The sequence below is a fragment of the Burkholderia sp. MSMB1078WGS genome (assembly GCF_001528895.1).
In the GTDB taxonomy this organism is placed as follows: Bacteria; Pseudomonadota; Gammaproteobacteria; order Burkholderiales; family Burkholderiaceae; genus Burkholderia.
The window spans coordinates 1-45,952 of record NZ_LPDI01000049.1 but is presented as its reverse complement, the minus strand read 5'-3'; the positions used below and the strand labels follow the sequence as shown (position 1 = coordinate 45,952).

Genomic DNA, 45,952 nt, shown 5'->3' with positions numbered 1-45,952 from the left:
GCGCTTCACTTCATTTGCCGTGATCAGCTTATGGCGGGACTTCCACCCGCAGGAATGCGCCCATGCTGGGCGCACACAAAAAAAGCCCCGCGATTGCGGGGCTTCTTCGTTGCGGCGACCGGTACGGCGGCGAACCGCCGCACACGATCAGGTACCGCCGCTCGGCGTGTTGGCCGCCGTCAGGCGCTCGCCGCCGCCGGCATCGAGCCAGTTGCGCAGGCGCGACGCGTCGGCGAAGCGCGAATACTTGCCGAACGAATCGAGCAGCACCATCACCATCGGCCGGCCGTGGATCGTCGCCTGCATCACGAGGCATTCGCCCGCTTCGTTGATGAAGCCCGTCTTCTGCAGGCCGATATCCCACGAACCGTTGCCGCGGATCAGCGCGTTGGTGCTGTTGTAGACCAGGTTGCGCTTGCCCGTGTACACCTCGTAGGTGCGATCGGTCGAGAACTGGCGGATCATCGGGTACTGGTACGCCGCATTGACCATCTTCACGAGGTCGCGTGCGCTCGACACGTTCGAGCTCGACAGGCCAGTCGAATTCTCGAAGTGCGTATCGGTCATGCCGAGCGACTTCGCCTTCGCGTTCATCGCCGCGATGAACGCCGGACGGCCGCCCGGGTAGTAACGCGACAGCGCGGCAGCCGCGCGGTTTTCCGACGCCATCAGCGCGATGTGCAGCATGTCCTCGCGCGACAGCACCGAGCCGACCGACAGGCGCGAGCCCGTGCCCTTCTCGTAGTCGCGGTCTTCGTCGGTGACTTCGATCTGGTCGGTCATCGGCGCCTTCGAGTCGAGCACGACCATGGCCGTCATCAGCTTCGAGATCGACGCGATCGGCACGACCGCGTGCGAATTCTTGTCGAACAGCGGCTCGCCGGAATTCTGGTCGACGACGTACGCGACGCTCGAGCGCAACGCGAGCGCATCGGGCGTGTCGTGCAGGCCGAATGCCTGGCCGACCGTCGGCCGGCGCGGCTGGAACGCGACCTTGCGCACCGCGCCGCGATGGCCGCCATGCAGGCTATTCGCTGCGAGCGTCACGCGCTTTCGCGACGCTTTCGCGCGCGGCGCATCGGCCTCGGCGACCTTCGCGGATTTGTCGGAGCTCGCCTTGGCCGACTTCTTCTTCGCGGACGAAGCAGGAGCGACGGCTTTTTTCTTGGCGGCTTGGGTCTTCGCAGTGGCGGCGAAGGCGTCGGCAGGCAGGACGGACGCGGTGGTCGCCAGCAACGCGACTGCGACCGACACAGCCGTGCCGAGCGTCATGCTCTGCAACAATCTGCGCGGTGAAAACGATTCGGCTTTCATTGGGGTCTGGACAAAGCGGGCGGGAGGTTTCCGCAAGTGTAGTTAAAGCTGAAAAAAAGAGCAATATTAGGCACTTACCGATCGTCTTTAAACCGGAATGTAAGAGTCGGCCAACCTCCGGCCAATCGACCCTTCCGCTCCCATCGAAAAAAACCATGGGATGCACTGCCCGACAGCGCCCGTCTCCCGATTACCACGCGGTTAATTGAGATAACGTCACTTCGGAGGCGATTTAAAGCGGGGAAACTACGTATCCGGTGCTCGGCGTGCCAAGGGCGCCGGTCTCGACCGTGGCGGCGGCACGTCGCCACGGTACGCGCATCGAAACGGCGCGCTTTTCGACAGGAACAGAAGGATAACGTTCCATGGGCCTGTCAGGTTTACCTGCGCGTGATCATGGTGCGGCGCGCTTGCCCCATCGCCGTGCGCACCATGTGGGAACGCGCCTGAAACCGATTCCGAACGGGCGCGATAACTCGTTGTTTTATCGATAATTTGTCGCGATTGTGCAACGCACAAAAAAGACTTGACATCCGTTTTCTCTGCCCTAAAATAGGCCTCATTGCTGCGTTGCACAAAGCACGCATCGCCGACGTTCCCCAGTGTAGTGCCCTTTATTCTGCGATCGACGCGATCGCTTTTCAGGAGCCTGACATGTCCTTGCTGACCCCCGAGCAAATCGCCGCCGCCCAAAAAGCCAACCTCGAAAGCCTGTTCGGTCTGACGACCAAGGCGTTCGAAGGCGTCGAGAAGCTGATCGAACTCAACCTGCAGGTCGTGAAGTCGACGCTGGCCGAGGGCCAGGAGAACGCACAGCGTCTGCTGTCGGTGAAGGACGCGCAGGAACTGATCGCGCTGCAAGCGAGCCTGTCGCAGCCGGTCGCGGAAAAGGTGCTGTCGTACGGCCGTCACCTGTACGAAATCGCATCGTCGACGCAAGCCGAGTTCGCGAAGGTCGCCGAAGCGCAATTCGAAGAGCAGAACAAGAAGGTCCAGGCACTCGTCGACAACGTCGCGAAGAACGCCCCGGCCGGTTCGGAAACGGCTGTCGCCGCGCTGAAGTCGGCACTGAACGCCGCGAACACCACGTACGAAACGGTTCAGAAGGCCACGAAGCAAGCGGTCGAAATCGCTGAAACGAACTTCAACGCCGCTGCTGCCGTCGCAACGAAGGCTGCCACCGCCGCTGCCGCACGTCGTTCGAGCAAGCCGGCCGCGTAAGCGTCCCCTGCTCCTGAAAGAGCCGCGCCCAGCGCGGCTTTTTCGTTTCCGGCGCAAAAGCGCGCGCGGGTGCAAATGGCTCGCCCCGATCGAGTCTGCCGCGCGCGGCGTAAAAGAAAAACGCCGCCGCCCGGTTTGCCCGGGCAGCGGCGTTTTTTCGTGGCCGGCACCCGGGGCGCCGTGCCGATCGCGTTACTTCTTGCGCTGCGGCGGCAGGTCCGTGCAGACGCCTTCGTACAGTTCGGCGGCCATGCCGACCGATTCGCCGAGCGTCGGATGCGGATGGATCGTCTTGCCGATGTCTTCCGCGTCCGCGCCCATCTCGACGGCGAGGCACACTTCGCTGATCAGGTCGCCCGCATTCAGGCCGACGATGCCGCCGCCGATCACGCGATGGGTTTCCTCGTCGAAGATCAGCTTCGTGAAGCCTTCGTCGCGGCCGTTCGCGATCGCGCGGCCCGAAGCGGCCCACGGGAACACGGCCTTGCCGTACTTGATGCCCTCGGCCTTGCACTGGTCTTCGGTCTTGCCGGCCCACGCCACTTCCGGATCGGTGTAGGCCACCGACGGGATCTGCAGTGCGTCGAAGTACGCCTTTTCGCCGTGCGCGGCTTCCGCGGCGACGTGGCCTTCGTGCACGGCCTTGTGCGCGAGCATCGGCTGGCCGACGATATCGCCGATCGCAAAGATGTGCGGCACGTTCGTGCGCATCTGCTTGTCGACTTCGATGAAGCCGCGATCCGTGACCGCGACGCCGGCCTTGTCGGCACCGATCTTCTTGCCGTTCGGGCTGCGGCCCACCGCGACGAGCACGAGGTCGTAGCGCTGCGCTTCCGCCGGCGCCTTCTCGCCCTCGAACTTCACATAGATGCCGTCTTCCTTCGCTTCCGCGCCGACCGTCTTGGTCTTCAGCATCACGTTGCCGAAGCGCTTCGCGTTGTACTTTTCCCAGACCTTCACGAGATCGCGGTCGGCGCCCATCATCAGGCCGTCCATCATTTCGACGACGTCGATCTCGGCGCCGAGCGTCGAGTACACCGTGGCCATTTCGAGGCCGATGATGCCGCCGCCGATCACGAGCATGCGTTTCGGCAGTTGGCGCAGTTCGAGCGCACCCGTCGAATCGACGACGCGCGGGTCTTCCGGCATGAACGGCAGCTTCACGGCCTGCGAGCCCGCAGCGATGATCGCCTGCTTGAACTTGACGACCTTCTTGCCGTTGTCGCCCTGCACTTCCATGTGGAACGGATCGACGAACGCGCCGACGCCCGTCACCACTTCGACCTTGCGTGCCTTCGCCATGCCGGCGAGACCCGTCGTCAGCTTCTTGACGACGCCGCCCTTGAAGTCGCGCAGCTTGTCGAGATCGACCTGCGGCTTGCCGAACGTGATGCCGTGCGACGCGAGCGCCGCGGCTTCCTCGACGACGAGCGACGTATGCAGCAGCGCCTTCGACGGAATGCAGCCGACGTTCAGGCACACGCCGCCGAGCGTCGAGTAGCGTTCGACCAGCACCGTCTTCATGCCGAGATCGGCAGCGCGGAACGCAGCCGAGTAACCGCCGGGGCCGGCGCCGAGCACGAGCATGTCGCACTCGATGTCGGCGCCGCCGCTGTAGCTGCCGGCTTGCGGCGCGGGTGCCGGAGCGGCTGCGGCCGGCGCCGGTGCAGCCGCCGCGGGCTTCGGCGCTTCGGGCGCTTTCGCGGGTGCGGCTGCGCCTGCCGATGCTTCGACGATGGCGATGACGGTGCCTTGCGAGACTTTCTCGCCGGCCTTGACCTTGACTTCCTTGACGGTGCCGGCGACGTCGCTGGGCACTTCCATGGAGGCTTTATCGGATTCGAGCGTGATGAGCGTTTGCTCTTTTTCGATCACGTCGCCGGGCTTCACGTTGACTTCGATGACATCGACGCCGCTGAAATCGCCGATATCCGGAACCTTGACTTCGATGAGACTCATGACTGTCCCCTTCTTGATTAGCTGCAGAGAGAGAGGGAGGGACTGGCGGAAAGACGGAACCTGACTACATGCGGCCTGACGAGAGAACGCAACGTTGGGCAGGACCGCCTTTGCCGTCCGCCCAAGGACGCGCCTTTCTTTTGGTTACTTTTCTTTGGAAGACAAAGAAAAGTGACCGCCGCCCCGCGCAGGGGCGACGCTAGCAGACCGTTGGCAAAACAGGTTCAACGACAAGGGCGTGAAGAATCGACACAAAACCACGCCCCCGCGAGCCCCTCATCTCATCAAAGAATGATGCGACGGAAATCCCCGAGCAACGCCCCGAGATACGCATTGAACCGCGCGGCTTCGGCGCCGTCGATCACGCGATGGTCATACGACAGCGACAGCGGCAGCATGAGCCGCGGCACGAACTGCTTGCCGTCCCACACCGGCTTCATCTGGCCGCGCGACAACCCGAGGATCGCCACTTCCGGCGCGTTGATGATCGGCGTGAAGTTCGTCCCGCCGATCCCGCCGAGCGACGAGATCGAGAAGCAGCCGCCCTGCATCTGGTCCGGCTTCAGCTTGCCTTCGCGCGCGGCCTTCGACAGGTCGCTCATTTCCTTCGCGATGTCGACGAGGCCCTTCTTGTCCGCATCGCGGATCACCGGCACGACGAGGCCGTTCGGCGTATCGGCCGCGAAACCGATATGGAAGTACTGCTTGAACACGAGGTTGTCGCCGTCGAGGCTCGCGTTGAAGGTCGGGAATTTCTTCAACGCGGCGACGACCGCCTTGATCACGAACGCGAGCATCGTGAATTTCACGCCCGCCTTTTCGTGTTCCTTGTTCAGCTGGACACGCAGCGCTTCGAGCTCGGTGATGTCCGCTTCGTCGTTGTTCGTGACGTGCGGGATCATCACCCAGTTGCGATGCAGGTTCGCGCCTGAGATCTTCTTGATGCGCGACAGCGGCTTCGCCTCGAACGGGCCGAACTTCGAGAAGTCGACCTTCGGCCACGGCAGCAGGTTCAGTTCGCCGCCGCCTGCCGGCGCGGCTGCCGCGGCCGGTGCCGCGCGCTGGCCCGTCATCACGCCCTTCACGAAGCCCGTGACGTCTTCCTTCGTAATGCGGCCCTTCGGACCCGAACCCTGCACGCGCGAAACGTCGACACCGAGTTCACGCGCGAACTTGCGGACCGACGGCGATGCGTGGCTGGCGCGGTATTCGCCCGACGGCGCGGCGGCCGATGCCGCGGCGGCCGGTGCCGCGGCAGCCGGCGCAGCCTTCGCGGGCGCCGGTGCAGCGGCGGGCGCCGGCGCGGCCGCGGCCGGAGCCGGTGCGCTGGCCTGCGGTGCAGCGGCAGCCGGTGCGCCGGCGGCTTCGAGCAGCACGATCAGCGTGCCTTCCGACACCGAATCGCCCACCTTCACCTTGATGTCCTTCACGACACCGGCAGCCGGGCTCGGCACGTCCATCGTCGCCTTGTCCGACTCGAGCGTGACGAGCGACTGTTCCTTCTCGACCGTGTCGCCGACCTTCACGCCGATTTCGATCACCGGCACGTCCTTGTAGTCGCCGATATCCGGCACCTTCACTTCGAGCGTACCGCCGGATGCGGCCGGTGCGGCAGCGGGCGCCGCGGCCGGCGCCGGCGCTGCTGCCGGAGCCGAAGCCGGCGCAGCCGCGCCGTTCGCCTGGGCGGCTGCGCCGCCTTCGAGCAGGACGATCAGCGAGCCTTCCGACACGGAATCTCCGACCTTGACCTTGATTTCCTTCACGACGCCGCCTACCGGGCTCGGCACGTCCATCGTCGCCTTGTCCGACTCGAGCGTGACGAGCGACTGCTCCGGCTCGACCGTATCGCCGACCTTCACGCCGATCTCGATGACCGGCACGTCCTTGTAATCGCCGATATCCGGCACCTTCACTTCGATCGCTTGACTCATCTGTTTCTGTCTCCATGGCCGCGCGCGCTCCTCGCGGGAGCGACGCGCGGCATCACACGGCGTGTGCGTTAAACGGTCATCGGGTTGGGCTTGGACGGATCGAGGTTGTACTTGGCGATCGCGTCCGCGACCACCTTGCGCTCGATCGTGCCTTCGTCGGCCAGCGCGTTGAGCGCGGCGACGGTGACCCAGTGACGGTCGACCTCGAAGAAGTGACGCAGTTTCTCGCGGGTGTCCGAACGGCCGAAGCCGTCGGTGCCCAGCACGACGAAGCGACGATCGATCTGGCCGCGGATCTGGTCGACCAGCGCACGGACGTAGTCGGTCGATGCGATGACCGGGCCCTGCGTATCCTTCAGGCACTTCTGCACGTGCGACAGGCGACGCTCCTCGGTCGGATGGAGCAGGTTCCAGCGCTCGACGTCGTGGCCTTCGCGCGCGAGTTCGGTGAAGCTCGGCACGCTCCACAGGTCGGCGGCGACGCCCCAGTCGTTCTTCAGCAGGTCGGCAGCGGCGATCACTTCGTTGAAGATCGTGCCCGCGCCGAGCAGTTGGACGCGCGGCGCCTTCTTGTCGGCGTCGGCCTTCTTGAACGCGTACATGCCCTTGATGATGTCGGCCGCCACGTGCTCGCCCTGCGGAATCGCCGGGTGCTCGTAGTTCTCGTTCATCACCGTGATGTAGTAGTACACGTCTTCCTGGTCCTGCACCATGCGGCGCAGGCCGTCCTGGATGATCACCGCGAGTTCGTAGCCGAACGTCGGGTCGTAGCTCACGCAGTTCGGCACCGATGCCGCCCACAGCAGCGAGTGACCGTCTTCGTGCTGCAGGCCTTCGCCGTTCAGCGTCGTACGGCCCGCCGTGCCGCCCAGCAGGAAACCGCGCGAACGCATGTCGCCCGCGGCCCAGGCGAGGTCGCCGATCCGCTGGAAGCCGAACATCGAGTAGAAGATGTAGAACGGCACCATGATCTCGCCGTGCGTCGAATACGACGTCGCCGCCGCGATCCAGTCGCACATGCCGCCCGCTTCGTTGATGCCCTCCTGCAGGATCTGGCCGGTCTGCGATTCCTTGTAGAACATCAGCTGGTCGGAATCTTCCGGCACGTACTTCTGCCCTTCCTGGTTCCAGATACCGATCTGGCGGAACAGGCCTTCCATGCCGAACGTACGCGATTCGTCCGGGACGATCGGCACGACGCGCTTGCCGAGCGCCTTGTCCTTCAGCAGGATGTTCAGGATCCGCACGAACGCCATCGTCGTCGAGATCTCGCGGCCTTCGCCCGTGCCCTTCAACAGCGGCTCGAACGCGTCGAGCGCCGGCACCGGCAGCGACGTCGCCTTCTCGCGGCGGTGCGGCAGGTAGCCGCCGAGGTCCATGCGCTTCTGGCGCATGTATTCGAGTTCCTTCGAGCCTTCCTCGAACTTCAGGTACGGCACGTCGGCGATCTGCTCGTCGGTGATCGGCAGGCGGAACTGGTCACGGAACTTCTTCAGTTGCTCGACCGGCAGCTTCTTCTGCTGGTGCGTGATGTTCATCGCCTGGCCCGACTCGCCCATCCCGTAGCCCTTGATGGTCTTCGCGAGGATGACGGTCGGCGCGCCCTTCGTGTTCGTGGCTTCGTGGAACGCCGCGTAGATCTTGTGCGGATCGTGGCCGCCGCGGTTCAGCGCCCAGATGTCGTCGTCCGACCAGTCGGCGACGAGCGCCTTCAGTTCAGGCGTGTTGAAGAAGTGCTCGCGCACGTACGCGCCCGACTCCGACTTGTACGTCTGGTATTCGCCGTCGACGCATTCCATCATCCGGCGCATCAGCGCGCCCGTCTTGTCGCGCGCGAACAGCGCATCCCAGCGGCTGCCCCAGATGACCTTGATCACGTTCCAGCCGGCGCCGCGGAATTCCGATTCGAGTTCCTGGATGATCTTGCCGTTGCCGCGCACCGGGCCGTCGAGACGCTGCAGGTTGCAGTTGATCACGAACACGAGGTTGTCGAGCTTCTCGCGGCTCGCCATGCCGATCGCGCCGAGCGATTCCGGTTCGTCCGTCTCGCCGTCGCCGAGGAACGCCCAGACCTTGCGGCCTTCCGTCTTCGCGATGCCGCGCGACTCCAGGTACTTCATGAAGCGCGCCTGGTAGATCGCCATGATCGGGCCGAGACCCATCGACACGGTCGGGAACTGCCAGAAGTCCGGCATCAGCCACGGGTGCGGATACGACGAAATGCCCTTGCCGTCGACTTCCTGGCGGAAGTTGTCGAGCTGCTCTTCCGACAGGCGGCCGAGCAGGAACGCGCGCGAGTACACGCCCGGCGACGAGTGGCCCTGCACGAACACGAGATCGCCGCCGTGCTGGTCGGACGCCGCGTGCCAGAAGTGGTTGTAGCCGACGTCATAGAGCGTCGCGGCCGACGCGAACGACGCGATGTGGCCGCCGACGTTCGTGTCCTTGCCTGCGCGCAGCACCATCGCCAGCGCGTTCCAGCGCGTGTACGAACGGATGCGGTGCTCGATGTCCTGGTCGCCCGGAATCTTCGCCTGGGCTTCGAGCGGAATCGTGTTGATGTACGGGGTATTGGCGGAGAACGGCAGGTGCTCGCCGTGCATGCGGGCGAATTCGATCTGCTTTTCGATCAGGTAATGCGCACGGCCGGTGCCCACGGAGGAGATCACGCCATCGAGCGACTCGAGCCACTCGACGGTTTCTTGCGGGTCGTCGTCACGTTCGGCGGCGACATATTTCATCACTTCGTTCGGTACAGCGGACATTCTCGTCTCCTGGGTCCTGGAATGTGAGGATCGCTCTCGTGCAGACGACGCGACGCGACCGGCTGCGGGCAAGCTCCGACGGATTGTAATGAGCGCGGACGGGCCTGCGCAACAAAATTTTCGAATTATGAGATCTTTTCTCGTCATGCGAAATATTGCTGCGCTGCACCCATATTTCGGGGCTCCGCGGCCCGTCTCGTCGGAACAAAACCGTTTCCGTTCAACATATCCGGTACAGGTTTTCCATGTATTGCGCTGCGCTACAATCCTGCCATGTTGACCGATCGGCTTTTCGCACGCTCGGCGCGACCGCCGGGCCCGCCGGCGGAGTCGCAGCCGTCCCGTTGGCACCACGGACCGTGGTGGTCCAACTCCTATTTGCTGACGCCGCTGCTGTCGATCCTGGTGTTCCTCGTCGTGATGAGCCTCATCCTGTGGAGCCTCAACCGGCGCGAACAGCAGCAGCAGGAAGACACCCTGTTTCGTAACGTCGCGTGGGCCCAGCAGCAGATCCGCCTGTCGATGACGGGCGCGCAGGAACAGCTGCAGGCGCTGTCGCGCGACCTCGCATCCGGCCGCCTCGACCAGAACGCGTTCCAGATGGCCGTCGCGGACGTGATGCAGACGCATCCGGAAATCCTCTACCTGAACTGGTACACGGCGCCCGGCGTGCAGCGCTGGCCGACCGTGCATCCGCCGCTGCTCGGCCAGCGGCTCGCGAAGCCCGGCGACGCGCAGATGCAGGACGCCGTGCGCGGCGCGTACGACGAGGCGCGCAACACGCGCCGCCAGGCCTATTCGCCGCTGATCTACGACGACTTCGGCAACGGCTTCATCACGTTGCAGACACCGGTGATGCGCGGCGACCGCGAATATCTCGGCTCGATCGCCGCGGTGTTCTCGGTCGAGGGCATCCTGAAGCACGACATCCCGCAGGAACTGTCGTCGAAGTACAAGATCTCGATCACCGACTCGAACAACCGCGAACTGTCGTCCACGTCGACGCGCCCGCGCCTGCCGCGCGACTCGCACTACGATCTCCCGCTCGATCCGCCCGGCCAGGGGCTGACGGTGCGTGTGTACGCGTTCCCGCAGCTCACGAACCTGACCAACAACACGCTCGTGTGGCTGGTCGCCGGCCTGTCGTGCTTCGTGCTATGGAGCCTCTGGAGCCTGTGGAAGCACACGCGCCAGCGCTTCGAGGCGCAGCAGGCGCTGTACGCGGAAGCATTCTTCCGCCGCGCGATGGAGAACTCGGTGCTGATCGGCATGCGCGTGCTCGACATGCACGGCCGCATCACGCACGTGAACCCCGCGTTCTGCCGGATGACGGGCTGGGACGAAACCGATCTCGTCGGCAAGGTTGCGCCGTTCCCGTACTGGCCGCGCGACGCCTACCCGGAAATGCAGCGCCAACTCGACATGACGCTGCGCGGCAAGGCGCCGAGTTCGGGCTTCGAGCTGCGCGTGCGCCGCAAGAACGGCACGCTGTTCCATGCGCGCCTGTACGTATCGCCGCTGATCGACAGTTCGGGCCGCCAGACCGGCTGGATGTCGTCGATGACCGACATCACCGAGCCGAAGCGTGCGCGAGAAGAGCTGGCGGCCGCGCACGAACGCTTCACGACGGTGCTCGAAAGCCTCGACGCCGCGGTGTCGGTGCTCGCCGCCGACGAAGCCGAGCTGCTGTTTGCGAACCGCTACTACCGCCACCTGTTCGGCATTCGCCCGGACGGCCACCTCGAATTGTCCGGCGGCGGCTTCGACCGCGCGCAGGCGTCGTCCGACTCGATCGACATGGTCGACGCGTTCGCGGGCCTGCCGGCCGCCGCGCTGACCAGCAGCACGGCCGATGCGCAGGAGGTGTACGTCGAGAGCATCCAGAAGTGGTTCGAAGTGCGTCGCCAGTACATCCAGTGGGTGGACGGCCACCTCGCGCAGATGCAGATCGCGACCGACATCACGACCCGCAAGAAGGCGCAGGAACTCGCGCACCAGCAGGAAGAAAAGCTGCAGTTCACGAGCCGATTGATGACGATGGGTGAAATGGCGTCGTCCATTGCTCATGAATTGAATCAGCCGCTCGCCGCGATCAACAACTACTGCTCGGGCACGCTCGCGCTCGTGAAGAGTGGCCGCGGCACGCCCGAGACGCTGCAGCCCGCGCTGGAAAAGACCGCGCAGCAGGCGCTGCGCGCGGGGATGATCGTCAAGCGGATCCGCGAATTCGTGAAGCGCAGCGAGCCGAAGCGCCAGCCGGCGCGGGTCGCGGACATCGTCGCCGACGCGGTCGGACTCGCCGAAATCGAGGCCAGAAAGCGCAGGATCCGGATCGTCACGGAAATCCTCGCAAGAATGCCTATTATTTATGTCGACCCCGTGCTGATCGAACAGGTGCTGATGAACCTGATGAAGAACGCAGCCGAGGCGATGGCCGACGTGAAGCCGGCGTCGGCGGACGGCGTGATCCGCGTCGTCGCCGACATCGATGCGGGCTTCGTCGACATCCGCGTGATCGACCAGGGCCCGGGCGTCGACGAAGCGACGGCCGAGCGCCTGTTCGAACCGTTTTACAGCACCAAGTCCGATGGCATGGGCATGGGGCTGAACATCTGCCGTTCGATCATCGAATCGCATCGGGGGCGTCTGTGGGTGGTCAACAACGTCGAGCCGGACGGCCGCATTTCCGGCGCGACGTTCCACTGCAGCCTGCCCATTGGGGAACCCGCTGATCTCGGCCAAGGGGGGCGCGAGGCATCGGCATCACATACCGTTACGGGAGAACTATGAATAGCCCTGTCACCACCACTCAGGAAACCGTCTTTGTCGTCGACGACGACGAGGCCGTACGGGACTCGCTGCGCTGGCTGCTGGAGGCGAACGGCTATCGCGTTCAATGCTTCTCGAGCGCCGAGCAGTTCCTCGATGCGTACCAGCCGGCGCAGCAGGCCGGCCAGATCGCGTGCCTGATCCTCGACGTGCGGATGTCGGGCATGAGCGGCCTCGAATTGCAGGAACGCCTGATCGCCGACAACGCCGCGCTGCCGATCATCTTCGTCACCGGTCACGGCGACGTGCCGATGGCCGTGTCGACGATGAAAAAGGGCGCGATGGACTTTATCGAGAAACCGTTCGACGAAGCCGAGCTGCGCAAGCTCGTCGAGCGGATGCTCGACAAGGCCCGAAGCGAAAGCAAGAGCGTCCAGGAGCAGCGTGCCGCGAGCGAACGCCTGTCGAAGCTGACCGCGCGCGAGCAGCAGGTGCTCGAGCGGATCATCGCGGGCCGCCTGAACAAGCAGATCGCCGACGACCTCGGCATCAGCATCAAGACGGTCGAGGCGCACCGCGCGAACATCATGGAAAAGCTCAACGTCAACACGGTGGCCGACCTGCTGCGCCTCGCGCTGTCGAAGAAACAGGCCTGAGCGCGTTCCCCGGCCGCGGCGGCGCCGCCCGCCCGGCCCGCAACCGGTGTTTGCCACCCCGCGCGATGCGGCCCACTCGCGCGGCGGCGGCCGTTCCTCCCGGCGCATGCGCGCCGCGGCCATGACGCTTCCCGTTGATTCGCTGTCGGACGGCAGCAGGCGAACGGTATAATTACATGCTTTGCTACGGCGCTTCGGGCGCCGTACGCCCGCATTCCAACTTCCCGGCAGAACCCACCACCATGACAGCCCTCCTCATCGACGGCAACGCCCTTTCGAAGACCCTGCGCGCTCAGGCCGCCGAACGCGCCGCCGCGCTGACCGCCCGCGGCCACCAGCCCGGTCTCGCGGTGATCCTCGTCGGCGCCAACCCGGCGAGCGAAGTCTACGTGCGCAACAAGATCAAGGCATGCGAGGACAACGGTTTCTTCTCGCTGAAGGATGCGTACCCGGCCACGCTGTCGGAAGCCGACCTGCTCGCGCGCATCGACGAGCTGAACCGCGACCCGAAGATCCACGGCATCCTGGTCCAGCTGCCGCTGCCCGCGCATATCGACAGCCACAAGGTGATCGAGGCGATCGCGCCGGAAAAGGACGTCGACGGCTTTCACGTCGCGAACGCCGGTGCGCTGATGACCGGCAAGCCGCTGTTCCGCCCGTGCACGCCGTACGGCGTGATGAAGATGTTCGAAGCGCACGGCATTGCGCTGCAAGGCGCGAATGCGGTCGTGATCGGCCGCTCGAACATCGTCGGCAAGCCGATGGCGATGATGCTGCTCGACGCCGGCGCGACCGTGACGATCTGCCACAGCAAGACGCGCGACCTCGCCGCGCATACGCGCCAGGCCGACATCGTGGTCGCCGCGGTCGGCAAGCGCAACATCCTGACCGCCGACATGGTGAAGCCGGGCGCGACGGTGATCGACGTCGGCATGAACCGCGACGACGCGGGCAAGCTGTGCGGCGACGTCGATTTCGCGGGCGTGAAGGAAGTCGCCGGCTACATCACGCCGGTGCCGGGCGGCGTCGGCCCGATGACCATCACGATGCTGTTGATCAACACGCTCGAATCCGCCGAACGCGCCGCTGCCGCCGCAGCCTGACGCTCCACTCGCCCAGCCGGCGCGCGATTCCGTGCGCCGGCGCCTCGCCAGCCGGCATGCCCGACGCCGCGCATCCGACCCTGCGTCAATCGCGTCGTTAGAAACTAACGATTGGAAAGCGCACGATGCGCCCCAATAATGTCGGTATCGGGCGCGCTCGCGCCCAGCCGCCGTTACCCTTTTCATCCCGGTTCATCCGGCAACAGACAGGGAGTCTTATGTCCGCCAGCGCCAATACCAATCCGCTCCTCGACTTCTCCGGCCTGCCCCGTTTCGGCGAGATCCGCCCGGAGCACGTGACGCCCGCGCTCGACACGCTGCTCGACGCCGCCAGCCGCGCGGTCGAAGCGGCGAGCGCGAGCGAGACGCCGTCGACCTGGGCCGCCGTCGTCGAGACGGTCGAGCAGGCCACGGAGCCGCTCGGCCGCGCATGGGGCATCGTCGGCCACCTGAACGCGGTCGCCGACACGCCCGAACTGCGGGCTGCCTACGGTGAAAACCTGCCGCGCGTGACCGAGTTCTGGTCGAGCGTCGGCCAGAATCTCGCGCTGTACGAAAAGTACAAGGCGATCGCCGCGAGCGCCGAGTACGCGACGCTGTCCGCCGAGCGCAAGAAGATCCTCGACAATGCGCTGCGCGACTTCCGACTGTCGGGCGCCGAGCTGCCCGAGGACCAGAAGCCCCGCTTCGCGGAACTGCAGGAACAGCAGGCCGCGCTGTCGAAGGCATTCTCCGATCACGTGCTCGACGCGACCAACGCGTACGCATACTTCGCGAAGGACGAAGCCGAGCTGGCCGGCCTGCCCGGCGACGCAATCGAGGCCGCCCGCGAAGCCGCGCAGAAGGACGGCAAGGAAGGCTGGAAATTCACGCTGCATTTCCCGTCGTATTTCCCGGTGCTGCAGTACGCCGACGATCGCGCGCTGCGCGAGACGCTCTACCGCGCCTATGCGACCCGCGCGTCGGAACTCGGGCCGCAGTACGGCGACGGCAAGGCCGAATGGGACAACACGGCGATCGTCGCCGACGCGCTGAAGCTGCGCCGCGAAGAGGCGCAGCTGCTCGGCTATCGCAACTTCGCCGAAGTCTCGCTCGCGCCGAAGATGGCCGAATCGCCGCAGCAGGTGATCGCGTTCCTCGAGGATCTCGCGACGCGCGCACGCCCGCACGCGGAGAAAGACTGGGACGAGCTGCGCACGTTCGCCGCGAAGGAACTCGGCCTCGCCGAACTCGCGCCTTGGGACGTCGCGTACGCGGCCGAAAAGCTCCGCCAGCAGCGCTATGCATTCTCGGAAAACGAGGTCAAGCAGTACTTCCCGGAACCGGCCGCGCTGAAGGGCCTGTTCACCGTCACCGAAACGCTGTTCGGCGTACGGATCAAGCCGGACGACGCGCCGGTATGGCACAAGGACGTGCGCTTCTTCCGCGTCGAGAATCGCGACGGCTCGCTCGTCGCGCAGTTCTATCTCGACCTGTACGCGCGCGAAGGCAAGCGCGGCGGCGCGTGGATGGACGACGCCCGTTCGCGCGCGAAGCGCGGCAGCGACGTGCAGACGCCCGTCGCGTACCTGACCTGCAACTTCTCGGCGCCGGTCGGCGGCAAGCCCGCGTGCTTCACGCACGACGAAGTCATCACGCTGTTCCATGAATTCGGCCACGGGCTGCACCACATGCTCACGCGCGTCGACGAACTCGGCGTGTCGGGCATCAACGGCGTCGAGTGGGATGCGGTCGAATTGCCGTCGCAGTTCATGGAGAATTTCTGCTGGGAATGGGACGTGCTATCGTCGATGTCGTCGCACGTCGATACGGGCGCCGCGCTGCCGCGCGAGCTGTTCGACAAGATGATCGCCGCGAAGAACTTCCAGAGCGGGCTCGGCACGCTGCGCCAGATCGTGTTCTCGATGTTCGACATGCTGCTGCACGTCGACTTCGATCCGGCCGGCGCGACCGGCGTGACCGCGTTCGCGCGCGAGATCAACGAGCGCTACCACGTGATCCCGCAGGCCGCGTTCTCGCGCTGGCCCAACACGTTCAGCCACATCTTCGCGGGCGGCTACGCGGCCGGCTACTACAGCTACAAGTGGGCCGAAGTGCTGTCGGCCGATGCGTACGCGGCGTTCGAGGAAGCGGCCGCCGCCAGCGGCAGCGTGCTCGACGCGGCAACCGGCACGCGCTATCGCCGCGAAATCCTCGAGGTCGGCGGCAGCCGTCCTGCGATGGAGTCGTTCAAGGCGTTCCGCGGCCGCGAGCCGCAGATCGACGCGCTGCTGCGCCACAACGGGATGGCCGCGCCCGCGCACTGAGCGCGCCGCCCGGCCGCGCCGGCAGCATCGACAGGCACCGCTTCGGCGGTGCCTTTTTTCATTGCGTGGGCGAGGTGTCGTCGAACAGCAGGAATTGCCCGTGGCGCTCGGCCGTGTCCTCGTCGATACGCACGCCGACGCCGAGCAGCCGCACCGGCTGCGCGCGCCGCAACAACCCCTTCGCGAGCAGCGTGACGGCCGTCTCGGCATTCGTCGCGTCGGCCACGCACTCGACCGTCGTGCGCTGGAAATCGGCGAAGCGAATCTTCACGTACAGCTTGCGGATCGAGCGCGCGGCGCCCGCGCGCTCGATCCGTGCGTCGAGTTGCACGACGAGGCGGCGGATTTCGTCCGCGCATTGCTCGAGCGTCGTCAGGTCGGTCACGTAGGTCGTCTCGACGCTGACCGACTTGCGCTCCTGATCGGCCTGCACGGGGCGCTCGTCGATCCCGCGCGACAGTTCGTACAGCCGCCGCCCGAACGCGCCGAACTCGCGGTGCAGGTCGATCAACGGCCAGTCGCGCAACTGCGCGCAAGTCTGGATGCCGAGCCGGTCGAGCCGCGTGGCCGTCACCTTGCCGACGCCGTGCAGCTTGCGCACCGGCAGCGCCGCGACGAACGCGTCGATCTCGTGCGGCCGCACGACGAACAGCCCGTCGGGCTTGTTCCAGTCGGATGCGATCTTCGCAATGAACTTGTTCGGCGCGACGCCCGCCGATACGGTCACGCCGACCGTGTCGCGCACGCGCTCGCGGATCTCGCGCGCAATCAGCGTCGCACTGCCCTGGCAACGTTCCGACCCGCTGACGTCGAGGTACGCCTCGTCGAGCGACAGCGGCTCGACGTCCGGCGTGTAGTCGCGATAGATCGCCATGATCTGCCGCGATGCCGCACGGTACTTGTCCATCGCGGACGGCAGGATCAGCAGGTCCGGGCACTTGCGCATCGCCAGTGCCGACGACATCGCCGAATGCACGCCGTAGCGCCGCGCCTCGTAGTTGCAGGTCGCGATCACGCCGCGCTGGTCGGGCCGGCCGCCGACCGCGAGCGGCCGGTTGCGCAGCGACGGGTCGTCGCGCATCTCGACCGACGCGTAGAAGCAGTCGCAATCGCAGTGAATGATCTTGCGCGCGCGCGGCAGCGTGTCGCCCGGCGGCGCGTGCGGATCGGCTGGCGAAATGATGGTCGGGTTCACGGTGCCGATACTGTACAAAAACACAGTGCCGGTTTCAACTGCTGCGTACGTCCACGGCCGGCAGCGCCGTACCGGCCCGATTTGCGCGGATCGTACCGGCCGGGCTCCGGCAGCGGCGCCTATACTCGTCTGCCGCGACACACGAAACGCAAAGGTGACGGATGAAGACGATCGGACTGATCGGCGGCATGAGCTGGGAATCGTCGGCCGAGTACTACCGGATGATCAACCGGCACTCGAAGGCATTGCACGGCGGGCATCACAACGCGAAAAGCGTGCTGGTCACGGTCGACTTCGCCGAAATCGAAGCGCTGCAGCGCACGCACGACTGGGCCGCGCTCGGCGAACGAATGGCCGATGCCGCGCGGCAGCTCGAAGCGGCCGGTGCCGATCTCGTCGTCCTCACGACCAATACGATGCATCGCGTGCACGACGCGATCGAAGCCGCGGTGAAGCTGCCGTTCCTGCACATCGCCGATCCGACCGGTGCCGCGCTGCGCGACGCGGGCGTCGAGCGCGTCGCCCTGCTCGGCACGCGCTACACGATGGAGTTGCCGTTCTACGCGGAGCGGCTGCGCGGGAAGTTCGGGCTCGACGTGCTGGTGCCGGACGAACGCGGGCGCGACGACGTGCACCGGATCATCTACGACGAGCTGTGCCACGGCGTCGTCGCGGCGCCATCGCGCGCGACGTATGTGTCGATCATCGACGGACTGGCCACGCGCGGCGCACAGGCCGTGATCCTCGGCTGCACGGAAATCACGCTGCTGATCGGCGCGGACGATTCGCCGCTGCCGGTATTCGATACGACCGCGCTGCATGCGAAGGCGGCCGTCGAGTGGGCGGCGCGCTGAACGACGCGCGCCGTCGCGTATCGACATCGCCGCCGGGTGGCATCGCCGCATTGTTCCGCGCGCCGGGATTCACTCTCCCGGGGCGCACGTCGCAGCCCGCCCGACTCCGTGCTCTCGCCCATCCCCCGGGCCCGGCAGGGGCGCCCCGCAAACCACGCGACGCGGTTCACGCGGGCGCGCCGACACAACGGGTTATTCATTGGTAATAAAGTGACCGCAAATTGGTACGCGAGCAGCGGCGCCGCAATCGACGCTGCTCGTCGCGGTCTCTTTTCCACCAACGGGAAACAGGAACATGAACAGACTCAGCACCGTGTTCGGCGCACTGCTCGCCGTGTCGGCCACGCTCAACGCGCACGCCGACCCCAACATCACCGCATCGGCGGCCACCACGCCCAGTGACGGCTTCGATCGCATGACGTGGAACCTCACGCCCGAAGTCGTGCCGACCCAGGTCAACGCGAGTTACTACTGGGCCAACCAGTTATCGTCGCAACATGGCGGGCACGCGATCTACACCGGCATCCAGCCACGCACCCTCAGCACCAACGTGGTGATCTTCAGCGCGTTCGGCACCGGCACGGCGCCGCTGTCGGCGAATTGCCGAGGCGGCGCCGACGGCGGCTCCGGAACGTCGTGCTCGATCGCGTATCCGTGGAAAACGGGCCACGCCTATCGGCTGCAGATCACCGTGACGCAGGCCAATCGCAGCGACGGGCGCTCGACCGTCGACGGTTTCATCACGGACGTCGCAACCGGCGCCACGACGCCGACCGGCAGCATCGCGGTGCCCGCCGACTGGGGCGGCCTGTCGAATTCGGCTTACCTGTTCGACGAGTACTTTCCGTTCAACGCCGCGCCGAAGGACCCGCTGCAGCGGCCATGCGTGCCGTATGCGCGCTACATGACGTCGCTGCCGCATTTCTATCTGAAGGATGTGGACTATCCGACGACCGAGCGGTCGATGCGGCTGAATACGGGCCAGGACAAGTGCGCGGTGCTGTCGGGCACGCCGAACGCAAGAGCCACGCTGGTCAACACGACGACCTATCTGATCGAGAACGGCTTCCTGCCCGGGAGCCCGGGCGCGCCGAAATAACGAGCGGGCGCGGAAAACAAAAAACCCGGCACGGAGCCGGGTTCTTGTCGACGAAGTGCGCATCGGTCAATTGCGCTGCACATCGTCTGGTGTGCTTGGTTGCGGGGACAGGATTTGAACCTGTGACCTTCGGGTTATGAGCCCGACGAGCTGCCAGACTGCTCCACCCCGCGTCAGAGAAATAAATTATAGGGTGAGGAAGTACTCACGTCAATACTTTTGTCACAATTTCTGCATCCATTGCCCGGGCGCCGATGCGGGACACGTACGCGACGTTGCATGACGCGCGCGTTCGCACCCCATGCTCGCGGTAAGATGGCGGCCTTCGCATTCACGCCGCACACACCCTCCCGTTCATGAAAATCGCCACCTGGAACGTCAATTCGCTCAATGTCCGCAAACAGCATGTGCTCGACTGGCTCGCGCAAAGCGGAGCCGACGTGCTGTGCCTGCAGGAACTGAAGCTGCCGGACGAGAAATTCCCGCGCGCCGATCTCGAGGCAGCCGGCTACCGTAGCTGGTTCACGGGCCAGAAGACCTACAACGGCGTCGCGATCCTCGTGCGCGACACGCTCGCCGTCGACGAATCGGACGTCGTGCGCAACATCCCGGGCTTCGACGATCCGCAGCAGCGCGTGATCGCCGCGACGGTCGACGGCGTGCGCATCGTGTCCGCCTACTTCCCGAACGGCCAGGCGCTCGACTCCGACAAGTTCGTCTACAAGATGCAGTGGCTCGACGCGCTGCAGGCGTGGCTGCGCACCGAGCTGCAGCGCTACCCGAAGCTCGCGCTGCTCGGCGACTACAACATCGCACCGGAAGACCGCGACGTGCACGATCCCGCGAAATGGGAAGGCCAGAACCTCGTGTCGCCGCAGGAGCGCGCACACTTCGCGCAGCTGATCGAACTCGGCTTCGTCGATGCGTTCCGCCGCTTCGAGCAACCCGAGAAAACCTTCACGTGGTGGGACTACCGGATGATGGCGTTCCGCCGCAACGCGGGGCTGCGCATCGACCACATCCTGCTGTCGCCGGCGCTCGCGGCAACCTGCGCATCGTGCGAAGTCGATCGCACGCCGCGCACGTGGGAACAGCCGTCCGATCACACGCCCGTCGTCGCGATCGTCGGCTGATCGCGCAAGCGCCCTCGCGCGATCAGCGCCGCGCGGGCGCCGGCCCGAGATGGGCCCACAGGAAGCCGAATTCGGCTGCGTCGGCTTCCGCGCGCTCGAGATCGTCGGCGCTGCCGTGGCCGCCGTCGGTGTTCTCCCAGTACCACACCCGCTCGTGACCGAGCGCCTGCATACGCGCGGCCATCTTGCGCGCATGCGCGGGATGCACGCGATCGTCGCGGGTCGACGTCGTCAGCAACAACGGCGGATACACGACGCCTTCGCGCACGCGGTGATACGGCGAATACGCGGCCAGCGCCGCGCCTTCGCGCGGATCGTCGGGGTCGCCGTATTCGTCGAGCCAGGCGGCGCCCGCGTGCAGCTTCGGATAGCGCTGCATGTCGAGCAGCGGTACGCGGCACAGCACCGCGCCGAACAGCTCGGGCCGCTGCATCATGCACGCGGCGACCAGCAGCCCGCCGTTGCTGCCACCCTCGATCCCGAGTTGCGCGGCGGTCGTCACGCCGGTCGCGGCCAGATCCTCGGCGACCGCGATGAAATCGTCGAACGAACGCTGCCGGTGTTCGCGCTGCGCGTCGACGTGCCAGCGCGGCCCGAATTCGCCGCCGCCGCGAATGTGCGCGAACGCCATCACGCCGCCGCGTTCGAGCCAGCCGATGCCGAACGCATCGCTGTAGCCCGGCAGATTCGGGATCGCAAAGCCACCATAGCCGGACAGCAGGCACGGCCGCGCGACGCGCGCCCCGCCTTCCGGCACGTCAAGCGCATCGCGCGGCCCGATCAGCGTGTACGGCACCACCGTGCCGTCGCGCGAACGCGCGCTCGCGCGGCGTACGACGAGCCCGGCCGCGTCGAACTGCACCGGCGGCCGGTCGAGCAGCACGCGGCGCGACGGCGCATCGTCAGCGCGATCGGCAAGATCGGCCAGCCAGCATTCGGGCGGATCGAGATACGTGTCGACATCGACGTACACCTCGTCGTTCAGCGTCGATTCGACGGGCTCGATATCGATCTGCGCATCGCCCGGCCAGTCGAACGGCCGCGCATCCCACGTCCACGCACCGTCGTCGGCCTGCCGCGGCTGCCACAGCATCGTGCAGTTGTGCACGTCGTCGAGCCAGCTCGCGATCAGCGTCGTGCGCGTGTGCGTCCACGTACAGGCGGACGTCGTCGGCCGCGGCGAGAACAGCGTCGTGAATTCGCGCGCGCCGGCGAGGAACGCCTGCTCGCGGATCGCGAGCAGCGAGCCGCCCGCGTGGCGCACGCCGTCGCAATCCCAGTCGAGGCGCGGCTCCAGCACGAGCCAGCCTTCCCAGAACCCGACCTCGACGTGCGTCGGCACGTCGTAGCGCACCCATTCGCCGGCGTCGGTCAGCCGGTATGCGTGCGCGTCGAAGAAATCGACGCTGCGCCACGCGACGTGACGGCGGTCGATCGGGTCGTACCATGCGCCCGCACTGATGTCGTCCGGCTCGCCGCGGAACACGACGGGCGCGTCGGCGAGCGGCGTGCCGCGCACCCAGCGCCGCACTTCATACGGATAACCGGCCGCGGTCGCATGTGCTTCGCCGCGATCCCAGCTCACGTAGACGGTGTCGCGATCGATCCAGCCGACCGTGTGATGGCCCGGCGCGTCGATCGTGAAGCCGCCGTCGACGAAACGGCGCTCGACGAGGTCGAATTCGCGCACGACGACCGCGTCGGCGCCGCCCGGCGACAGCGACAGCAGCACGCGATCGCCGTCCGGATACAGGATCGCCTCCTGCTCGAACACCCACGACTCGCCCTCTTCGGCGCCGAGCGCGTCGACGTCGAGCAGCGTTTCCCAGGCCGGCTGGCCGGCCCGCCAGTCGGCCCAGCGCGTGCGGCGCCACAGTCCCTTCGGATGGAGATCGTCCTGCCACAGGTCGTACGCCCAGTCGCGCCAGCGGGTCGGAATCACCGGGCGTTCGCGCGGCAGATACGCTTTCGCGAGACGCGCGGTCAGCGCCCGATACGCATCGTCGTCGCGCAGCGCGGCGTGCGTGCGCGCATTCTGCTCGTCGACCCACGTGCGAGCGCGCTTGCTGTCGAGCGCTTCGAGGAAACGGAACGGGTCGGCCCCGGCGGGCCAGCGGAAGGAATCGGACATGGTGGATCGGCGGAATGGCAAGCTGCGAGCAAACCGCGATTATGTCCGATCGCGGCATGCGCGGGCCCGCGCATGCCGCGAATCGTGCTCGGTCAGGGCTCCAGATGGAGCTCCTGGATCTTGCGCGTGATCGTGTTGCGGCCGATGCCGAGCCGCTCCGCGGCCTCGACCTTGCGGCCGCGCGTGAAGTCGAGCGCCTCGCGGATCACGGCCGCCTCGAAGCGACGCGCGAGCTCGTCCATCACGTCGGCAGAGTTCTCGCGCAACAACCGCGCGACTTCGGTGCGCAGCCCGTGCTCCCACATTGGGTAGCCGGCCGGCGCGCTGCCGTTCGCCGCACTCGCGACGGGCGCGGCGGCGGGCGGCGCTGCACCGATCGCGGCAGGCGCTGCCGCGTGGCCACCGCTGCCGTGTACGTCCGCGCCGTCGCCCGACGCGCCGACCGGCGCCCCGGCCGGCACGAGGTCGGGCGGCAGGTCCTTGATCTCGACCGTCTGCGCGGGCGCCATCACGGTCAGCCAGTTCGCCAGATTCTCGAGCTGGCGCACGTTGCCGGGAAACGGCAGCGACGTGAGATACGCGAGCGCATCGTCGGACACGCGCTTCGGCTCGACGCCGAGATCGCGTGCGCTCTTCTGCAGGAAGTGGCGCGTGAGCAGCGCGATGTCCTCGCTGCGTTCGCGCAGCGGCGGCAGGCGCAGCCGGATCACGTTGAGCCGGTGGTAAAGGTCCTCGCGGAACAGCCCCTGCCGCACGCGCGACTCGAGATTCTGGTGCGTCGCGGCGATCACGCGCACGTTCGCGCGCAGCGGGTTGTGCCCGCCGACCCGATAGAACTGCCCGTCCGACAGCACGCGCAACAGGCGCGTCTGCAGGTCGAACGGCATGTCGCCGATTTCGTCGAGGAACAGCGTGCCGTTCTCGGCCTGCTCGAAGCGGCCCTGCCGCGTCGTCTGCGCGCCGGTGAACGCGCCGCGCTCATGGCCGAACAGCTCGGATTCGAGCAGATCCTTCGGAATCGCCGCCGTGTTCAGCGCGATGAACGGCCCGTTCGCGCGCGGGCTGTGACGGTGCAGCGCCCGTGCGACGAGCTCCTTGCCGGTGCCCGACTCGCCGGTGATCAGCACGGTCGCGGCCGAATGCGACAGCCGGCCGATCGCACGGAACATGTCCTGCATCGCGGGCGCCTGGCCGAGCATCTCGGGCGCGTCGGCCACGCGCTCGTCCTGCGGCGCGCCGCCGCGCAGGCTTTCTTCCACCGCGCGGCGGATCAGCTCGACCGCCTTGTCGACGTCGAACGGCTTCGCGAGGTATTCGAACGCGCCGCCCTGGAACGCCGCGACGGCGCTGTCGAGATCGGAGAACGCCGTCATGATGATGACGGGCAGGCCCGGCAGCCGCTCGTGCATCGCCTGCAGCAACTCGAGGCCCGAGCCGCCCGGCATCCGGATGTCGGACACCAGTACCTGCGGCGTCTCGTGGTCGAGCGCGGCCAGCGCGTCGCGCACGTTCGCGAAGCTCTTCGTCGCGAAGCTGTCCCGGGCGAGTGCCTTTTCAAGCACCCAGCGGATCGATTGGTCGTCGTCTACTATCCAGATCGGCTTCATAGGTCGGTCAGGTATGGGGAAATCCGGTGAATCGCACTGTCGCCGCTCAATGGTCGAGCGGCAGCAGAATCTGAAATTCGGTACGTCCGGGCCGGCTTTCGACCTCGATCATCCCGTCGTGCTGCTGCACGAACGTCTGTGCGAGCGTGAGGCCGAGGCCGCTGCCGTCGTCGCGTCCGGACACGAGCGGGTAGAAGATCCGGTCGCGGATCTCTTCCGGAATGCCGGGCCCGTTGTCGATCACGTGCAAGTCCAGTGCCAGCCGGTACAGGCGCTTGGCGATCGTCACCTTGCGCGCGATGCGCGTGCGCAGCTCGATCTTCGCGTCGCCCTGCGCGATCCGTTCGCGCAGCGCCTGCGCGGCGTTGCGCACGATGTTCAGCAGCGCCTGGATCAACTGCTCCTTGTCGCCGCGCAGGTCCGGCACACTCACGTCGTAATCGCGCTCGATCGTGAGCCCGCGCGGGAATTCCGCGAGCATCACCGCGCGTACGCGTTCGCACACTTCATGAATGTTCACGTCGCCGACGATATGCGGATGCCGGTGCGGCTCCAGCAACCGGTCGACGAGCGTCTGCAGGCGGTCGGACTCCTTGATGATCACCTGCGTGTATTCGCGCAACTCGCCGCGCTCGCGCTCGCCCAGTTCGAATTCGAGCAGCTGGGCTGCGCCGCGAATGCCGCCGAGCGGGTTCTTGATCTCGTGCGCGAGGTTGCGGATCAGTTGCTTGTTGACCGCCGTCAGGTCGTGGATGCGCTCTTCCCGATCGGTGCGCGACTGCCGTTCGTTCTCGAACAGCTCGACGAGCACGAAATCGGGTGCGGTCTCGAGGAAGCCGACGATCGCGTGCACATGCAGCGGCTCACGGCCGGGCCGGTCGAGCACGGTATCGAGGTGCGTCGCGTGAAAGCGTTCCTGGCCGATCGCGGTGATCGTCGATGCAAGCTCGTTCGCGTTCGGGAAAATTTCGCCCCATGGCCGCTGCGCGAGCTGCCGCCGCGAGATGTCGAGCATCGCCTCCGCGGACGGGTTCGCGAACGCGATCCGCAGCGTCTTGCGGTCGAGCACGATCACGACCGTCGGCAGCGCTTCGAGCCCCGCCAGCAGACCCGAGCGCGAGAGCCGCTCGTCGTCCGTCAGTCGTTCGGGCTGGCCCGTTTTCGCCTTGATCAGATTCTTCAGAACCATCTGCGTGCTTGTCGCGCCTCACCGGGCAGAAAATGAAAATCGTCGGAACAAAAAAGGGACGGCCGGACGCCGTCCCCTTTCAGACTCCGCCGCTCCCGCCGCACACCGCGCGACGGGAACGAACCGGCATGACGGCGCCGAATCGAAGCGCCATCGCCGATTAGAGCGAGTAGTACATCTCGAACTCGATCGGGTGCGTCGTCATGCGGAACTTCGCCAGCTCCTGCTCCTTCAGCCCGAGGTACGCGTCGATCATGCCGTCCGTGAACACGCCGCCGCGCGTCAGGAACTCGCGATCCTTGTCGAGCGCCTCGAGTGCCTGGTCGAGACCCGCGCACACGGTCGGGATCTTTGCATCCTCTTCCGGCGGCAGGTCGTACAGGTTCTTGTCCGCTGCTTCGCCCGGATGGATCTTGTTCTGGATCCCGTCGAGGCCGGCCATCATCAGCGCCGAGAACAACAGGTACGGGTTCGCCATCGGGTCCGGGAAGCGCGTTTCGATACGGCGGCCCTTCGGGTTCGACACGTGCGGAATGCGGATCGATGCCGACCGGTTGCGTGCCGAGTACGCGAGCTTGACCGGCGCTTCGAAGTGCGGGACCAGACGCTTGTACGAGTTCGTCGTCGGGTTCGTGATCGCATTCAGCGCGCGAGCGTGCTTGATGATGCCGCCGATGTAGAACAGCGCCAGTTCCGACAGGCCGGCATAGCCGTTGCCCGCGAACAGGTTCTGGCCGTCCTTCCAGATCGACTGGTGAACGTGCATGCCCGAACCGTTGTCGCCGACGACCGGCTTCGGCATGAACGTCGCCGTCTTGCCGTACGAGTGTGCGACGTTATGGATGATGTACTTCGACCATTGCGTCCAGTCCGCGCGTTGCACGAGCGTCGAGAACTTCGTGCCGATTTCGTTCTGGCCCTGGCCCGCCACTTCGTGGTGGTGCACTTCGACCGGGATGCCGAGCTGTTCGAGCAGCAGGCACATTTCCGAGCGCATGTCCTGGAACGTGTCGACCGGCGCGACCGGGAAGTAGCCGCCCTTCGTGCCCGGACGGTGGCCCGTGTTGCCGCCTTCGAATTCCTTGCCTGCCGACCACGGCGCTTCTTCCGAGTTGATCTTCACGAAGCAGCCCGACATGTCCGTGTTCCACTGGACCGAGTCGAAAATGAAGAATTCCGGCTCCGGACCGAAGTAGGCCGTGTCGCCGATGCCCGTGCTCTTCAGGTAGGCTTCCGCGCGCTTCGCGAGCGAACGCGGGTCGCGCTCGTAGCCCTTGCCGTCGGCCGGCTCGACCACGTCGCAGGTCAGCACCAGCGTCGATTCTTCATAGAACGGGTCGATGAACGCAGCGCTCGGATCCGGCATGAGCAGCATGTCCGACGCCTCGATACCCTTCCAGCCCGCGATCGACGAACCGTCGAATGCATGACCGCTTTCGAACTTGTCTTCGTCAAACGCCGAAACCGGCACCGACACGTGCTGTTCCTTGCCGCGCGTATCCGTGAAGCGGAAATCGACGAACTTGACGTCCTCGTCCTTCACGAGCTGCATGACGTCGGCGACGGTTTTACTCATAACCTCTTCTCCTGATTGAACAATTCCGGCGGACTGGGAACCGCCTCGTTTATCGAGCTGACCGGGGTCTTGCTTTGGCGCAGCGCGCCCCGATTCGACCGAATTCTATATAGCACCTTCCGTGCCAACCATCGCAAAACCGACGCGGATCGCGCCGGCCCGCGCCGCAGCGGGGCTCACCTGCGCAATTGCAGGGCCCGGGGCCGCACCGACGCCGACCGGATTGCACCCATACGGTGCAATCTCCGGGGTGCGGCGGCGCGACCGAGTTATTCTGGTGCATGTGCGCAATTCTGCACCTTTTTGGTGAACCCGTGGCCCGTGCATGCGCCGCAGGCCGCGCGGACGTCCGTACCGCCCCACCGCGCTAGAATGCTCGTTTGACCGATACGGAGACTCCCTGCCATGAGTACGCTGGACCAGCTTTACGCGAAGGCCGACGAACGCCGCGCACAAAGCGCGCTCAACTACGCCGGCGCGCTGCTGCCGGTCGAGGCATTCGAACTGCTGCAGCTCGACCCGTCTGCGCGCCTCGTCGACGTGCGCACGCGCGCCGAGCTCGACTGGATCGGCCGCCCGCTCGTCGGCGACGGCCAGTACCTGCACATCGAATGGACGCGCTACCCGGGCGGCGTGCCGAACGCCGAATTCGTCAACGAACTGAAGGCGGCCCTGCCGGCCGATACGCCGATCCTGTTCCTGTGCCGCAGCGCCGCGCGCTCGAAGCTCGCCGCGGTCGCGGCCGCGCAGGCCGGCTACACGAAGGCGTTCGACCTGCTCGAAGGCTTCGAGGGCGCGAAGGACGCCGAAGGCCACCGCAAGACCGTCGACGGCTGGTGCTTCCGCAAACTGCCGTGGATCGGCGCCTGACGGCGCGCCAAGGCCGCCGGTTGCGACAGCCTCATCGTCGAGCCAGGGGATGACATGCCGATGACGGGCCGCGTTGCGCGGCCCGTTGCTTTTAGTACGGCAGCGTGGCAGGCCGCTCAGGCATGCGGCTCAGGCTCGACGACGTCGCCGCCGAGCAGGTGCACGCCTTCGCGCAGCTTCACGAACGCGGCCGCGACCGCTTCCGGCTCGCCCTTCACGCCGAGATCGATGTGACGGCGCGCGTAGATGCCGCCGCGCTCCGCGTCGCCGACGCTCGGCAGGCTGAACACGCGCACGCCCGGAAAATCGCGCTCGATCTTCTCCATCAGCGGCGTGAGCGTCGATTCCGGCAGCTCGAACACGTACAACGAGCGCTCGGCATGCGGCGTCGCGTGATGCAGATGCGCATACTGCGTATCGAGCACCCATTCGATCATCGGCCACGCCATCACCGGGAAGCCCGGCACGAAATGGAGATGGCCGACCGAGAAGCCGGGAATCCGGTTGTAGCCGTTCGGGATGATCGTCGCGCCGGCCGGGAACACGCCCATGTTGAAACGGTGCTGGTTCTCCGGCGACTCGAAATCGACCGGTGCGGCCGGATCGGCGTGCATCTCGCGGATCCGCTCCGTAATCAGCGCCTTCGCTTCCGGATGCAGTTCGAGCGGCACGCCGAGCGCGGCCGCCGCGCACTGGCGCGTGTGGTCGTCCGGCGTCGCGCCGATCCCGCCCGTCGAGAACACGATGTCGCCCGACGCGATCGCGCGCGCGAGCGTCGCCGTGATGCGCGCCGGATCGTCGCCGACGTATTCGGCCCAGTCGAGCGCGAGGCCGCGCGCGCCGAGCAGCTCGATGACCTTCGCCAGATGCTTGTCCTGCCGGCGGCCCGACAGGATTTCGTCGCCGATGATGATGATGCCGATGCTCATGCCTGCCCCATGTCGATTGCGGTGGCGCGCGCACTCGCGCGCAAGTCTTCCAGCGCGTGCAGGCAGTAGTGCCCGAACCACAGCGCCGAGAAGACGAGGATGAAAGCGTAAACCCAGATCATGGCGGCCGCGACGAACGGGAACAGCACCATCATCCAGACCGACGACACCCACACGAAGGTCGGCACGGTGCCGAGCAGCCCGGTCGCGACGCCGATGCCGATCAGCGGCCAGCGGTGCCGGCGCACGAGCGCGCGACGCTCGTCGCGGCTCGCGTGCAGCGCGAGCGCATCGTAGGTCATCACGCGATACGTGAGCCAGCCCCAGATCACTGGCGGCAGCAGCGCGAAGAACGGCGGAATCAGCCACAGCGGGATCGTGACGACGAGCAGCACGACGCCGACGAGCGCCGCGCCGAGCGAATTGAACACGCTGCCGAGGAAGGTGCCGCCCCGCTTCGGCTCGAGCGCCGCGAACTGCCGGTTCGACAGGTGCTTGATCACGACCGGCATCGAGATCGTCGCGATCAGCAGCAGCACGGTCAGCACGATCAGCGGAATGGCGAGCGACACGACCACGAACGGCGCGACGACCGCATGCAGCTGCGACATGCCGATCGCATCGAACGCGCGATACAGCGCGGCCGTCAGCACGAAGCCGTCGAGCGCGCCGCGCGCGAGGTCCAGCAATGTCTGCCACGAGAACCACAGCACGGCGCCCCACAGCAGCGCCGACACGACGAACGGCATCAGGGTGAGCCACAGCATGCGCGGGTGCAGCGCGCTGACGAGCGCCCGGACGAAGGAACGCAGCAAATCGTTCATGCGAGCCTATGGAGTCTGGATTGACGAAGAAAAACGGGGAAAGGATAAACCACGCGGCCCGCATGCGCCAAAGCGCATGCGGGCCGCGTGCAAGCGTCGTTCGACGGGAAAGCGGACGGATCGGGATCAGGCCGACGCCGCGCCGCGCTTCGCGGGGAACAGGCGCCGGAAGATCCGCACGAACGCGAGGCCGTGCTGCGACCAGAAGCCGTCGCCATAGGACACGCCCTCGATCTGCTCGCGGATGCCGGTCGGCTCGACCGTGCGGTTCCACGACGCGGTGCCGAACATCATGTCCCACCACGGAAACAGCACGCCGAAGTTGCAGCCGTACTTGGTGCCTTCGTGGCCGTAACCGACCGCATGGTGCCGGCGGTGGAAGATCGGGCTGACGAGCAGGCGCTCGCCGATGCGGCCGTACGACAGCCGCGCATTCGTATGCTGGATGCTCTGCAGGAAGTTGGTGACCGCGGTCAGCACGACGAACTGCGACGGCGTCACGCCGATCACGAGCGCGATCGCCGCGAAAAAGCACGACTGGAGCACGTCGTCGAGCAGGTGGTTGCGGTCGTCGCACCACAGCGACATCTGCCGCTGGCTGTGATGGACCGCGTGCAGCTCCCACCAGATGCCGAACTTGTGCTGCCAGCGGTGATACCAGTAGCCGGCGAAGTCGAGCACGACGAGATAGATCGCGAACGCGACGATCGGCTGCGAAGTCACGCCCGGCCACAGATAGTCGAGGTTGACGTTCGCGACGCCATGCAGGCGCAGCCACGCCTGGAAGCTGTCGAACACCGGCTGCAGCGCGAAGAAGAAGAACAGCGTGTAGATGCCGAGCTTCGAGATCGCCGTGTAGATCACGTCGACCCGCACCGCGCGTCGGTTCGTCCAGCGCTCGACCGGCAGCAGCGCCTCGAGCGGGCGCAGCAGCGCGAACATCAGCACCATCTGCAGCGCGCCGATGATCACCCAGTACAGCGCGTCGTAGGTGTCCTCGTCATAGTCCATCAGGTTGAACTTGAAGAGGAGCGGCTGCACGACATCGACGTACAGCCAGGTCTGGATGTCCGACACGAACGCATCGATCAGGTGCAGCATCGTTCGCCTCCGCCCGTCACGCGCCGTTCGCCGCCTTCCACGGCGCGCGGTCGTAGAAGTAGATGCCGTGCGGCGAGCGGCCGACGGCAATCGTCTGCACCAGCTTGCGCGAGGCCAGATCGATGATCCCGACCTTCTTCGCGAAACGGAACGTCACCCACAGCGTCTTCTTGTCGGCGGACAGCTCCATGTCGTCGGGGCCCGGCAGCAGGCCGGTGATGTCGCCGACGTTGGTGAGCGTGTTCTCGTCGATGATGCTGATCGTGTTCGCGACGCGGTTCGTCACCGCGACGTGCGTGCCGTCGGCGAGCGAGCGGAAGTTGTGCGCGCCCTTGCCCGTGTAGATCTGCTTGACGACCTTCTGGTTGCGCCAGTCGACGACCGCGACGTAATCCGCGCCGGTCATCCCGACCAGCAGGAATTTGTCGTCCGGCGTGAGCCACAGGCCGGCCGGCACCTTGCCGACCTTCATCTTCCATTTGACCGTCTGCGTCGGCAGGTCGATCGCCGCGATCTCGCCGGACACCTGCAGCGACACGAGCAGCGTCTTGCTGTCCTTCGTGAACGCGAGGTGGCTCGGCATCACCGCGAGCGGCACGCGCTTCACGAGGTGCAGGTCGCGGCCGTCGTAGCCGTAGATGTCGACGCGGTCGAGCCGCAGGCCGGCCGCCGCGAACCACTTGCGGTCGGGCGAGAAGCCGAGCTGGTAAGGATCGTCGATCCCTTCGACGGTGCGCTGCAGCTTGCCCGTCTTCGGATCGAGGAACATCAGGCTGTTCGAGACCGAATTCGCGACGATCAGCGACGCGTTGTCGGGCGTCGCCATCAGATGGTGCGGTTCCTTGCCGGTCGGCATCGTGGAAACGACTTCGCGGGTCTGCTGGTCGATCAGGGAAAGCGTCGCTTCGGCCGAATTGAGGACGATCACGTTATTCGCGTGTGCGGCAGGCGCCAGCACGGCGGCGGCCAGCGCAAGCGTGCGGCCGAAGGAAAGGAAAGTGCGCATGAAGACTCACGTCGTGGAACAGCTGTCATTGTAGAACGTTCGGCGGGCCCCTCCGGTTGACCCATGCCGGTATTGCGCCACTTCGACGCACGCCCGCCTGCCGGACGAACCGCCGCGGCAGGCGGCTGCGGTGCGGGCCCCGGGCGGCCGCCGAGGCGGCCCGGCAAACCGATGTTGCGCTAGCGCTGCATCGACTCCCAGACCTTGTGCAGACGCTTGACAGAGACCGGCATCGGCGTGCGCAGTTCCTGCGCGAACAGCGAAATCCGCAATTCCTCGAGCAGCCAGCGGAATTCCGCGAGCCGCGCATCGGCGACGCCGCCGCGCTGCGACACCGCGCGCTGGTACTGCTGGGCGAGCGGCAGCAGCTCGGCCGACTGCTTCGCGTCGCGCGCCGGGTCGGCCTTCAGCTTGTCGATCCGCAGCGCGATGCCCTTCAGGTAGCGCGGGAAATGCGCAAGCTGCGCGTAAGGCGTGTCGATCACGAAGCGTTTGCCGACCAGCGCGGCCAATTGCTGCTGCAGGTCCGCATGGGCCTGCGCGAACGGCTTCGCCTGCGCGAGCTTCTTCACGAGGCCCGCGTATTCGGCCAGGATCTGCCCGACGAGCCGCGCGATTTCCTGCGCGAGCAGGTTCAGGCGGCTGCGGCCCTCGTCGCGGCGCGCGTGGAAGCTCGCGTCGTCGTCGGGCAGCGGGTCCTGCAGGCACGCGCGATCGAGCGCCGTGTCGATCAGTTGGTCGCGCAACTCGTCCTGCGTGCCGAGCGACATGTACTGCATCGCCATCTCGCGCAGGCCCGGCAGGTTCTTTTCCAGGAACTTGATCGGCTCCTTCAACTGCAGCGCGAAGAGCCGCCGCAAGCCGGCCCGGTGGATGCGCGCGGCCTCCTCCGGCGAATCGAACACCTCGACGTCGCAATGCGTGCCACGGTCGACGAGCGCCGGATAGCCGTACAGCGTCTGGCCGCGCCGGCGAATTTCCAGCAGCTCGGGCAGCTTGCCGAAATTCCACGTCGTCAGGTTCTCGTACAGCGCCGTCGCGCCGGTTTCCGCCGCGGCGGCCGTCTGCGGCGCCGCGCCCTTGCCGGCCTTCGCGCCGCGGGCAGGCACCCCGGCCGCGACACCCGACGCGGGCGCGTGGCCGAGCGCCTGAGCGGCGTCGGCGTCGCCGCCGGTCGCGAGCGTCGACGCCGCCGCGATCTTCTGGAACTGCTGCTGCGCCTGCGCGCCCAACTCCTGGCGAAGCTGCGCGAGATTGCGCCCCATCGCGAGCTGGCGGCCGTGCTCGTCGATCACCTTGAAATTCATGAACAGGTGCGCGGGCAGCGTCTCGAGCTTGAAGTCGGCCGTTTTCATCGCGACCTGCGTCTCGCCGCGCACGTCGGCGATCAGCGCCTCGACGAGCCCGCCCGCACCGAAGCGCTCGCGGCCCATCCGCTCGACGAAGCCGGCCGCGTACTCGGGCAGCGGCACGCAGTGCCGGCGCAGTTTCTGCGGCAGCGACTTCAGCAGCAGTTGCACCTTTTCCTTCAGCATCCCCGGCACGAGCCACTCGCAGCGGCGCGCGTCGACCTGGTTCAGCGCGAAGAGCGGCACCGCGAGCGTCACGCCGTCGCGCGGCGTGCCGGGTTCGAAGTGGTACGTGAACGCCATCTCGACGCCGGCCATCGTTGCGCGCTTCGGGAACAGGTCGGTCGTCACGCCCGCCGCCTCGTGGCGCATCAGGTCGTCGCGCGACAGGTACAGCAGCCGCTGCTTGTCCTCCGCCTGGCCGCCCTTCTTCACCTCGTCGCGATACCAGCGCTCGAACGCGGCGCCCGTGTGGATGCCCTCCGGAATCGCCTGGTCGTAGTACGCGTAGATCAGCTCGTCGTCGACCAGCACGTCCTGCCGGCGCGACTTGTGCTCGAGCTGCTCGATGTCGGCGAGCAGCTTGCGGTTGTGCGCGAAGAACGGCAGTTTCGTGTCGAACTCGCCTTCGACCAGCGCGCCGCGGATGAACAGCTCGCGGGCGCGCGCCGGGTCCTGCTTGCCGAACGCGACGCGCCGCCGATGGTAGATCGGCAGCCCGTACAACGTCGCGCGCTCGAACGCGCTGACCTGCGCCGGCCGCTTTTCCCAGTGCGGTTCCGACAGCGATTTCTTCAGCAGGTGCGCGCCGATCTTCTCGACCCATTCGGGCTCGATCTTCGCGAGGCAGCGCGCGTACAGCCGGCTCGTCTCGACGAGCTCGGCCGCCATCACCCAGCGGCCGGCCTTCTTCGCGAGCGCGGAGCCCGGCCACAGGTAGAACTTGATGCCGCGCGCGCCGAGGTAATGCGGATCGTCGTCGGCCTTCATCCCGAGGTTGCCGAGCAGCCCCGTCAACAGGGCCAGATGGATCTGCTCGTAGGTGGCCTCGACTTCGTTGAGCCGCCAGCCGTGCTCGCGCACGACCGTCAGCAACTGCGAATGGACGTCGCGCCACTCGCGCAGCCGCAGATGCGACAGGAAGTTCTGCCGGCACGCGTCGACGAGCTGGCGATTCGACTTCTTGTGCGCGACGGCCTCCTCGAACCACGCCCAGATCTTCAGCCACTGCAGGAATTCGGAGCGCTCGTCGGCGAACCGGCGGTGCGCCTGGTCGGCCTGCTCCTGCGCTTCGATCGGACGATCGCGCGGATCCTGCACGGACAGCGCGCTCGCGATGATCAGCACCTCGCGCAACGACTGCTGGTCGCGCGCGGCGAGAATCATCCGGCCGACGCGCGGATCGAGCGGCAGCCGCGCGAGCTCGCGGCCGAGCGGCGTCAGCGCGTTGTCGTCGTCGACCGCGCCGAGCTCGTTGAGCAACTGGTAACCGTCCGCGATCGCGCGGCCGGGCGGCGGTTCGAGGAACGGGAACGATTCGATCGCGCTCAGGTGCAGCGACTTCATCCGCAGGATCACCGACGCGAGCGACGAGCGCAGGATTTCCGGGTCGGTGAAGCGCGCACGCGCCTGGTAGTCGCTTTCCTCGTACAAGCGGATGCAGACGCCGTCGGCCACCCGGCCGCAGCGGCCCGCGCGCTGGTTCGCGGCCGCCTGCGAGATCGACTCGACCTGCAACTGCTCGACCTTGTTCCGGTACGAATAGCGCTTCACGCGCGCGAGGCCGGTGTCGACCACGTAGCGGATGCCCGGCACCGTCAGCGAGGTTTCGGCCACGTTGGTCGCAAGCACGATCCGGCGCGCGTTCGACGCCTTGAACACCTTGTCCTGGTCGGCCGCCGAGAGCCGCGCGAACAGCGGCAGAATCTCGGTGTGCGGCGGATGGTGCTTGCGCAGCGCCTCGGCCGCCTCGCGGATCTCGCGCTCGCCGGGCAGGAACACCAGCACGTCGCCGGGGCCTTCGCGGCACAGCTCGTCGACCGCGTCGACGATCGCGTCCATCAGGTCGCGTTCGGCTTCGCGCGCGGTCTTCACGCGATCGCGGCCGCCCGTACCCTCGGCGTTCTTCACCGCCGGGCGATCCTCGGCCACCGGGCGGTAGCGCATCTCGACCGGATACAGCCGCCCGCTCACCTCGATCACGGGCGCCGGGCGTGCGTCGGTGCCGAAATGGCGCGCGAAGCGATCGGCGTCGATCGTCGCGGACGTGACGATCAGCTTCAGGTCCGGCCGCCTCGGCAGGATTTCCTTCAGATAGCCGAGCAGGAAATCGATGTTCAGGCTGCGCTCGTGCGCCTCGTCGATGATCAGCGTGTCGTACGCCTTCAGCAACGGGTCGGTCTGCGTCTCGGCGAGCAGGATGCCGTCGGTCATCAGCTTGACGGACGCGCCCGGCGCGAGATTGTCGGTGAAGCGCACCTTGTAGCCGACCACCTCGCCGAACGGCGTGCCGAGTTCCTCGGCGATCCGGCGGCCGGTCGACGATGCGGCCAGGCGCCGCGGCTGCGTATGGCCGATCAGGCCCGTGCCGCCGGCGCCAAGGCCGCGGCCGAGATCGAGACAGATCTTCGGCAATTGCGTGGTCTTGCCCGAGCCGGTTTCGCCGCAGACGATGACGACCTGATGACCGGCGATCGCACGCGCGATTTCGTCGCGCTTGCCCGACACGGGCAGGCTTTCCGGGTACGTGATCGGCGGAACGGGATTCGGCGGGACGGCGGCGCGCGGCGCACGCTCGCGGCGCGGGGCCCGCTCGCCCGTCGGCTGCGGCGCACCCTTCGCGGCCGACTGGCGCGCGTCGCCGCGCCGTTCGTCATTGCGCGGCCCGCGCGGCGCGTGTGCCGGCGTGCCCGCCGGCTTGTCCTGCTGCTGGCGCGGCGGCTGGCCCGGCTGCTCGCGCGCGTCGGCCGCACCATCCGGGTGCTTCGCCGACGGCGTATTGGCCCGCGTCGGCGCGGGACTTTTAGAAACATTCGACATGGGGGCGCATTATAATCCCGGCCATGAATTCCCAAACCGACCTCCCTCCCGCCCAGACCGGCGCCGCGACGCCGCCGGCCGCCGACGATTCGGCCGCCAGCCACGCGCAGTTCGTCGACTGGATGCGCTCCGTCGCGCCCTATATCCACAAGTTCCGCAACAGCACGTTCGTCGTGGGGTTCGGCGGCGAGGTGGTGCAGCAGGGGCTGCTGAATGCGCTCGTGTCCGACATCGCGCTCTTGCAGGCGATGGGCATCCAGATCGTGCTGGTGCACGGCTCGCGGCCGCAGGTCGAGGAGCAGTTGAGCCTGCACGGTGTCGAATCCGAGTTTTCGCACGGCCTGCGCATCACCGATGCGCGCGCGCTCGAATCCGCGAAGGAAGCGGCCGGCGAAGTGCGTCTCGACATCGAGGCCGCGATCAGCCAGGGGCTGCCGAACTCGCCGATGGCGCACGCGCACATCAGCGTCGTGTCGGGCAACTTCGTGACCGCGCGGCCGGTGGGGATTCTCGACGGGGTCGATTTCGCGCACACGGGCATCGTGCGCAAGATCGACGCCGAATCGATCCGTCATTCGCTCGCGAGCCGCAAGCTCGTGCTGCTGTCGCCGCTCGGCTTCTCGCCGACCGGCGAGGCGTTCAACCTGTCGATGGAGGACGTCGCGTCGGCGGCCGCGATCGCGCTGCGCGCCGACAAGATCATCTTCCTGACCGAAGGGCCCGGCATCGTCGACGACGAAGGCGAGCTGGTGCGCGAAATGTCGCTCGACGCGGCCGCCGAACTGCTCGATTCCGGCAACATCCAGGGCGACGACGCGTTCTTCCTGAAGCATTCGATCCGCGCATGCCGCGGCGGCGTGACCCGCGCCCACCTGATCCCGCAGTCGCTCGACGGCAGCATGCTGCTCGAACTGTTCCTGCACGACGGCGTCGGCACGATGATCTCGTACGAGAACCTCGAAAGCCTGCGCGAGGCGACCCCGGACGACGTCGGCGGCATCCTGTCGCTGATCGAGCCGCTCGAGTCGGACGGCACGCTGGTGCGGCGCGGCCGCCACCAGATCGAACGCGACATCGACCACTTCTCGGTGATCGAGCACGACGGCGTGCTGTTCGGCTGCGCGGCGCTGTACCCGTACCAACAGGAAAAGATCGGCGAAATGGCGTGCCTGACGGTCGCACCCGAAGCGCAGGGCTCGGGCGACGGCGAACGCCTGCTCAAGCGCATCGAGCAGCGCGCCCGCGCGCGCGGCCTCACGCACATCTTCGTGCTCACGACGCGCACCGAGCACTGGTTCCTCAAGCGCGGCTTCGTCAAGGTCAGCGTCGACGACCTGCCGGAAGACCGTCGCAAACTCTATAACTGGCAGCGCAAGTCGCTCGTGCTGATGAAGCAGCTCTGAGCACCGGCACGACTGCCCTTCCCCCCAGACACCGATTACAGGAGAAGTACACGATGGCTCGAATGATCCAATGCGCGAAGCTCGGCAAGGAAGCCGAAGGCCTCGATTTCCCGCCGCTGCCGGGCGAACTCGGCAAGCGCATTTACGAGAGCGTCTCGAAGGAAGCGTGGCAAGGCTGGCTCAAGCAGCAAACGATGCTGATCAACGAAAACCGCCTGAACATGGCCGACCCGCGCGCGCGCCAGTACCTGATGAAGCAGACGGAGAAGTACTTCTTCGGCGAGGGCGCGGACCAGGCGTCCGGCTACGTGCCGCCGACGGAAGGCTGAGCGCCGCGAATCGCGCAGGCGGCGCGCTAACGTCGTCGCGCGAATAGTGCAAACGGCACCGTGTGATCGCACGGTGCCGTTTGCTTTTGGGGCAGCCCAATCGACGCAACCCCGCCGACGCGCGCGCGACGGCGCCCGGGCGAGCCGGCGTGCCCGCCTCATCCCGCCGGTTTCAACGTGCCGCGATCGTCCGGCGGCGCGCCCGCGCCGGCCGGCTGATCCGCGCCCGCGCCTTCCGTGCCCCATTCCGCCGCATCGCTGCGTTCGGCCGTCGACAGCTCGTCCGCGCGATACCCGGTGCGATTGAGCAGCGCGAGCATGCACGCAAGCGACACGAGCGCGTACAACCCCGACGCGATCGCGACGCCGACGATGCTGCCGGTCGCGTTCAGGATCGCCTGCGCGAGCACCGGCGTGCCGCCTCCGACGACCAGCGCGCTCAACTGATACGCGAGCGACAGGCCCGTATAGCGGATGTTGGCCGGGAACACGCGCGCGAGCACGCCGCCGACCGCGCCGTAGAACATCGCCGACGGAATCGTCGAAATGCACATGCCGGCGACGGCGACCCAGTACGAACGCGTCGCGAGCGCATGGAACATCATGGGCATCAGCACGATTTCCGGAATCAGGATCCAGCACATCGCGCGTCGCATGTCGACCTTCGACACGAACCACGCGCCGACCGGCTGCATCAGGAATTGCACGACGAGCGAGATCGACAGGATGCCGAGGAACGTGCCCTGCGCGTAACCGAGCGTCTTCGTCGCCCACGACAGCGCGAACGTGCTGCGGAAATACGTGACGTTGATCACCGGCAGCGTGCCGGCCGCGAGCAGCACGACGACCCAGTGGTCGCGCACGACGTCGCGCAGCGGCAGCCTCACCGTGCGCTTGCGCGCGAGCACGCGCTGCATGTCGACCGACTCCTCGAGCTTCAGCCGGATCACCATGCCGATGATCACGAGCACGGCCGACAGCAGGAACGGAATGCGCCAGCCCCACATCAGGAACGACGGCGTCGGCAGCGCGCTCAGCGCGAAGAACGCGGCCGTGGCCAGCAGGTTGCCGGTGGGCGAGCCCTGCTGGGCGAACGCCGCGTACAGGATGCTGCGATGCTTCGGCGCATTCTCGCTCGCGATCAGCACCGCACCGCCCCACTCGCCGCCGACCGCGATGCCCTGCAGCACGCGCAGCACGACGAGGCCCGCCGGCGCCCATACGCCGATCGACGCATAGCCGGGCAGCAGGCCGATGCCGGTCGTCGCGAGCCCCATCATCACCAGTGTGATCACGAGCGCGGTCTTGCGGCCGACGCGATCGCCGAGATGGCCGAACACGATCCCGCCGAGCGGCCGCGCGGCGAAACCGGCCCAGAACGTGACGAACGCGAGCAGCGTCGCGACGCCGGAATCCATCGTGCTCGAAAAGAACACCTTGCCGAATACGAGCGCCGCAGCGGTGCCATAGATGTAGAAGTCGTACCACTCGATCGTGGTGCCGACGAACGCCGCGAGGGCGGCGCGGCCTGGCCGCGGCTGCGCGGCGGGCGGGGATTGCGGACGGCTCATCGATGTCTCCATGTCGGTGATCGGGGTGCGACTGTCGCGCACCTTGCCGGATGGCCGGCCTTCGCCGGCCGGCGGGGTTACGCTACGTTGCGATCGGTCGATTCCGGGCGACGTTCGTCTGCGGCGCCCATCGGTCCGTCACGTCTGGCCGGGCGCGACACGCAGCACACCGGCATCGAGCAGTTGCTGCTGAAGTGCGCGATCGACGCCGAGCCGGTCGAGCACCGCACGCGTATCGCGACCGAGCGCGGGAGGCGCCGACCGGTAGGTGGCCGGCGTGCGCGACAGCTTCACCGGCGACGCGGTGCCGCGATACGCGCCGATCTCGACGAACAGGTTGCGGTGCAGCGCATGCGGATCGTGCGCGACGTCGGCCACCGTGCGCACCGGCCCGCACGGCACGCCGGCCGCCATCAGGTCGCGCGCGAGCGGCTCGCACGCGTGCACGGCGAGCCGCACTTCCAGCTCGACCTTCAACTGCGCCCGGTGCGCGCAGCGGCTGCGGTTGTCGACGAAGCGCGGATCGCTGGCGAGCGCCGGCGCGCCGAGATGCGCGACGAGCCGCGCAAACTGCCGGTCGTTGCCGACCGCGAGGAAGATCGGCACGGTGGCCGTGCGGTAGCTGTCGTACGGCGCGATGTTCGGATGCGCGTTGCCGCTGCGCTCCGGCACACGGCCCGAACCGAAGAAATTCGGCAGATGCGGATGCAGCAGCGACACGCCGCAGTCGTACAACGCCACGTCGATCGACTGTCCGCGCCCGCTCTTCTCGCGCTCCGCGAGCGCCAGCAGGATGCCGGCGAGCGCGTTGAGCCCCGTGACCATGTCGACGATCGGCAAACCGATGCGCGTCGCGCCGCCATCGCGTTCGCCGTTCACGCTCATCAGCCCGGCCATCGCCTGGATCACCGCGTCGTAGCCCGGCAGGCCGCCGAGCGGGCCGTCGTCGCCGAAGCCCGTCACCGCGCAGTGGATCAGGCGCGGGAAGCGCGGTTGCAGGTCGCGTGCGTAGTCCATGCCCCAGCGCGCGAGCGTGCCCGGCTTGAAATTCTCGACGAGCACGTCGGCCTCTTCGAGCAGGCGCCACAGGATCGCCCGCCCTTCGTCGTGCGACAGGTCGAGCGCGAGCCCTTCCTTGTTGCGGTTCACGCCCATGAAATACCAGGCCGTGTCGCCGAGGAACGGCGGGCCCCAGGCGCGCGTCTCGTCGCCGGCGGGCGGCTCGATCTTGACCACCGTCGCGCCGTGATCGGCGAGCGCCTGCGTGCAGTACGGGCCGCCGAGCACCCGGCTCAGGTCGACGACCTTCAGGCCGTCCAGTGCGCCACGCGTCGTGCTCATCGCTCGACCTCCGGCAGCAGGTCGAGCGCCGTGTCGAGCGTGACCGGCAGGCCGCGCAGCAGCGCGTCGGACGCGGCCGATTCGTCGTCGCGCGGAGCCGGCGCGAGCGGATCGACCGGCAGCAGCTTGTGCCGCACGATCAGGTGCGCCAGCGCGAGACGCCTGAAATCCGGCGCGAGCCGTGCGCCCTCGCAGGCCATCAGCACGGCCGCGCTCGCGTAATACAGCGCGGACGCGGCCTGCCGCACGCGCGCATCGTCGCCTTCCTCGCCGACCCGCACGAGCGCATCGCACGCCCGCGCGAGAATGCGCCGCAACGCCGTGCGGCTCGCGTCGGGCAGCGGCGCCGCGCCCAGACGATCGCCGAGGAACGTGCGCAGCGCGTCGAGCGCATGTTCGCGCTGCGCGGCGCGCGCGACGTCGAGCGCGACGATGTTGCTCGTGCCTTCCCAGATCGAACCGAGGTGCGCATCGCGCACGAGCCGTGCATCGCTCCACTCCTCGATATAGCCGGTGCCGCCGCGTACTTCCATCGCATCGCCCGTCACGCGGCGCGCGTCGCGGCACGCGCGGAACTTGATCAACGGCGTCAGGATCCGCACGCAGCGCGCAGCCTGCTCGTCGCCCGCGTCGGCCTGCGGCAGCAACAGCGCGATCTGCATGAACATCGCGCGCGCGGCCTCGGCTGGCAGCAGCATCTTCATCAGCTGGCGCCGCATCAGCGGCATCTCGATCAGCTTGCGGCCGAACGCCTCGCGATGTGCGGCGACGTGCAACGCTTCGTTCAGCGCGCGCCGCATCAACCCGGCCGCGCGCACGCCGTTCGACAGTCGCGACATGTTGATCATGTCGGCCATCTGGTGAAAGCCGCGGCCGATCTCGCCGATCAGGTACGCCTGCGCGCCTTCGAGCGCGATCTCGCCGCTCGCCATCGAACGGCTGCCGAGCTTGTCCTTCAGGCGCACGATCCGGTAGCGGTTGCGCGTGCCGTCCGGCAGCGTCTTCGGCAGCAGGAACAGTGCGAGGCCCTTGATGCCGTCCGGTGCGCCGTCGGGCCGCGCGAGCACCATCGCGAGATCGGCGTCGGCATTCGAGCAGAACCACTTGTCGCCGGTCAGGCGCCAGATGGTGCCGCCGTGCGCGTCGGTTTCGCAGGTCGCGCGCGTCGCGATACGGCCGACGTCGGAGCCGGCCGCCTGCTCGGTCATGAACATCGCGCCCTGGTACAGCGTGTCGAAGTCGCGCGACGCGAGCCTCGGCAGGTAGCGCGCGACGAGCGCGGGGTCGCCGAAGCGGCGCAGCGTGCGCGTCAGCGAATCGGTCATGCTGACCGGGCAGCACAGCCCGAATTCCGCCTGCACGAACAGGAACGTCAGCGCGTACTTGACGAGCGGCGGCACGGTTTCGGATCCGTGACTCAGCGACGCGAGCCCGAGCTCCGCATACGCGACCCGTTCGAGCGCGACGTACGCCGGATCCTTGTCGATCCGCTGCACGGCCTCGCCGCGCCGGTTGCGGTGCTCGAGCACGGGCGGATGCTTGTCCGCGCGCGCCGCCCATTCGTCGAGTTCGCCCGATACGCGCTCGCCGAGCGCGCGCAGCCGCGGCTCGAGTTCCGCATAGTGCGCATCGCCGAGATGCAGCTTCAGCAACGCGCCGAGATCGGGGTCGACGGTGAAGAAATTGATGCCCCGGCTGTCGGGGATATTGGATGCGCCGGTGTCCGGCGTGCGAGCGGTGTCGTTCATGCGTGCGTCTCCTGGGTTGCCTGCACGTCGGCCGCGACCGACGCCGCAGCGCCCGGGCCGGCCCGGTGCAAGGCCTTTGCAGAGCGTAGGCGCGCGGTCGATAAGCGTCCAATACACGATTTATCCGGTACGATAGATATCGCTTATCGATGCCGACGCCGGGAGGAGACACCGTGGAACTGAGGCAGTTGCGCTACTTCGTGGCAGTCGCCGAGGAACTGCATTTCGGGCGCGCGGCGAAGCGCCTGTTCATCTCGCAGCCGGCGCTGAGTTTCGACATCCGCAAGTTCGAGGACGCGCTCGGCGTGCAGCTTTTTTCCCGCACCAACAAGGCCGTCGCGCTGACCAACGCGGGCGCGGTGCTGCTCGGCGAGGCGCGCCGGCTGCTGCTGCAGGCGGCCGAGGCCGAGCGCCTGGCGGTGCGCTCCGCGTCGGGGCTCGCCGGCCGGCTGCGAATCGGCTTCGTCCATTCGATGCTGTATCGCGGGCTGCCCGACGCGGTGCGGCGTTTCGAGGCCGACTATCCGGGCGTCGAGATCGTGCTGAGCGAGATGAACACGCACGCGCAGGTGCAGGCGATCCAGCGCGGCCAGATCGATCTCGGCTATGCGCACTGGGGCCACTGCCCGCCCGAGGTCGAATCGGCGCCCGTCTATGCGGAGCCGTTCGTGTGCTGCCTGCCGGTCGCGCATCCGCTCGCGCGGCGCCGGCAGGTCGCGCTCGCCGCGCTGGCCACCGAACCGTTCATCCTGTTTCCGCGCGACGCGGCGCCGCACTATCACGACCTGATCATCGCGCAGTGCGTGAACGCGGGATTCAGTCCGCTGATCCGGCACGAGGCGCGGCTGTGGCAGACGATCCTATCGATGGTCGAATTCGGGATGGGCATCGCGCTCGTGCCGCGCGTGCTGCAGCAGGTCAAGAGCGACCGGCTCGCGTTCCGGCCGCTGAAGGATGCGTCGCTCGAATCGCACACGCTGGAGCTGAAGCGCCGCGGCACCGCCGAGCCGGTCGCGCTGCGCTTCGCCGACTACGTGCGCGCGTCGATCGACGCGCTGCCCGCGCTCGCGGGCTGAACGCGCGGCTCGCGAACGGGCGCCGGCGGCCATCTTAAAAAAATTTGCAGAAAGGACTTTACGAACCCAAAAAGCTCTGACATAATTTCAGCTTCTTTGGGCGGTTAGCTCAGCGGTAGAGCACTGCCTTCACACGGCAGGGGTCACTGGTTCGATCCCAGTACCGCCCACCAAAGAATTCAACGACTTACGGCCAATGCGGCTGTCTCATACGTCAAATGTACGGACAGCCATACGGAAATTGTACCGTGAGTCTCTCAGGCCAGCCCGGCCGCAGCTAGACCTCCCCTCGTTTCACCCGTCCTTCTAGACCGGTTAACCACTTCCCGCACCTACCGACGCATCGCGCCGATAAGCCGGGTCGCGGCGGCAATCAATCCCGGTTCGCCTCGATGATCTGCTGTAGAGCATTGGCATCGTCCGTAGGCTCTTCCGTGCCGCGAAATACGCAGACCTCGGTGTGCCCGTCTCGGAACACGTCCACCTCTACTCGCATCCCAACCACAGTGACCGAAACCAACACCGTATCCGGTCGATTTCGGCTCAAGGTGTAGTGAATCTTCGCAGAGTCGAGTTGGTCGAGCAGATCGAACAATGTGTTTGTTGTCATGTCGGGTGCCTATTTCTTGAAACGGTTATCGTTGAGCTACTTGAGCGCCTTGCGCGCTTCTTTGACGCCATCGCTCGCATCGCCCTGAATCTCCTTGAGCGTCGAGTTCAGATACTGTCCGGGGAACTCACGCAACACCGATCCCTTGCATTCCGCATTGATGATGTCGCAGGCCATCATATCGCCCCGGTCAATACCCGCAACTTGAACCGCGTCACCTAGGGCATCGGCCGAAAAGTCGAAAGGTGACGCATCGCCGAGCGGAGAGGAATCAGCAAATCCCGCCCCTCCCGCTAAATCCGCCACGCCACCCGCACCACCGCCCGCGCCCACAACGCTTTCCAGATAGCTCATAAGGTCGCCCGCAGACACATCGCTAGGCGTCGCCCAACTCGGCAGCGGCTTGTCTGCCGGCAAAGAGGCCACGGACGGGACACTGGCGAGCCTATTGGCGCGAGGGAATGGCGGGGTTGAGGGTGGACCACCGGCCGCACCGCCACCACCGATAGCCTGTCGGTCGATCTCGACCGTTACGCGGCCTCCTTCTATGGCGGCTCTCAGCGCATCGAGCGGGACGCCCGAGAACGCATCTAGACCAAGTTGCCGCAGGTATGTCAGCGCGTTCGCGGAAAGGCCAGTGTACTTCGGCCAGTGCAACATCAATTCGGAAACATCGCTGCGTTGGCTGGCCGACAAGTTCGCGCCGATCGAACCTGCAGAACGGGTCAGCGTGGCGCGCTTCCCAGAACCCAGATCAATAGTCACTGAAGCCATGAATCCTGTTCTCCGTATCGGCTTCGTACGGCAAGACGTTGCTCTCTCAACGCCGGCCATGTACTTTGAAGCCCATACTTTAGCAGGTGCGCTCTCAGCGACAGCGCGACTCGCTCCGGTCAGTGCGCCTTGCGCTTGTCGATTTCCGCCGCGCCACCCGGCCCGAAAGCGATCACCCGTTGCAGGTCTTTCATCGCCCTCAGACGTGTCGCACCGGGCTGACTTGTGTCTTCCGAAATCTCGCGAAGTGCTTCCAGCATGCTGTCCACCGGGTTGCTGCCTCTTCGAAGGTTTCGACATGTCCCAACGATTGATACTGCTGGCGACCGGTGGACTCGTCGCGCTGGCGAGCGATCCATGTGCCCTCGCCCTCAGAAAGCCGCCTATATCCCACGGCCAGACCTTTGCGCAGAACGCACCAATACGGCTCGCGACGGACGGCCAGACGCGCCCTTGCGGCGGTGTTTACGATAGAGATTTGCTTGCTCATGACTACGGATTCCGTACGGAAAGAGCACGCAAAACTGAGGCAATCCAGCAGCTTTACGTGCTCGGTAGAATTCGTAAGTCATTGATTCTTTGTATTTTGCGTACCGATCTTCGGTCACCCACGAGCTTTCACACGGCAGGGGTCACTGGTTCGATCCCAGTACCGCCCACCAAAGAATTCAAGGGCCTGCGTCTCACGACGCAGGCCCTTTTCGTTTTGGCGGCGCGCGTGCCCTGCGCGATGCGGGCGCCGCGTCAGTCGACGCCGCGCCCGCACGCAGCGCCGGCTTACCGTACCTGCCCCACCCGCTCCGCCGTCGCGTCGAACGCGCGCTTCGCCTTGTCGACGATCTCGTCGACCTCCGCCTCACGAATCACGAGCGGCGGCGACAACAGCATCCGGTCGCCGGTCGCGCGCATGATCAGGTTGCCGTTGAAGCAGAAGTCACGGCAGATGGTGCCGATATCGACGTCTGCGCCGAAGCGCTCGCGCCGGTGCCCGTCGCGCGCCAGTTGAACGCCGGCGACCAGCCCCGCCCCCGCAATCTCGCCGACGATCGGATGATCGCCCAGCGCGTCGCGCAACCGCCGCTGGAAATACGGGCCGATGTCGGTCTTCACGCGCTCGACGATGCCTTCGTCGCGCAGCAGCTTCAGGTTCGCGACCGCGACGGCCGCCGCCACC

General features: G+C 66.7%; 33 protein-coding genes and 2 tRNA genes. 13 read left to right on the top strand and 22 right to left on the bottom strand.

The annotated features are described in order from the left end of the window. Positions 1-147 precede the first annotated feature (147 nt). Positions 148-1,314: a D-alanyl-D-alanine endopeptidase gene (gene pbpG / locus WT24_RS14890; protein ID WP_060034442.1), complete on the bottom strand. Its 1,167-nt coding sequence runs from the start codon at positions 1,312-1,314 to the stop codon at positions 148-150. A 654-nt stretch (positions 1,315-1,968) separates the two neighbouring features. Between pbpG and WT24_RS14885 the strand changes: the two genes are divergently transcribed. After that, entirely contained in the window at positions 1,969-2,535 is a 567-nt protein-coding gene (locus tag WT24_RS14885) for a phasin family protein (protein ID WP_006481973.1), read from the top strand. Between the two features lie 192 nt (positions 2,536-2,727). Here the strand turns inward: WT24_RS14885 and lpdA are convergent, their stop codons facing one another. From lpdA to aceE, 3 genes are all read right to left on the bottom strand, one after another. Further along, on the bottom strand, positions 2,728-4,494 hold the full coding sequence (gene lpdA, locus WT24_RS14880; RefSeq protein ID WP_059505748.1) for a dihydrolipoyl dehydrogenase: 1,767 nt from the start codon (positions 4,492-4,494) through the stop codon (positions 2,728-2,730). A gap of 284 nt (positions 4,495-4,778) precedes the next feature. Continuing rightward, complete coding sequence (gene aceF, locus WT24_RS14875) at positions 4,779-6,425, bottom strand: dihydrolipoyllysine-residue acetyltransferase (RefSeq protein WP_060034440.1); 1,647 nt, start codon at positions 6,423-6,425, stop codon at positions 4,779-4,781. A 68-nt stretch (positions 6,426-6,493) separates the two neighbouring features. Continuing rightward, on the bottom strand, positions 6,494-9,190 hold the full coding sequence (aceE, locus tag WT24_RS14870) for a pyruvate dehydrogenase (acetyl-transferring), homodimeric type (RefSeq protein ID WP_059505745.1): 2,697 nt from the start codon (positions 9,188-9,190) through the stop codon (positions 6,494-6,496). A 273-nt stretch (positions 9,191-9,463) separates the two neighbouring features. On the opposite strand from aceE, the gene fixL reads away from it, so the two are divergent. From fixL to WT24_RS14850, 4 genes are all read left to right on the top strand, one after another. Continuing rightward, a complete protein-coding gene (fixL, locus tag WT24_RS14865) occupies positions 9,464-11,980 on the top strand; it encodes an oxygen sensor histidine kinase FixL (protein ID WP_059505743.1) in 2,517 nt (838 codons plus the stop codon). Beyond that, a complete protein-coding gene (gene fixJ / locus WT24_RS14860; protein ID WP_006493245.1) occupies positions 11,977-12,615 on the top strand; it encodes an oxygen response regulator transcription factor FixJ in 639 nt (212 codons plus the stop codon). Before fixL ends, fixJ begins: the two co-directional genes overlap by 4 nt. A gap of 242 nt (positions 12,616-12,857) precedes the next feature. Then, positions 12,858-13,718, top strand: coding sequence for a bifunctional methylenetetrahydrofolate dehydrogenase/methenyltetrahydrofolate cyclohydrolase FolD (gene folD, locus WT24_RS14855; RefSeq protein ID WP_059789077.1), 861 nt, complete (start codon positions 12,858-12,860; stop codon positions 13,716-13,718). 218 nt (positions 13,719-13,936) lie between these two features. Next, a complete protein-coding gene (locus WT24_RS14850) occupies positions 13,937-16,024 on the top strand; it encodes a M3 family metallopeptidase (protein WP_060034436.1) in 2,088 nt (695 codons plus the stop codon). Between the two features lie 58 nt (positions 16,025-16,082). Here WT24_RS14850 and dinB read toward each other — a convergent pair whose 3' ends face one another. Beyond that, positions 16,083-17,243 carry a DNA polymerase IV gene (gene dinB, locus WT24_RS14845; protein WP_060034432.1) on the bottom strand — a complete coding sequence of 387 codons (1,161 nt, stop codon included), beginning with the start codon at positions 17,241-17,243 and terminating at the stop codon, positions 16,083-16,085. 137 nt (positions 17,244-17,380) lie between these two features. On the opposite strand from dinB, the gene WT24_RS14840 reads away from it, so the two are divergent. Next, positions 17,381-18,073, top strand: coding sequence for an aspartate/glutamate racemase family protein (locus WT24_RS14840; RefSeq protein ID WP_059505736.1), 693 nt, complete (start codon positions 17,381-17,383; stop codon positions 18,071-18,073). Positions 18,074-18,368: 295 nt separating this feature from the next. Further along, the gene (locus WT24_RS14835) at positions 18,369-19,172 is read left to right on the top strand and encodes a DUF3472 domain-containing protein (protein WP_060034429.1); all 804 of its coding nucleotides are present in this window, start codon (positions 18,369-18,371) and stop codon (positions 19,170-19,172) included. Between the two features lie 96 nt (positions 19,173-19,268). Here the strand turns inward: WT24_RS14835 and WT24_RS14830 are convergent. Next, positions 19,269-19,345: transfer RNA gene (locus tag WT24_RS14830), tRNA-Met, on the bottom strand. 183 nt (positions 19,346-19,528) lie between these two features. Between WT24_RS14830 and xth the strand changes: the two genes are divergently transcribed. Further along, positions 19,529-20,305 carry an exodeoxyribonuclease III gene (gene xth, locus WT24_RS14825; protein ID WP_034207767.1) on the top strand — a complete coding sequence of 259 codons (777 nt, stop codon included), beginning with the start codon at positions 19,529-19,531 and terminating at the stop codon, positions 20,303-20,305. Between the two features lie 22 nt (positions 20,306-20,327). Here xth and WT24_RS14820 read toward each other — a convergent pair whose 3' ends face one another. From WT24_RS14820 to glnA, 4 genes are all read right to left on the bottom strand, one after another. Further along, the gene (locus WT24_RS14820; protein WP_060034425.1) at positions 20,328-22,436 is read right to left on the bottom strand and encodes a prolyl oligopeptidase family protein; all 2,109 of its coding nucleotides are present in this window, start codon (positions 22,434-22,436) and stop codon (positions 20,328-20,330) included. Positions 22,437-22,528: 92 nt separating this feature from the next. Next, entirely contained in the window at positions 22,529-24,043 is a 1,515-nt protein-coding gene (gene ntrC, locus WT24_RS14815) for a nitrogen regulation protein NR(I) (RefSeq protein WP_060034423.1), read from the bottom strand. A 46-nt stretch (positions 24,044-24,089) separates the two neighbouring features. Continuing rightward, positions 24,090-25,232, bottom strand: a complete 1,143-nt coding sequence (gene glnL / locus WT24_RS14810; RefSeq protein WP_059505728.1) for a nitrogen regulation protein NR(II) — start codon at positions 25,230-25,232, stop codon at positions 24,090-24,092. A gap of 160 nt (positions 25,233-25,392) precedes the next feature. Then, complete coding sequence (gene glnA, locus WT24_RS14805) at positions 25,393-26,808, bottom strand: type I glutamate--ammonia ligase (RefSeq protein ID WP_034207771.1); 1,416 nt, start codon at positions 26,806-26,808, stop codon at positions 25,393-25,395. Positions 26,809-27,213: 405 nt separating this feature from the next. Between glnA and WT24_RS14800 the strand changes: the two genes are divergently transcribed. After that, positions 27,214-27,678: a rhodanese-like domain-containing protein gene (locus WT24_RS14800; protein ID WP_059505726.1), complete on the top strand. Its 465-nt coding sequence runs from the start codon at positions 27,214-27,216 to the stop codon at positions 27,676-27,678. A 116-nt stretch (positions 27,679-27,794) separates the two neighbouring features. On the opposite strand, the gene WT24_RS14795 is transcribed toward WT24_RS14800, so the two are convergent. The 5 genes from WT24_RS14795 to hrpA all read right to left on the bottom strand — a co-directional run bounded on the left by WT24_RS14795 (position 27,795) and on the right by hrpA (position 35,926). Then, positions 27,795-28,607, bottom strand: coding sequence for a molybdopterin-binding protein (locus WT24_RS14795; RefSeq protein ID WP_059505724.1), 813 nt, complete (start codon positions 28,605-28,607; stop codon positions 27,795-27,797). Further along, positions 28,604-29,431, bottom strand: coding sequence for an EI24 domain-containing protein (locus WT24_RS14790; protein ID WP_060034420.1), 828 nt, complete (start codon positions 29,429-29,431; stop codon positions 28,604-28,606). The genes WT24_RS14795 and WT24_RS14790 overlap by 4 nt, the downstream gene beginning before the upstream one ends. Positions 29,432-29,557: 126 nt before the next feature. Next, positions 29,558-30,532 (bottom strand): sterol desaturase family protein, encoded by a 975-nt coding sequence (locus tag WT24_RS14785; protein ID WP_060034417.1) that lies wholly within the window; start codon positions 30,530-30,532, stop codon positions 29,558-29,560. Between the two features lie 16 nt (positions 30,533-30,548). Further along, positions 30,549-31,538, bottom strand: coding sequence for a beta-propeller fold lactonase family protein (locus tag WT24_RS14780; RefSeq protein ID WP_059505718.1), 990 nt, complete (start codon positions 31,536-31,538; stop codon positions 30,549-30,551). 179 nt (positions 31,539-31,717) lie between these two features. After that, positions 31,718-35,926, bottom strand: coding sequence for an ATP-dependent RNA helicase HrpA (gene hrpA / locus WT24_RS14775; protein ID WP_059789067.1), 4,209 nt, complete (start codon positions 35,924-35,926; stop codon positions 31,718-31,720). 23 nt (positions 35,927-35,949) lie between these two features. Between hrpA and argA the strand changes: the two genes are divergently transcribed. Together argA and WT24_RS14765 are read left to right on the top strand one after the other, a co-directional pair. Then, on the top strand, positions 35,950-37,329 hold the full coding sequence (gene argA / locus WT24_RS14770; protein ID WP_006485509.1) for an amino-acid N-acetyltransferase: 1,380 nt from the start codon (positions 35,950-35,952) through the stop codon (positions 37,327-37,329). A 53-nt stretch (positions 37,330-37,382) separates the two neighbouring features. Continuing rightward, complete coding sequence (locus tag WT24_RS14765; protein WP_009692666.1) at positions 37,383-37,658, top strand: oxidative damage protection protein; 276 nt, start codon at positions 37,383-37,385, stop codon at positions 37,656-37,658. 158 nt (positions 37,659-37,816) lie between these two features. Here WT24_RS14765 and WT24_RS14760 read toward each other — a convergent pair whose 3' ends face one another. The 3 genes from WT24_RS14760 to WT24_RS14750 all read right to left on the bottom strand — a co-directional run bounded on the left by WT24_RS14760 (position 37,817) and on the right by WT24_RS14750 (position 42,318). Further along, complete coding sequence (locus WT24_RS14760; protein WP_060034445.1) at positions 37,817-39,229, bottom strand: MFS transporter; 1,413 nt, start codon at positions 39,227-39,229, stop codon at positions 37,817-37,819. A gap of 138 nt (positions 39,230-39,367) precedes the next feature. Next, entirely contained in the window at positions 39,368-40,570 is a 1,203-nt protein-coding gene (locus WT24_RS14755; RefSeq protein ID WP_059789065.1) for a CaiB/BaiF CoA-transferase family protein, read from the bottom strand. After that, entirely contained in the window at positions 40,567-42,318 is a 1,752-nt protein-coding gene (locus tag WT24_RS14750) for an acyl-CoA dehydrogenase family protein (protein ID WP_060034414.1), read from the bottom strand. Before WT24_RS14750 ends, WT24_RS14755 begins: the two co-directional genes overlap by 4 nt. Positions 42,319-42,491: 173 nt before the next feature. Between WT24_RS14750 and WT24_RS14745 the strand changes: the two genes are divergently transcribed. Then, a complete protein-coding gene (locus tag WT24_RS14745) occupies positions 42,492-43,394 on the top strand; it encodes a LysR family transcriptional regulator (RefSeq protein WP_060034411.1) in 903 nt (300 codons plus the stop codon). Positions 43,395-43,492: 98 nt separating this feature from the next. Beyond that, a tRNA-Val gene (locus tag WT24_RS14740) sits at positions 43,493-43,567 on the top strand. A gap of 200 nt (positions 43,568-43,767) precedes the next feature. Here the strand turns inward: WT24_RS14740 and WT24_RS14735 are convergent. From WT24_RS14735 to WT24_RS14730, 4 genes are all read right to left on the bottom strand, one after another. Then, positions 43,768-44,004 carry a hypothetical protein gene (locus tag WT24_RS14735; RefSeq protein WP_059505707.1) on the bottom strand — a complete coding sequence of 79 codons (237 nt, stop codon included), beginning with the start codon at positions 44,002-44,004 and terminating at the stop codon, positions 43,768-43,770. Positions 44,005-44,040: 36 nt separating this feature from the next. After that, positions 44,041-44,778 carry a hypothetical protein gene (locus WT24_RS32810; protein WP_179949351.1) on the bottom strand — a complete coding sequence of 246 codons (738 nt, stop codon included), beginning with the start codon at positions 44,776-44,778 and terminating at the stop codon, positions 44,041-44,043. Positions 44,779-44,897: 119 nt separating this feature from the next. Beyond that, complete coding sequence (locus WT24_RS34365) at positions 44,898-45,038, bottom strand: hypothetical protein (protein ID WP_156441801.1); 141 nt, start codon at positions 45,036-45,038, stop codon at positions 44,898-44,900. Between the two features lie 517 nt (positions 45,039-45,555). After that, positions 45,556-45,952: aminotransferase class III-fold pyridoxal phosphate-dependent enzyme (locus tag WT24_RS14730; RefSeq protein ID WP_156441800.1), on the bottom strand; the 397-nt coding region annotated here is incomplete at its 5' end.

Coding starts and splice junctions, on each gene's coding strand:
- WT24_RS14760 (WP_060034445.1), bottom strand. CDS start 39,229: ATGAGCCGTCCGCAATCCCCGCCCGCCGCGCAGCCGCGGCCAGGCCGC.
- aceE (WP_059505745.1), bottom strand. CDS start 9,190: ATGTCCGCTGTACCGAACGAAGTGATGAAATATGTCGCCGCCGAACGT.
- pbpG (WP_060034442.1), bottom strand. CDS start 1,314: ATGAAAGCCGAATCGTTTTCACCGCGCAGATTGTTGCAGAGCATGACG.
- WT24_RS14790 (WP_060034420.1), bottom strand. CDS start 29,431: ATGAACGATTTGCTGCGTTCCTTCGTCCGGGCGCTCGTCAGCGCGCTG.
- glnL (WP_059505728.1), bottom strand. CDS start 25,232: ATGGTTCTGAAGAATCTGATCAAGGCGAAAACGGGCCAGCCCGAACGA.
- argA (WP_006485509.1), top strand. CDS start 35,950: ATGAATTCCCAAACCGACCTCCCTCCCGCCCAGACCGGCGCCGCGACG.
- WT24_RS14820 (WP_060034425.1), bottom strand. CDS start 22,436: ATGTCCGATTCCTTCCGCTGGCCCGCCGGGGCCGACCCGTTCCGTTTC.
- WT24_RS14755 (WP_059789065.1), bottom strand. CDS start 40,570: ATGAGCACGACGCGTGGCGCACTGGACGGCCTGAAGGTCGTCGACCTG.
- WT24_RS32810 (WP_179949351.1), bottom strand. CDS start 44,778: ATGGCTTCAGTGACTATTGATCTGGGTTCTGGGAAGCGCGCCACGCTG.
- WT24_RS14800 (WP_059505726.1), top strand. CDS start 27,214: ATGAGTACGCTGGACCAGCTTTACGCGAAGGCCGACGAACGCCGCGCA.
- WT24_RS14885 (WP_006481973.1), top strand. CDS start 1,969: ATGTCCTTGCTGACCCCCGAGCAAATCGCCGCCGCCCAAAAAGCCAAC.
- xth (WP_034207767.1), top strand. CDS start 19,529: ATGAAAATCGCCACCTGGAACGTCAATTCGCTCAATGTCCGCAAACAG.
- ntrC (WP_060034423.1), bottom strand. CDS start 24,043: ATGAAGCCGATCTGGATAGTAGACGACGACCAATCGATCCGCTGGGTG.
- WT24_RS14840 (WP_059505736.1), top strand. CDS start 17,381: ATGAAGACGATCGGACTGATCGGCGGCATGAGCTGGGAATCGTCGGCC.
- WT24_RS14735 (WP_059505707.1), bottom strand. CDS start 44,004: ATGACAACAAACACATTGTTCGATCTGCTCGACCAACTCGACTCTGCG.
- WT24_RS14850 (WP_060034436.1), top strand. CDS start 13,937: ATGTCCGCCAGCGCCAATACCAATCCGCTCCTCGACTTCTCCGGCCTG.
- WT24_RS14785 (WP_060034417.1), bottom strand. CDS start 30,532: ATGCTGCACCTGATCGATGCGTTCGTGTCGGACATCCAGACCTGGCTG.
- lpdA (WP_059505748.1), bottom strand. CDS start 4,494: ATGAGTCTCATCGAAGTCAAGGTTCCGGATATCGGCGATTTCAGCGGC.
- WT24_RS14780 (WP_059505718.1), bottom strand. CDS start 31,538: ATGCGCACTTTCCTTTCCTTCGGCCGCACGCTTGCGCTGGCCGCCGCC.
- fixL (WP_059505743.1), top strand. CDS start 9,464: ATGTTGACCGATCGGCTTTTCGCACGCTCGGCGCGACCGCCGGGCCCG.
- WT24_RS14835 (WP_060034429.1), top strand. CDS start 18,369: ATGAACAGACTCAGCACCGTGTTCGGCGCACTGCTCGCCGTGTCGGCC.
- folD (WP_059789077.1), top strand. CDS start 12,858: ATGACAGCCCTCCTCATCGACGGCAACGCCCTTTCGAAGACCCTGCGC.
- WT24_RS14750 (WP_060034414.1), bottom strand. CDS start 42,318: ATGAACGACACCGCTCGCACGCCGGACACCGGCGCATCCAATATCCCC.
- WT24_RS14795 (WP_059505724.1), bottom strand. CDS start 28,607: ATGAGCATCGGCATCATCATCATCGGCGACGAAATCCTGTCGGGCCGC.
- WT24_RS34365 (WP_156441801.1), bottom strand. CDS start 45,038: ATGCTGGAAGCACTTCGCGAGATTTCGGAAGACACAAGTCAGCCCGGT.
- fixJ (WP_006493245.1), top strand. CDS start 11,977: ATGAATAGCCCTGTCACCACCACTCAGGAAACCGTCTTTGTCGTCGAC.
- aceF (WP_060034440.1), bottom strand. CDS start 6,425: ATGAGTCAAGCGATCGAAGTGAAGGTGCCGGATATCGGCGATTACAAG.
- WT24_RS14765 (WP_009692666.1), top strand. CDS start 37,383: ATGGCTCGAATGATCCAATGCGCGAAGCTCGGCAAGGAAGCCGAAGGC.
- hrpA (WP_059789067.1), bottom strand. CDS start 35,926: ATGTCGAATGTTTCTAAAAGTCCCGCGCCGACGCGGGCCAATACGCCG.
- glnA (WP_034207771.1), bottom strand. CDS start 26,808: ATGAGTAAAACCGTCGCCGACGTCATGCAGCTCGTGAAGGACGAGGAC.